We start from the raw sequence: 56,068 nt of genomic DNA on the forward strand, positions 1-56,068 counted from the left end.
CGAGGCGGGCGCCACCTATGTCTTCGACCTCGGCTATTACGATTTCGGCTGGTGGGCGAAGCTCAATGCCGCCGGCTGCCGCATCGTCACGCGCCTCAAATCCCATACCAAATTGGCCGTCACCGAGGAAAGAGCGGTTAGCCTGGTTGGAACCATCCTGTCGGATCGGGTCGGCCTCCTGCCGCAGCGCATGGCGAAAAGCCGCAGGAACCCGATGAGCGGGCCGGTTCGGGAGATCTGCGTGCAGATCGAAACCGGTAAGATATTGCGCATCCTTTCCAACGATCTCGATGCTCCGGCTGAAGAGATCGCCGCGCTCTACAAGCGCCGCTGGGCGATCGAGCTGTTCTTCCGATGGGTCAAGCAGACGCTGAAGATCCGCCATTTCCTCGGCAATAGCGAGAATGCCGTGCGCATCCAGATCGCCGTCGCCCTGATCGCATACCTGCTGCTGCAGATGGCCAAGGCAGACCAGACCACCGTCGCAAGCCCGCTCGCCTTCGCCCGCCTGGTGCGCGCCAATCTCATGCACCGCCGCAGGATCGACCGCCTGTTGCGACCCGCCGGCAGCCCACCAGCCAATCCCCAACAGATGAGCCTCCAATGGTGACCAAATTTAAACCGGACACCAGTGGTACAAGGCCGAGGATGACGATGAGTACAAGAGGCTCACAACAAAAAGCCCGGGAAAACCGGGCTTTTCGTCATTCGTCTGGCTCAGCCTCAGCCGTTGGCGACCATGCGCTTTTCGTCGCGGCCGCCCTTCATGCGCTCGGCAAGCAGGAAGGCGAGCTCGAGCGCCTGGTCGGAGTTGAGGCGCGGGTCGCAATGGGTGTGGTAGCGGTCCTGCAGGTCGTCGGCTGTGACGGCGCGGGCGCCGCCGGTGCATTCCGTCACGTCCTTGCCGGTCATCTCGACATGGATGCCGCCCGGATGCGTGCCTTCGGCGCGGTGGATCTGGAAGAAGCTTTCGACTTCCGACAGGATCCGCTCGAAGGGACGGGTCTTGTAGTTGTTGAGCGTAATCGTGTTGCCATGCATCGGGTCGCAGGACCAGACGACCTTGCGGCCCTCGCGCTCGACGGCGCGAATGAGACGCGGCAGGTTTTCGGCGACCTTCTCATGGCCGAAGCGGCAGATCAGCGTCAGGCGCCCGGCTTCGTTCGCGGGGTTCAGGATGTCGATCAGTTGCAGCAGATCGTCGGCCTGCAGCGACGGGCCGCATTTCAGGCCGATCGGGTTCTTGATGCCGCGGCAATATTCGATATGAGCGTGGTCGGCCTGGCGGGTGCGGTCGCCGATCCAGATCATGTGGCCTGATGTGGCATACCAGTCGCCCGAAGTGGAATCGACGCGGGTCAGCGCCTCCTCGTAGCCGAGCAGCAGCGCCTCATGGCTGGTGAAGAAATCGGTCTCGCGGAGCGCCGGCTGGTTTTCCGAGGTAATGCCGATCGCCTTCATGAAATCCATGGTTTCGCTGATGCGGTCGGCAAGCTTGCGGTAGCGCTCGCCCTGCGGGCTGTCCTTGACGAAGCCGAGCATCCACTGATGCACGTTTTCGAGATTGGCGTAACCGCCCATCGCAAAGGCGCGCAGAAGATTCAGCGTCGCGGCCGACTGGCGGTAGGCCATGGCCTGGCGTTCCGGGTTCGGAATGCGCGACTCCTCGGTGAATTCGATGCCGTTGATGATGTCGCCGCGATAGGCCGGCAGCGTCACGTCCCCCTGCTTCTCGACATTCGAGGAGCGCGGCTTGGCGAACTGGCCGGCGATGCGGCCGACCTTGACGACCGGCAGCTGCGCGCCGAAGGTCAGCACGACGGCCATCTGCAGGAAGGCGCGGAAGAAGTCACGGATATTGTCGGCGCCGTGTTCGGCGAAGCTCTCGGCACAGTCGCCGCCCTGCAGCAGGAAGCCGTTGCCCTCGGCGACATTGGCGAGATGCTTCTTCAGGCGGCGCGCTTCGCCTGCAAAGACGAGCGGCGGATAGCTGGCAAGCTGGGCCTCCGTTGCCGCCAAAGCGGCCGCATCAGGATACTCGGGAACCTGCAGGATCGGTTTCTGCCGCCAGCTGCTCGGGGTCCAGTTCTCTGCCATCTCACTCACCTCAATCACATCCTCGGTCGGATGCCCTGTCTCGATATCCGGCGGCTTATAGACTTTTAGATCAAGCTTGCAAAGGCCAATCGGCCGAGCTTATCGGGCCTCGCCGCAGCCAGACAGTCCATCGTTAAATCTGCATATACCATGTCGATTTCCCCATATTTTAGACTTTGAATGTAGAAGCGGAAAGAGTTTCAATATCGGGGACATGGCATGGCGATCCTTCCGCCCGGTTTCATATCGGACCGCTCGGGCAATTTTGGCATCATGACTGCGCTGCTGATGGTCCCGCTTCTCGGCGCCGCGGGCATGGCGGTGGATTTCGCCCATGCGCTGAGCCTGAGAACGCAGCTCTACGCCGCCGCCGATGCGGCCGCGGTCGGTTCGATCGCTGAAAAATCTGGAGCGGTCGCCGCCGCGATGACGATGAGCGGCAATGGTACGATTTCGCTCGGCAAGACCGATGCCCGCAACATCTTCATGTCTCAGATGTCGGGTGAGCTGACCGACATTCAGGTCGATCTCGGCATCGACGTGACCAAAGCCGCCAACAAGCTGAACTCGCAGGTCGCCTTCACGGCGACCGTGCCGACCACTTTCATGCGCGTTCTCGGCCGGGATTCGATCACCATTTCGGGCACGGCGACAGCCGAATACCAGACCGCCTCCTTCATGGATTTCTATATCCTGCTCGACAACACACCGTCGATGGGCGTCGGCGCCACCGCCAAAGACGTCTCGACGATGGAGAAGAACACCAGTGACAGCTGCGCCTTCGCCTGCCACGAAACTCAAAACAAAAACAACTACTACAATCTTGCCAAGAAGCTCGGCGTCAGCATGCGCATCGACGTCGTGCGTCAGGCGACCAAGGAACTGACGGAGACCGCAAAAGCGACGCGGGTTTCCACCAATCAATTCCAAATGGGCGTTTACACGTTCGGCACCAAGGCCGAAGATGCGAAGCTCACGACCATATCCGAGCCGACGATCAATCTCGACCAGGTGCGCACCTATACCGATGCCGTCGATCTGATGACGATTCCATATCAGGGCTACAATAACGACCAGCAGACGAGCTTCGATAACGCGCTGACGCAGATGAAAGACATCATCACGACACCGGGCGATGGCAGCACGTCGGCGACACCGCAGAAGATCCTGTTCTTCGTTTCGGACGGCGTCGGCGACAGCGAAAAGCCGAAGGGCTGTACCAAGAAGCTCACCGGCAAGCGTTGCCAGGAGCCGATCGACACCTCGTTCTGCCAGCCGCTGAAGGACAAAGGCATCAGGATTGCGGTACTCTACACGACCTATCTGCCCCTGCCGAAAAACAGCTGGTACAACACCTGGATCAGCCCCTTCCAGAGCCAAATCCCGACCAAGATGCAGGAATGCGCCTCGCCGGGCCTCTATTTCGAAGTGACGCCGACCGAAGGCATCGCCGATGCGATGAAGGCTCTCTTCCTCAAGGTCATCCGCGCGCCGCGCATTACAAGCTAGAGCAATTCCAGCAAAAGTGTGAAGCGGTTTTGCGTCCGGAATTGCGTAAAAACAAAAACTTAGAGCGGTTATGCGCTTCCGTGAAAAGCTAAACCGCTCTAAGGCTCAGACGCGCTGCCCGTCGCGGACACGATAGCTCGGCGCATACATGGTGACGAGCTCTTCGGCCGCTGACGGGTGCAGCGCCATCGTCCGGTCGAAATCGTCCTTGGTGCAGCCGGCCTTCAGCGTGATGCCGAGCAGCTGCGCCATCTCGCCGGCATCATGGCCGAGGATATGGGCGCCCACCACCTTGCGGCTCGCCGCATCGACGATCAGCTTCATGATCATCCGCTCGGGCCGCCCGGAAAGCGTGGCCTTCAGCGGCCGGAACTGGGCGCGGTAGACTTCGAGCTCAGCGTAGCGCTTGCCCGCCTCCTCCTCCGAAAGGCCGACGGTGCCGATCTCCGGCTGCGAGAACACGGCGGTCGGAATCAGCTCGTAGTCCGGCCTCGTCGGATTGTTCTTGTATTCGGTCTCGATGAAGCACATCGCCTCGTGGATCGCCACCGGCGTCAGCTGTACCCGATTGGTGACATCGCCGAGCGCATAGATGTTCTCGACATTGGTGCGGGAATAATCGTCAACGATGATGGCGCCGCGCTCGTCGACGGCGACGCCGGCCGCTTCGAGGCCGAGGCCTTCCGTGTTCGGATCGCGCCCAAGCGCCAGCATGACGACGCCGGCCTGCAGCGTGCCGTTGTTCAGCGTCTCGGCAACGAGCCCGTCCTCGCTCTTCGAAACCTTCTGCAGCGTATCGTGGCAGAGAATGCGGATGCCCTTGGCGACCATCGCCTCGTGCAGCCCGCGCCTCAAATCCTCGTCGAAGCGCGACAGGATTTCGGCGCCGCGATAGATCAGCGTCGTCTCGACACCGAGGCCATGGAAGATATTGGCGAATTCGACGGCGATGTAACCGCCGCCGGCGATCACGATCGATTTCGGCAGTTCTTCGAGGTGAAAGGCCTCGTTGGAGGAGATGCAGAGCTCGTGGCCGGGAAGTGCCACATGCGGGTTCGGCCGTCCGCCGGTCGCGATCACGATCGTCTTTGCCGTCACCGTCTGCCCGGTTTTCATGAGCCGCACCGTATGAGCATCGACGAGTTCGGCGCGCGTTTCCAAAATCTCGGCATTGGCGCCGGCAAGGCCTTTCTTGTAGAGGCCTTCCAGCCTGGTGAGTTCGGCATCCTTGCCGGCCACCAGTTTCTTCCAGTCGAAGCTGCTTTCGCCGACCGTCCAGCCGAAGCCTGCCGCATCCTCGAAATGCTCGTGGAACTGCGAGGCATAGACGAAGAGCTTCTTCGGCACGCAGCCGCGGATGACGCAAGTGCCGCCGTAACGGTATTCCTCGGCGATCGCCACCTTCTTGCCGAGCGAGGCGGCGACGCGCGCGCCGCGCACGCCCCCGGAACCGCCGCCGATGACGAAGAGGTCGTAATCATAGGAAGACATGAGAAGCTCCGGAAGGGAATCGCAGGAAGAACGTTCCTGATATAGGAGCGTTCGCCATGAAAACAAAAGCCCGCTCCCGCATCATGCCGTTCTCTTTCGGCAAATCTTCATTGGCGGTTGACCCGGCCACATGAGACTGGCAGGCAATCGGCGGGATAAAAAAATGCCGGAGCAAACGATGGATCAGACACTCTTCGCCAACCTGTGCAGGGCCGGCAAGTTCAAGGAAGCGCTCAATCTCGCCATCCAGGGCCACGAGGGCGAGAAATACACGCCGAGCCGCTTCGCCATGGACAAGAAAACCGGGTTGCCGATCTTCTACCGCGGCAACAAGCGCGTCGAGCCGGATGAGACGGGCGAGTGGCAATTGGCGAAGAGCTCGAAGGATTGGGGCTGACTGTCCGGCGCGACCGCGACACCATCCTTGGCATTAAGGCCATCAGCCGGTGATACGGAAATCCGCCGGCGCCTTCTCGATCTCCACTGCTTCCGTCTCGACGCTTGAAACCAATGCCCCTGGAGGTCCTCGCTTCAAGCGCTCGATCATCGTCGAGATGGCGCTATCCGATCCAGCGATCAAGGCGGCGACAGATCCGTCCGCTTCGTTGCGCACCCAACCGGTCACGCCGAGCCGCAACGCCTCATCGCGCGTCCACATGCGAAACCCGACGCCTTGGACCCTGCCCGACAGGCGTATTCGCAGAGCCGTGTAATGATCGGACATGTCTGCCTCACCAAAGCCTCTCCGCACACTCCCGCATCATAACAAAAAAGCCCGGACGATGCCGGGCTTTCACAAATTCTGGCGGGCAGCCCTTACTGCTGGACGGCCGGAGCCGGGGCGGCCGGGCTGTCGGTTGCCGGCGGCGGCGCCTTGATGACCTTGGAAAGCTCGGCGTTGCTCTGCTTTTCCAGGTCGCGGGAAATGCCCTGTGCCCAGATGTCGGCGGCCTTCGCCGTCTCGCGCGAGGCGACCGGGCCGTCGCGCAGCAGCTTCTTGCCCACGTCGGAATTGTAGAAGTCGGCGATCGCCTTCAGCTCGTCGACCGTGAAGGTCTTGGCATAGGTGAGTGCTGCTTCCTTCTCGAGATCGCCGCGGCGCGGCGCCAGCGCCAGTGCCTGAGCATCGACCGTCGAGGAGATGATGTCCTGGTAGTTCGGCGAATCCTGAATCAGGCCGGCCTTCAGGCGCTCAGCCAGGCCCGGCAGGATGTTGTCGAACTGGGCCGTGGCGCCGATGGCGTCGATCGCGGCGCGCGAAGCCTTCAGCTGCTCCTCGGAGACTTCCTGCGCCTTGACGGCGGAGCCGAAGGCAAGCCCGGAAAGAACGATGGTCGCAGCGGCGAAACGGCCAAGACCTGCAATGTTCATCATGAGTGTATGCTCCTGTTATCTGTTTGCCTGCAGCGTGCGCGCACCCGCAGGACCGGCAATGATCGCAAGTGCCGCCATATTGATAAAGAGCCCGTGTTCGACGACGCCGGGTATGGAATTCAGCTCGCTCGAGAGCGCCTCTGCATCAGGAATGCGGCCAAAAGATGCATCGATGATGTGATGGCCGCCATCCGTGGTAAACTCTCCGTCACCGGACTGGCGCAGGCTGAGTTCGCCAGAAAGGCCGAGCCGGGCCGCAACTTTTTCGATTGCCATCCGTGTCGAGACGAGGCCGAACGGATTGACCTCGATCGGCAGCGCGAAAGCGCCGAGCGTGTCGACCAGCTTGCTCTCGTCGGCGATGACGATCATCCGCTCGGAAGCGGCTGCAACGATCTTTTCGCGCAGCAACGCGCCGCCACCGCCCTTGATCAGCCTCAGCGCCGCATCGACCTCATCAGCGCCGTCGATCGTCAGATCGAGCGCCGGCAGTTCGTCGAGCGATTTCAACGGCACGCCGAGTTCGACGCAGAGCCGCGCGGTTCTTTCGGACGTCGGAACGCCCTCGACCTTGAAGCCGCCCGCGACCTTCTCCGCCAGCAGCCGGACGAATTCTTCAGCCGTGCTGCCGGTGCCGATTCCGAGACGCATCCCGCTTTCGACATGGGCAAGTGCGGCCTCGGCGGCCTTGATCTTCATTTCGCGCGCATCCATGCGCCGCCAGCTCCCGATATTGCGTTGGATGTGCTGTTTACACGGCTCGCCAGGCAAACGAAAGTCAAAATCATCACGGAAAATGAAAAGCCGAAACAAATGCCTGCGGCCTTCCCGGCAATCCCCAGGCCGTTGCTTTCCGGCGCACGATCCCCTACCTCAGGAGCAATACCATTCGCTCCCGGGGACGACACAGTCGTCCGCTCGCAAGACGCCCATCGCTCAAAGAGGCAAACCCTTGACCCCTGCCCCCGCTCCGCTCGTCGTCTTCGATCTCGACGGCACCCTTCTCGACACCCATGCCGATCTCGTCGTAAGCCTGAACCATACGATCGCAGCCCTCGATCTCGAGCCGGTCAGCTATGACGACCTCACTCATCTCGTCGGCCAGGGCGCGCGGGTGATGATCGAGCGCGCGTGCCGGCTGCGCGGCCATCCGCTCGCCGCTGACGGCTTGCCGCCTCTGGTGGAACGCTTCGTCGCCCATTATGCCGGCAACATGCCCGGCCATACCGAACCCTATCCCGGCCTGGTCGCCGCAATGGACCGCCTGAAATCCGCCGGCTACCGCCTCGCCGTCTGCACCAACAAGATGGAGAGCCTCGCGCTCGGCCTGCTCGGCAAGCTCGGCCTCACCCACCATTTCGACGCCATCACCGGCGGCGACACCTTCGAATACCGCAAACCCGACGCCCGCCACCTCACCGGCACCATCGAGCGCGCCGGCGGCGATATCTCCCGAACCGTGATGATCGGCGACAGCATCAACGATATCGCCGTGGCAAAAAACGCCGCCGTGCCCTCGATCGCCGTGCCGTTCGGCTATTCGGACGTGCCGGTCTCGACCCTCGATCCGGATGTCATCATCACCCATTACGACGAACTGACGCCGGAACTGGTGGAAGGTTTGCTGAAGGGTTCTGCGGCGAAGGTTGCTGTCTGACGCTTGGCGATCGAGCCGATGTCTTCGCGATCGCGGCCCCCTCATCCGACCCTTCGGGCCACCTTCTCCCCGCTGGGGAGAAGAGGGAGCCAGCGGCACGGCCGCAACCGCATGAAACGCTTTGATCAGGAGCGAGGCGTCGCGGCAACATCCCTTCTACCCATCGGGGAGAAGGTGCCGGCAGGGCCGGATGAGGGGGCCACACGGCACGCCCTCTCCTCTTATTTCCCGCACGCAGACGTCTCAAAAACAAAACGGGCGGCCCAAAGACCGCCCGCCCATCAAACCCATCACAAAATCAGGCGTCAGATCTGTGCCCCACGCGCCTTGGTGGTCGCATCGAAAGCCTTGTCGACATAAGCGTCGCGGCCATACACATCGTCGAAATATTCCACCACGCCGTCCTTGTTCGGCCAGGCGGTGAAATAAGAAACGTAGACCGGAATCTTCTGCGGCACCTTCACCGCATGATTCTGGCCGCTGGCGATCTGCTTGGCGACGTCCTGAACGCTGGTGCCGAGGACGGCCGCCGCCATCGCGCGTGGGTCGGCAAGGCGCACGCAGCCGTGGCTGAGCGCCCGCATGTCACGCTTGAAGAAGCTCTTCGACGGCGTGTCGTGCATGTAGATCGCGTGGCTGTTCGGGAACAGGATCTTCAGTTCGCCGAGCGCATTGTCGCTGCTCGGCGGCTGGCGCACCGAGACGTTCTGCGTCGAGCCGTACCAGTCGACGCTGGACGAGGCGACGGCGTGGCCGTTCACTTCGACTTCATAGCCGAGCTGATCGAGATAGTTCGGGTCGGAGCGCAGCTTCGGCAGCATCTCGTTGATGATGATCGACTGCGGCACGCCCCAGAACGGGTTGAACTCCACCGTCTCGATCTCGTCGTCGAAGAAATAGGTCTGGTTGTTCTTGCCGCCGACCACCACGCGCATCGACAGCTGTTCCTTGCCGTCATTGTGATAGTAGGCCATGAAGGCCGGTTGGTTGATCATGACGTAACGGGAACCGAGGTCTTCCGGCAGCCAGCGCGCCTGCTCCATGGCGACGACGAGCTTGTCGATCTTCGACGCATTAGTGTCGCCGCCGATCATGGCGCGCACCGTCGCCTGGCCGATGACGCCGTCGGGCTTCAGGCCGCGCTCTTTCTGGAAATCCTCGACCAGCGCGACGATGTCGGGCGAATAGTCGCTGCTGCCGGCATAGGCGGCAAGCGTCGTCGCATGATCGGTCTTCAGCGTCTCGGAGCCGTGCTTTTGCAGCGCCTTGACGATATTGGCGACTTCAGGAGAGATGTCGCCGGGTCTCAGCAGCTTGTCGAGCGAAATGACGATCCGCTCCTCATTGCCATCGGTGGCGCGAAGCTTGGCAAGTTCCGCCTTCAGCGCCAGGAACTGCGGGCCGTCGGGCGAGCGGCTGGCGATGTAGGAACCGACATCGGGGCTCATGCGGGCAAGTTTCAGCACCGGCGTCAGATTGACCGCCTTGCGCTGAAAATCGTGATAGCCGGAAATCTTGTTCGGATCGATGCGGCCGCGCACCGTATCCTGCACGAAGGCCAGCACCTTGGCCGAGAGATCGAGTTCGAATTGCGTCAGCGCCCGGTCGCGGGCGGCGGGATCGGGATTGGCCGGATCGATCTCCGGTGCCTGAAGCGCGTAATCGGCCGGATCGAGGCCGACGGAGGATGCATCGGCAAGTGCCGCCATCGCCGACTTGGCGCGCTCATTGATCTGGTTGCCATCGATCCAGACGAGCGGATTGCGGTTGTCGCCATAATAGGCTTCGAGCGCCTTGGCGACGTCGGCATTGGCGCGGACCTTGGCCTGCGCCAGGAAACGGCGCTGCACCACCGGTTCGGCGCCGGAATCGCCGCCGGGCGAAACGTCGGCAACCGCGCCGGTGACGATCGGATCGGCGAACTTGCTGGTATCGACGAACTGCAGCGTCTCGGTCTTGTAGGTGTAATAACGCGGACCGCTCACCTTCGGCAGCGGCGCCTCCGGGTCAAGGCCGCCAAGCGATCCGCCATCGCTGCCACGCGGCGCCACGCGCCCGGGCGGCATCTGGTCCATGAAGATGGTGCTCTGGGTCCGCTGCTTGTCGCCGCGCAGCATATCCATCAGCGTATAGGCATGCGCGGGAGCGGCACTCATTACTGCCAGTCCGCAGGAAACTGCCAATGCGGATACCGCGCTTTTCAAAACGAACGTCATATATCTTCCAGTCCCGGTGTCATGCTGTTCTTGTCACGAGCACGAAGCTCAAGCTCAAATCCCGCGAAAACTCACGCAGCGTCGGTTCCTTCATCAGAAATCGGCCTTCGCCGCCAGCGCCGGCGGACTCAATTTCATGTGAGAAGAATCCTGCACGGCGCCGCGCAGCAGTTCACACAAAATTATGAAATTATTAGTTAATTTTTTACCGAATTTTCGCCGGCGGACCAGTGCGGCGAAAAGCTCCGGACGCATAAAATTTCCAACGTGGCCGAAAAAGCACGCCGTCCGGCGAGCGAAAACATGACTGCAATACTCAATATTTCGCGCGGCAACCGGTTTTCTTGTCCTGGTTTCCAACCTATAAGACCACATCTTTCGAAGATGCCAGAAAACAGCGTGTGACAGGAAGGCAAAAGTCATGACCGCAACCCGCACCGAAACCGATACTTTTGGCCCTATCGACGTCGCCGCCGACCGATATTGGGGCGCCCAGGCTGAGCGTTCGCTCGGCAATTTCAAGATCGGCTGGGAAAAGCAGCCGCTGTCGATCGTGCGTGCGCTCGGCATCGTCAAACAGGCAGCCGCCCGCGCCAACATGTCGCTCGGCCAGCTCGACCCGGCGCTGGGCAAAGCCATCGTCGATGCCGCCCAGGAAGTGATCGACGGCAAGCTCGACGACCATTTTCCGCTGGTCGTCTGGCAGACCGGTTCCGGCACGCAGTCGAACATGAACGCCAACGAAGTCATCTCCAATCGTGCCATAGAAATGCTCGGCGGCGTCATGGGTTCCAAGAAGCCGGTGCACCCGAACGATCACGTTAACATGAGCCAGTCGTCGAACGACACTTATCCCACGGCCATGCACATCGCCTGCGCCGAACGGATCGCCCATCACCTGCTGCCGGCGCTCAAGCATCTGCATGCCGCCCTCGACATGAAGGTCACCGAGTTCAGCCACATCATCAAGATCGGCCGCACGCACACGCAGGATGCGACGCCGCTGACGCTCGGCCAGGAATTTTCAGGCTATGCCGCCCAGGTCGGCTCATCAATCAAGCGCATCGAAATGACCCTGCCCGGCCTCTGCGAGCTCGCCCAGGGCGGAACCGCCGTCGGCACCGGCCTGAATGCGCCTGTCGGCTTTGCCGAGAAGGTCGCCGAAGAGATCGCTGGCATCACCGGCATGCCCTTCGTCAGCGCGCCGAACAAGTTCGAAGCGCTCGCCTCGCATGACAGCATGGTCTTTTCCCACGGCGCCATCAATGCGGCCGCTGCCGCCCTCTTCAAGATCGCCAACGACATCCGCCTGCTCGGCTCCGGCCCGCGCGCCGGCCTCGGCGAACTGGCGCTGCCGGAAAACGAACCCGGCTCCTCGATCATGCCCGGCAAGGTCAATCCGACCCAGTGCGAAGCACTGACGCAGGTTTGCATCCACATTTTCGGCAATCACGCCGCGCTGACCTTCGCCGACAGCCAGGGCCATTTCGAACTCAACGTCTATAATCCGATGATGGCCTATAATTTCCTGCAGTCGGTGCAGCTGCTCGCCGATGCCGCCGTCTCCTTCACCGACAATTGCGTCGTCGGCATCGAGGCCCGCGAGGACAACATCAAGGCCGGCCTCGAACGCTCGCTGATGCTGGTCACCGCTCTCGCCCCCAAGATCGGCTACGACGCCGCCGCCAAGATCGCCAAGACCGCCCACAAGAATGGCACGACGCTGAAGGAAGAGGCGCTGGCGAGCGGCCTAGTGACGTCGGAAGAGTATGACGCCATCGTGCGCCCGGAAACGATGATCGGGCCGAAGTAAGACACGCATCGCTGCGGCGCCCCTATGTGGCTGCTTACCCCTTGTGGGGAGGGCTTGGGGCGCCAGCAAGGCTTATAGGCTGCTCGTGTCCTCCCGAACCTTCAGAATACGGTCTATAAGACCCCATTCAAGCGCTTCCTCCGCCGTCATGAAGCGGTCGCGATCCATCCCACGCTCAAAGTCTTCGTAGGAACGTCCGCAATGCTCCGCGTAGAGCCGCGTCATGCGCTGCTTGGTCTTTAAAATTTCCTCGGCATGAATCAGCATGTCGGAAGCCTGCCCTTGAAAGCCGCCGGAGGGCTGGTGGATGAGGATACTGGCATTGGGCAATGCGGCTCTTTCGCCGGGTTCGCCTGCCATCAGCAGGAACGATCCCATCGAACGGGCCGTCCCCATGCAAAGTGTATGAACCGGCGCACGAATGAAGCGCATGGTATCGTACATGGCCAGACCGCTGGTCACGACACCGCCCGGCGAATTGATATAGAGGTTGATGGGCTTTGTGGGGTTTTCCGCTTCCAGAAACAGCAGTTGCGCGCAGACGAGCGCCGAAACGGTATCGTTCACCTCGCCATTGAGGAAGATGATCCGCTCGCGAAGAAGCCGGGAATAGATATCAAAGGATCGCTCCCCCCGGCTGGATTGTTCTATGACCATAGGGACGAGTTGCATCGCTTCGCGCATCGGCGACCTCCAGACTTCAGAATTTTAAGGGGAGGCTCGCCGTGTCAGGCGGCGAGCATGAGGGCGGGGCTGTTGCTGTTCGCCGGCACCCTTGCCCTTCCATCGAATCTTGCGTCCGTCAGTTCGTGGACGATCCGAAGGCAGGTGCCGCCAGTGGCATTCGGGGTGATCGTGAACGTCACGGTGCTTTCAAGGAAAGGCGGGGTATCGTCACGCAGCTTGTAGCGGACTTCCTGGCCGGGAGTGACGGTGATCGCATCGGGAACAGCCAATGCTTCCTTCGGCAGCCACCTTTCCCGAAGTTCGGGAATGGTGACGGCACGCCAGACCTTTTGCGGCGGATCGCCCAAGTCAAACTCCAACGCGACGCCGCTATCCCACTCCTTGGTCTTCCCTTCGTTCATTGATCCATATCCTTCAGCAAGACTTTGAGTGCTGTGATACGCTCCGGCCAATAGGCGCGGTATTTTGCGAGCCACTGGGCGATGAGAGCCAACCCATCGGGGTCGACTTCGTAATTCACGAAACGCCCCTGCCGTTCTTCCCTCACGAGCTTTGCGCTGCGCAGAACTGCGAGGTGTTGCGACATCGCCGGCTGGCTGATCTCCATGCCCTCGCGCAAGGCACTGGCGTTCATGCTCCCTGCCGCCAGCTTCTCAAAGATCGCACGGCGGGTCGGGTCTGCCAAAGCTCGGAAAAAGTCATTCTCGATCATGCGAACACATAAGCACACACTTATGCGATTCGCAAGCTATTTCGAGGGCAGCTTTCTGTTGCTGCGGAAATCCTGGGTTCGACGACTGACCTCAGCGCGGATGCGGCTGACCGAAATCAAACCAACAGCGATATATTGTCCATCACCACCGAATTGCCCATGAAGTCGAAACGGATTTCTTCGATGTCTTCGAGATTGACCTCGAGACTGGGGCCAATGACCTCGAGTTCCTGCTGATAGACAATCTGACCGTCGTTCAGGGCGGTGAGCGTCAGGTGAAAGGGCGATGCCGATAGTTCGGCGATCGAGACGCTCTGAAAGGTGAACTCCCCGCCATCGACCAATTTCAAGCTTACGGGCGCCGAACCTGGGGATAGAACGGTATCGCTGAAACCATCCTCGGTAATGGCGTCGACGCCCGGGATGGTATCATAGACGATGCCGTTCAGAAGCGTTACGTCGTGGCTGCCGTTCACCGAGAGCGCAAAGCCCCGATAATTGGGGAGAGAGAAATTATCCGCCCTCGATAAGACGCCCATATCGTCGAAATCCAGGACTTCGTGGTATTTTTCGTCTTCGTTGACGCCGTCGATCGCAAGCGTCAGCACGCCGAGGTCCGTACCTCCCGAGCCGTCGGACATCTTGTAACTCAGTTTTTCTATGAGCTGATCGTACTTCCCCAAATTCTTCACAACGTCGAGCGTGTAGTCCAGCTCATATGTGAAGTGACCGTCAGGTTTCACTTTGAAAGTTCCGTACTTGCCCTGAATGATCGTTTCGTGGTCAGGCCCATGTTTGGCGTCGATACGGACGCCATTAACGAAGCGAACATACATGTCCGCTCCCTCTGGATCGCTGGCAAGGCGCAGCAGATCGCCCCTGATCCAATCATGTTCGAAAAAAACGAGAAGGTCGTCGACAGCAGTTGGCTTTGCATTTGTCATTGGAAGCCCCGGCAGGTTAACGCTGCCGGGAATATGAACTGGCCTTGAACCAAAGGCAACCTGAAGTCGTCCCCATCGCGACAAATGTCGATTTCGCACATCTGTCACTCGCCTATTGCGTGTGACATGCCGCCTGCAAAATGTGACACATCATGGCCCCGACTGCAGACTCGGCCGCATCCCGATTGCATTTGCTTCGCAGCAGATTTAGACCGGTTCCAATCTAGCGACGCACGCCCAGCAGAAAGGTCACTTCGATGGCTGACGATCTCTTCCCCCTCGGCAAGGATGCCACCTCCTATCGCAAGATCAGCGGTGATTACGTCTCTGTCGACACCTTCAAGGGCCAGGAAATCCTGACCGTCGAGCCGGAAGGCATCCGTCTGCTTGCCGAAACCGCCTTTGCGGACATCAACCACCTGCTGCGCCCCGGCCATCTGAAGCAGCTCGCCTCGATCCTTGACGATCCCGAAGCGACCGATAACGACCGCTTCGTCGCCTACGATCTTCTGAAGAATGCCAATATCGCCGCCGGCGGCGTGCTGCCCATGTGCCAGGACACCGGCACTGCGATCATCATGGGCAAGAAGGGCCGCAGGGTCTGGACCGAGGGCGAGGATACGGCAGCGCTCTCCAAGGGCGTTCTCGACGCCTATGAGAAGAAGAACCTGCGCTATTCGCAGCTCGCGCCCATAAAAATGTTCGAGGAAAAGAACACCAAGAACAATCTGCCGGCGCAGATCGATATCTATGAGGAAGGCACCGACTCCTACGACTTCCTCTTCGTCGCCAAGGGCGGCGGCTCGGCCAACAAGACCTTCCTCTACCAGGGCACGCCCTCGCTTTTGACCCACGACCGGATGATCGATTTCCTTAAGGAGAAGATCCTGACGTTAGGGACGGCAGCCTGTCCCCCCTACCATCTGGCGATCGTCATCGGCGGCACCTCGGCCGAGATGAATCTGAAAACGGTCAAGCTCGCCTCGACGCGTTACCTCGACGAGCTGCCCACCGAAGGGTCCGAGAGCGGCCACGCCTTCCGCGACATCGAAATGGAAAAGGAAATTCACAAGCTGACGCAGCAGATGGGCGTCGGCGCCCAGTTCGGCGGCAAGTATTTCTGCCATGACGTCCGTGTCATCCGCCTGCCCCGCCACGGCGCTTCGCTGCCGATCGGCCTCGGCGTCTCCTGCTCCGCCGACCGCCAAGCCAAGGGCAAGATCACCCGCGACGGCATCTTCGTCGAGCAGCTCGAAACCGACCCGTCGAAATACATGCCCGAGATCGACGAGGCGAAACTGTCGGAATCGACCGTGCATATCGACCTCAACAAGCCGATGGCCGAAGTGCTCGCCGAACTCTCCAGGCATCCCGTCAAGACACGCCTTTCGCTGACCGGCACCATCATCGTCGCCCGCGACCTCGCCCATGCCAAGATTCGCGAACGGCTGGAAAAGGGCGAAGGCATGCCCGATTACCTGAAGAACCACCCGGTCTATTACGCCGGCCCCGCCAAGACGCCGGCCGGCTACGCTTCCGGTTCCTTCGGCCCGACGACGGCCGGCCGCATGGATAGTTACGTCGACCAGTTCCAGTCCTTCCGCGGCTCGATGGTGATGCTCGCCAAGGGCAACCGCTCGCGCGCCGTGCGCGAAGCTTGCAAGAAACATGGCGGTTTCTACCTCGGCTCGATCGGCGGCCCCGCCGCCCGCCTCGCCCAGGACTGCATCCGCAAAGTGGAAGTGTTCGAATATCCCGAGCTCGGCATGGAAGCGGTTTGGAAGATCGAAGTCGAAGACTTCCCCGCCTTCATCGTCATCGACGACAAGGGGAATGATTTCTTCCAGGAATTGAATTTGGGGTGATTGCCTGGTGTGGTCTTTGAAGGCAGATGAAGGGCAATCAACGGTTTGCCGTGCAGCCCCCTCATCCGACCCTTCGGGCCACCTTCTCCCCGCTGGGGAGAAGAGGGTGCAAGCCGCCGACCGTCGTTCCCTACCGTAAAGGTCTCAATGGGAGCGAGACGCTGCCACGAGTCCCTTCTCCCCTGCGGGGGTCCGTAGGACGGGCGAGACCCGTGGCTCGCCCCGGTCGATGCCGGCAGGCAGATGAGGGGGCCACACGGCACCCCCTTCCGATACCCGCACCATTACTGAATATCTGCAGCGCTCACCACCTCCCCATCATCCACTCTCGCCAGGATCTCCGTCCGGAATGCGCCGGCAAAGAGGCCGGTGTGCTCCAGCAGCAGAGCGCCGCCTGCGATGATGGTGAAAGCGAGGATGGCGAAAGAAATGGCACGGGACCTTTCCATGATCTCACGCCCCGGTTTTCTGGCAGCAGTCGGGTTTACCGCTGGAAATTATCATCCCGAAATATCCAGGCTGAAATAGGAGACGACCAAAACCGGATGTCGACAAGATGAATACGATCCCCAGCGAGAAAAAGAACTGTAAGTTTTTTATACACCGCTCCCGTACAACGGGTATGCACTGTCCCGTTCAAGATACGTTTTTCCATGGAAAATCATAGGCCTGCTTGAAGTATTGACCCGATGCGAAGTTGTCGTATGTAATCTTTGGTATATGTCGCTTTAATCTTTTCCCAAGAAATTTAAGCTAACAAATAAAATATTGCCTTCGAATATATGAGGAGTTCGCCGGATGAATACGGCTGTCGCGCCCAAGGTGCAGGTTCCCGATGTAGCGGGCCAGATCACCTATGCCATGCGTTCGATGGGCGTTGCGCCGATACCCCGCAATTACGAACTCTTCTACGAGGCCTATATCGGCTCCAATCCGGCGCTGACCCGCGAGCTCGCAGCTCTCGGCAGCCAGGCGACCCAGGCCGAACTAGACGCGCTCGGCGCGCAATATTTCACCAACAGCCCCGCCCGTGTCTTCGACGATGCCCATACGCGCATATCGGGCGAACTCGACGGCCTGCTGCGCATCCTGAGGCAGGAGCAAAGCTCGCTCGAAAGCTATACGAGGCTGCTCGGCGAGACCCATAAGCGCATCACCTCCAAGAGCAATGCCAGCGTCGAACTGATCGAAAGCGCCATAGAGCTTCTGAGCCAGGCGACCGGCGATACGATGGCGCACGGCGAGCGCACCGTCGAGGACGTCGTCCAGCGCTCGCAGGAGATGGACCAGGTCCGCAAGGAACTGGACGAATACAAGCGCATCGCCAACACCGACTCGCTGACGCGCCTTTCCAACCGCCGCGCCTTCGACGACCGCCTCTCCGCCGTCTTCAACAATCCCGGCATGCGGCCGGTGACGGCGCTTCTGCTCGCAGACATCGACAATTTCAAGAAGATCAACGACACATACGGCCATCCGGTCGGCGACAAGATCCTCGCCACCGTCGCCTCCGTCATCCGCAGCAATGTCCGGCGCGACGTCTTCGTCGCCCGTGCCGGCGGCGAGGAATTCGCGCTCATCATCGAGGGCAATACATCAGAGGAAGTGATGGCGATCGCCGAGCGCATCCGCCGCACGCTGGAAACAACGCCCTTCAAGAATTCCCGCACGCGGGTGAATTACGGCCCGGTCACCGTCTCGATCGGCGTCTGCATGGCCTCCAGCGCCGAGGATGCCGGCGAACTCTACAGCAAGACCGACATCGCGCTCTATGGCGCCAAGAATGCCGGGCGCAACTGCACCATTCTCTACGAGGACGGCATGCAGAAGGATTTCACCAAGAGCTGGCTGATCTACAAGGCCTGACGCCGCCAGGCCTCGCACGGCGTCGTATGCCGTCACCGCCAGGTGACGGCGGCTCACCACATCGTCTTCGCGGCCCGCCCTGGCCATTCCCGATCGTAGGTTTCCTGATCGAAATCGCCGACCGCCACCTTCAGCATCTGGCCCGGCGTCGGCAGCTTCGCCGGATCGGCAAAGTGCTCGGCATTCCAGAGCTCGGCCCGCATCACGGCGCGCGCGCATTGGAAATAGACCTCGTCGATCGAAATGACGATGACGGTGCGGGGATGTTTGCCGTCCATCTCGAAACTCGAAAGCAGCGCCTCGTCGTTCGAGACGACGCCGCGGCCGTTGATGCGCATCGTCGTATTCGAGCCGGGGATCAGGAACATCAGCGCAAGCCTCGGATCGCGCACGATGTTGGAGAGCGAATCGACCCGGTTGTTGCCGCGCCAGTCCGGCAGATGCAGCGTCTCGTCGTCGACGACGCGCACCACGCCGCCGAGATCGCCGCGCGGCGAACAATCGAGCCCTTCCGGCCCGACAGTCGCAAGCGCCGCGAACGGCGAGATCTCGATCATCTCGCGATGGAGCGGCGTCAGCCGCTTGGTCACCTTGTCGACAGAGGCCTGCGACAGGCCGGCGCCATAGATCGTATTGAGCTCTTCGATGCTGCTGATGATTTTCATGGGGCGTCCCGCCGCGGCTTGATATCGGGACGGACGCTACAATGCCGCGCGCCTCGCCGGAAGCTCAAAAAATGGAATGATCTCCGCATCTTTTTTGATGCTTTCGCCGGCTTCCTCGCCCGCGCCGCCTTCGAGAAAAGCCGCGATCGCGCCAAGCACGGGCGCCGCGCCGATGATGCGCCGGTGACCGAATCCGTTTGCCCAGAACAGCCGCACTCTATTTCCCGCCGCGCCGTAACGCCGGGCATGGGCCGCTGACACCTCTTTGTCGTCCTCGGCATGGATCACCAGAACCGGCCGGCCGATCGAGCCCGCCGTATTGCTCACATCGAAATCCCCGAGTCTCCGCCCAGTGACACGATGAACCTCATTCTCCAGCACGGCCTGGGCTACGGGGCGAAGGCCGACCATTCGGCCGAAATCGGTAAAGAGCCAGGCCATCTCGCTCGGCGCGCCGATCAGCACCAGTCGCTCGCCGGTAACAGGCGCCGAATCCGGGATCAGGCCCGCCGCCGAGACCATCAGCGCCGCGCCCCCGAAGGAATGGCCGATCGCCGCATCGAATACGCCGAAGCGCTCCCCTGCCGCCGCGATCGCCTCGACAGCAAGCCCCATATGCAGGAAGCGTCCGCCCGCGAGCCCATGGCCGGGAAAATCGAGCGCCACCACCTCGGCGCCCGTCGCCGCCAGCATCGAAACGAGATCGGCCATGTAGACGGCGCTCGAGCCCCAGCCATGCGTGACGAGATAGCGCTTACGCTCACCGATCGCTCCGCCGTTGAGGCGATAGGCATGGGCCTTGGCGCCGCCGGCAAGCCTGAGGACGAAGCGTTCGGCGCCGGCAAGCCGTGCCGCGCCCGCCGCATGCGCCGCCTTCGCTTTCTCGCCCTTCGGCCGCGGCGATGGTGTGCGGCAGAACAGCCGGAATGCCGCCCTGCCCGCCAGCCGCGGCGAAATCGCCTGCAGAACCCGGAATCCGAGACGGATGACCTCAAGCGCAAAATTTGCCATAGTGGGAATCCAAAAGACTGTTCAACACTGAACAATAAAGTACAACGATGAACAAAAATCAATCCCTACCCTGGGATCATCCGCGTTTTCGCAGCTGGATCGCGGTGGCTCGCGCCTGCCAGCTCATGCAGCAATCCCTGACCCGCTCGCTTGCCGATCTCGATATCAAGCCGCCGCATCTCGATATCCTGGTCAATCTCTACCGTTTCGAGGGCATCTCGCAGCAGGAGCTCGCGCGCAAGCTCCTCGTCGGCCGCTCCAATATGAGCATGCTGCTGCCGCAGATGGAACAACGCGGCCTGATCGAGCGGCGCGGCGACGAACGCGACAAGCGCGTGCTGCGCCTCTATCTCACCGGCGAAGGCCGCAAAGTGACCGAGGCGGCCATGGCGATCCAGACCGATCTCATCGAACGCACGCTCTCCGAGGAGCCGATCGAGCAATGCATGGCGACCGCCTCCTCGATGGAGCGAATCATCGCCGTGCTGCTGAAAGATCTGCGCGACGATGACTGATGATCAATGCAGTGACGGCGCCGCCGATGTGCCGCTCAGCGAGCGATATTCCCAGGCGGCGACGATGATCAGCACCAGCGTCGCCAGGATTCCCAGCAGATAGACCTCGACGAACGGGGCCACGAAGGCCAGCAGGACCACCAGCACGAGGCCGGCAAGATGCGACAGCGGCATCCGCCCGCTGGTCGCGCCCTTGAACCAGAGGTTGCCGATCAGGAACAGGCCGGAGCCGCCGAGCACCGCCGCAGCGATGCCGAGATCGCCCGTCTCGTGCGGATGCGAGAACATGAATTCGACCGCCACCGCATGCACGATGATGCCGGCCAAGATCGGGATATGCCCGTAGGTGAAGGCCTGCCGCGCCAAAGCTCCCGGCGTCTCCTCATGCTCGATGCGATGGGCGGCGCGCCCATGGCCGAAGCGGAAATAGAGCCACCACATGGCGACCGTGCCGATGAAAGCGGTCACGAAGACGAGGCTGGTAAGACCCGAGATCGGCAGCTCGGAAAAGGTGCGGCCGGAAACGAGGATCGCTTCGCCGAGGCAGATGATGACGAAGAGCGCGCAGCGCTCGGCCATATGAGCGCCGGAAACATCCCAGTCGCTCGGCGTCGAACGACCAAGGCCGGGCACTGCAAAACCCGCAGCCGGCCCGGCATATTCGATCACGAGTGCAATCACCCAGGCGATCAGCCGCGCCTCATGCTCCATGAGCCCGCCGGCGATCCAGAAGACGGCGGCGACCACGAGCCAGGTGCTGATGCGCATGAAATTCAGCGTATTGGCCCGGTCGACGCGCGTCATCGCATAGGTCGTAAACAGCGAGCGCCCGACCTGCATCGCCACATAGGCGCCGGCAAACAGCAGCCCCTTGTCGCCGAAAGCCTCGGGGATGGAAGCGGACAGCACCAGCCCGAGCATCATCAGCACCACGAGCATGCCGCGCACCGGCATCTTGTCGGGATCGAGCCAGTTCGTCACCCAGGCGGTGAAGATCCATACCCACCAGACGGCGAAGGTCATCAGCGCCGCTTCGGCCGCACCAAGCAGCGTATAATGGGCGGCGAGCGCATGCGAAAGCTGCGAGATCGAAAAGACGAAGACCAGGTCGAAGAACAGTTCGAGGAAGGTCACCTTGCTGCCGGCGGCGCTGCCCTTGGCGCGCAGCCAGTTCTTTCTATTCGCTTTCGCCATGTGTCCCCCAATGGCTGTCTATTGAAATTCAGCGCGGTCTTTCCGCCGTGTCGCGGCTCATGCCCTTTTCCCGGAGCTCGTCCTCATAGGCGGAAAACAGCTCCGCGCCGCGTTCGCCGAGTTCACGCAGATAGGTCCAGGTGTAGATGCCGGTATCGTGCATGTCGTCGAAGCCGATTCTAACCGCGTAATTGCCGGTCGGCGTCATCGAAACGATCGCGACGTTGCGCTTGCCCGGCACCGTCACCTTCTGCCCCGGCCCATGGCCCTGCACCTCGGCGGAGGGCGACAGGACCCGCAGGAGTTCGGCCGACAGGTCGAAGCTCTGGCCGTCATTGAAGGTCACCACCAGCCGCTGCCGGTCTTTTGAAACGCGAAGTTCGCTCGGCCAGATATCGCTCATCTCTATCACCCTCTTTCCCTGGAGAAGTAGGCGCTCGGCATTTTCGAGGCAAGCGCAAATTAGCGTGTGCGAATTCCGTTTCCCTTGACGGGGCAATCACATATGCACAAATAGAGAGATAGCGCTTGAAAACAGGCAACGATCCCGTCTGGCGCGGGTCCGTTGCGGAGGAATTGGTGAATACGAGAGTCGGAACCTTAGGCAACGCATCGCCGCTCACGGCGGATGCACATCCGATGATCGACCCTTTCGGCCGGGCGGTCACCTATCTCCGCGTCTCCGTCACCGACCGCTGCGACTTCCGCTGCACCTATTGCATGGCGGAGAATATGACCTTCCTGCCGAAGAAGGATCTCTTGACGCTGGAAGAGCTCGACCGTCTCTGTTCCGCCTTCATCGCCAAAGGCGTGCGTAAGATCAGGCTGACCGGCGGCGAGCCGCTGGTGCGCAAGAACATCATGTATCTGGTGCGCCAACTTGGCGAAAAGATCGGCTCCGGCCTCGACGAACTGACACTGACGACCAACGGCTCGCAGCTCGCGCGCCATGCCGCGGAACTCTATGACTGCGGCGTGCGCCGCATCAACGTCTCGCTCGATACGCTCGATCCCGATAAGTTCCGCAAGATCACCCGCTGGGGCGATTTCTCCAAGGTCATGGAAGGCATCGACGCCGCCCAGAAGGCCGGCCTCAGGATCAAGCTCAACGCCGTAGCCCTCAAAGGTTTCAACGACGTGGAGATGCCCGAAATCCTGCGCTTCGCCCATGGCCGCGGCATGGACCTCACCGTCATCGAAACCATGCCGATGGGCGAGATCGAAGAGGACCGCACCGACCAATATCTGCCGCTCTCCGAGCTGCGCGCCGATCTCGAACGTCAGTTCACGCTCGCCGACATCGATTACCAGACCGGCGGCCCGGCGCGTTACGTCAAGGTCGAGGAAACCGGCGGCCGCCTCGGCTTCATCACGCCGCTGACCCATAATTTCTGCGAAAGCTGCAACCGCGTGCGCCTCACCTGCACCGGTACGCTCTATATGTGCCTCGGCCAAAACGACGCCGCTGATCTCCGCGCCGCGCTCCGCGCCACTGAAGACGACGCCCTCCTCCACGCCGCCATCGACGAAGCCATCACCCGCAAGCCGAAAGGCCACGACTTCATCATCGACCGGACTCATAACCGGCCAGCGGTGGCGCGGCATATGAGTGTCACGGGGGGGTGATAAGTTGGTGAGGGCATGCCGTGCAGCCCCCTCATCTGCCTGCCGGCATCTTCTCCCCGAGGGGAGAAGGGATCAGGCCGCACGACCGCCATTCCCACAACTAAATTCTAGAGGACGCGAGGCGTTGCGGCGACTCCGCTTCTCCCCAGCGGGGCTATGGCATTCACACATTTAGAATTGCTTATGGAGTGCAGTTCTGATTCTCATGCTGGAGAGCAGGAGAATTGATGATGGATGATTTGCGCCTGGGACGGTTTGGCGACCGTCGCCTGGAAAAAGGGGGGCGTTCTTGCTGGGGCGCCTTGTTGCGACGGCCGGCCAGGGACTGCGGGTGCGCAAGCTCGGCGGCAATCGGGCTGGGGAGATCCGCTTGAGCCGGTTTCTGCGCAATGCTGCGATCGCTCCGCAGGCGATGATCGATGAGGCGGCGCTGCGCACGGCCAGCCGTTGTGCGGATCGGCACATTCTGGCCATTCAGGATACGACGGTGGTGCGCTCCGGCGGCGGCGGTGGTCTTTATCTGCATGCGATGATCGCCGTCGATGCCGATGATGGCGCGATCGTCGGGGCGGTCGACGGACAGTTTCTCAACCGTGACCAGGGCAAGCGCGGCACGCAGCACGCCCGTCCGATCGAGGAGAAGGAAAGCTATCGCTGGCTGGAGGGCGCCGATCGCGCCGCGCAGGTTTGCGCCGCGGCGCGCCGCATCACCGTCATTGCCGACCGTGAAAGCGATATCTACGAGGCCTTCGCGCGCCGGCCCGTCAATGTCGACCTCGTCATCCGGGTGGCCCGGGACCGTCGCCTCGGCAAGGACCAGCCGTCGCTGCTCGCCCTGGCCGAGGCCTTGCCGGTTGCGGCAACCCTGGCCTTCACCCTGCCGGCCAAGCCGGGCCGCAAGGAGCGCGACACGCAGCTGGCGATCCGCTTCAGCGCGGTGAGCTTGCCGGCCCCGAAGAACGGCATCCACAGGAAGGCCCCGGATGGTGTGCGCCTTTGTCTGGTGGATGTGCGCGAGAGCACGCCACCGCCGGGCGAGACGCCGATCCATTGGCAGTTGCTGACGACCTACGCGGTCTCGGATGCCGATCAGGCAGCGGCGGTCATTGCCCTTTATCGCCGCCGCTGGGTGATCGAGCAATTGTTCCGCACCCTGAAGACGCAAGGCTTTGATATCGAAGGCCTGCGCATCGAGGACGAAGTGCCGCTGAGCAATCTGGTGATGGCCGCCTTCGTCGCCGCCGTGATCGTGCAGCAACTGGTGCATGCCCGTGACGGGACCCCGTCCGGCGGCACCTTGCGGCCCATCGAAGACGCCTTCGAGCCGAGCGACCGGCCGCTGCTGGAAGCCTTCTGCGCCAAGCTGGAGGGCAACACCGCCCGGCAGAAGAATCCGCATCCCAAGGGATCGCTGGCCTATGCCGCCTGGGTCTGCGCCCGCCTCGGCGGGTGGACCGGCTACTACGGCAAGCCAGGACCGATCGTCATGCTCGACGGATGGCAACAGTTCCAGGCCGCCAAGCGCGGCGTATCCCTTCTCCTATCCGCTTTCGACAATGTGTGAATCTAATAGCCCCAGCGGGGAGAAGATGCCGGCAGGCAGATGAGGGGGCCACACGGCACGCCCTCTACTGCCTTCGCTAATACCCAGCGCACTCACTCCCTTGCCCTGCCGGGCATCTTCCGCTGGGGAGGGCAGGGAAATTGCCGCAACCCCATCCCAATCACCCCGGCTTACGCGCACAAATCGCAAACCGCTCCTGCACCATCCGCTCTAGCCCACGCAGAAACGGCATCTTGCGCGCCTGCGCCCAATGGATATCCCCGAGCTTGCGGTCAACCACGATATCCGTAAAGCCCGCCTGACGGAGAAGATCGACCACAGCTTCGGCCGGCATCGCCTTGGCGAAATGCACGCGGGAGCGGATGTTCTGGTGCCGCGCCATCATCTCAGGCGACATGTGGCTCGCCGCCGGCTTGCCCGTGATTTTCGTCCAGAGCTTCTGCAGGCCCTTGACCCAGGTCTCCTTGCCCATGTTGCCGTCGAGGATCAGCACCTTGCCGCCCGGCTTCAGCACCGCGAACCATTCCTTGAAGGCCGAAGCCGGGTCTACCAGCGTCCAGACGAGATGGCGGTTGGTGATGACGTCGTAGCTGTCCCTCGGCTCCATCGTGTTTTCGGCATCGCCGGAAACGAAGCGGATATCGGTGCCGCGCTTCTTCGCCTTGGCGCGCGCCTGCGCCAGCATCGCATCCGACCAGTCGAGCCCGGTCACCTGGAAGCCGGCATCGTTCATCAGATGCGAGATGACGGCCGTGCCGCAGGCGAGATCGAGCGCCGCACGCCCCTGCCCCTCGCCGAGATGCTTTCGGATCAGCCGCTGCCAGCCCTTCCGCTCTTCTTCCGAAAAGATCTCATGGCCGACGCTCTGGTCGAAGGTGGCGGCCCGTTCCGACCAGAAGTCGCGGATTTCGTCGCGGATCGAGTAGTTGGTATTCATGGAATTCATCGCAGGCACCCCGGCATGGCATCAGTTTGGAAACGCTCTAAAACATATAACTTGATTTAGAAAGTCATATTTCTTATGCCTGCGGACATTATTCAGACCTCAGGGGAATTTCCAGATGAATTTCGTGAAAATGCTCGCAGTTTCCGCTGCCGCGATTGCGAGCCTGATGCCGCTTTCGGCGCTCGCCCAATCCTTCACCATCAAGGATGTGGCGGGCCGCGAAGTGAGCTTCGAAAAGCCGGTCGAGCGTGTGATCCTTGGGGAAGGCCGCATGCTCTATGCGGTCGCGCCGATCGAGAAGGAAGATCCCTTCGCCAAGATCGTCGGCTGGCGCAACGATCTCTGGACCACCGACAAGGACGGCTTCAACGCCTATGTCGAGAAGTTTCCCAAGGGCAAGGACCTGCCCTTCCTCGGCAACCTGACGGACGGCACGCTGCAGACCGAAACGGTCGTCAAGCTTCACCCGGACGTGCTGCTGCTGCCGATCGGCAACAAGACGGCGGCCGACGAGGTGAAGCTCGAGGAGATGCTGAACGGCATCGGCGTCAAGATCGTCTACATCGATTTCCGCGAGCATATTCTCGCCAACACCGAGCCGAGCCTGAAGATTCTCGGCAAGCTCTTCGGCCATGAGGACCGCGCCGAAGCAGTTGCCAGCTTCTGGAAGGAGCAGATGGCGCGCGTGACCGACAGACTGAAGGCGGCCAATCCGCCGGAGCCGAAGGTCTTCATGTATCGCGCCGCCGGTCTGGTGGAATGCTGCGGCACGTTCGGTCCGGATAATTTCGGCCTGATGGTCGATTTGGCCGGCGGCCACAATCTCGGCTCCGATTTCCTGCCCGGTTACACCGGCTCCATCAATGCCGAACAGGTCGTCGCTTCCAATCCCGAGGTCATCGTCGTCACCGGTTCCAACTGGAGCCAGACCAAGGACGCCAAGGATTTCGTGAATGTCGGCCCGAACGCCGCCGCCACCCTCGGCGACAGCCGCAAGGCGCTGATCACGCTGATGGAAAACCCGGCCTTCACCGGCTCCAAGGCGGTGGCCGGCGGCAACGTCCATGCGATCTGGCACCAGTTCTATACCAGCCCCTACCAGTTCGTCGCCGTCCAGCAGCTGGCGAAGTGGTTCCATCCGAACCTCTTTGCCGATCTTGACCCTGACGCCACCTTCAAGGAATTCCACGAGAAGTTCCTGCCGGTCGCCTATCAGCCGGGCTACTGGGTCGACGCCAAGGCGGGCAAGTAATCCGCGATGGCCGAGATCGCCGCCATATCGATCGAAGCCGAAGCCGGGCGGGAGCGCTACCGCGCCCTCGCCCGGCGCAAGCTCCTGATCCTTGCCGCCATGACGGCAGCTCTCTGTCTGTCCTTTGCCGTCGATCTCGCCTGGGGACCGGCCCGCTACAGCCTCGGTGAGGTCGTGGCCGCCCTCCTCGACCCGTCCTCCGTTTCCGATCAGGTGCGGGCCGTCGTCTGGAATATCCGCATGCCGGTCGCCGTCATGGCGGTCGTCGTCGGCGCTTCGCTCTCCGTCGCCGGCGCGCAGATGCAGACGATCCTCGCCAATCCGCTCGCCAGCCCCTTCACGCTCGGTATCTCGGCCGCCGCAAGCTTCGGCGCGGCCCTTGCGATCGTCACCAGCGTCCCGCTTCTGCCGGTCGCGGCCGGCCTGCTCGTGCCGGTCAATGCCTTCATCATGGCGTTGATCGCCACCCTCTTCATCCATTTCATTTCGCAGGCCCGCGGCGTCTCGGTGCAGACGGTGGTGCTGCTCGGCATCGCCCTGGTCTTCACCTTCAATGCCGCCCTCGCCTTCCTGCAATATCTCGCCTCGGAACAGGCACTGTCGGCCGTCGTCTTCTGGACCATGGGCAGCCTCACCAAGGCCACCTGGCCGAAGATCTGGGTGACGCTCACCGTTCTCCTGGCTGCCCTTCCGCTCTTTGCCCGCAATGCCTGGGCGCTGACGGCCATCCGCCTCGGCGAGGACAAGGCGGCAAGCTTCGGCGTCAATGTCCGCCGCATCCGGCTGGAAACCATGCTCGTCGTCTCGCTGCTTGCCGCGGTGCCCGTAAGCTTCGTCGGCACGATCGGTTTCGTCGGCCTCGTCGGCCCGCACATCGCGCGCATGATTCTCGGCGAGGATCAGCGCTTCTTCCTGCCGGGCTCGATCCTTTCGGGCGCATTGCTGCTCTCGCTGACCTCGATCGTCTCGAAGTCGATCATCCCAGGCGTCGTCTTCCCGATCGGCATCATCACGGCGCTGGTCGGCGTGCCCTTCTTCTTCTCGCTCATCCTCTCGAACAGGAGCCGGTCGTGGTAGCGCTTCAATTGCAGTCGGTCGGCGCCTTTCACGGCCGCAAGCTCTTCGTCGAAGACGTAACGACGCCGGTGATGAAATCAGGCGAAGTCGTCGCCGTCATCGGCCCCAACGCCGCCGGCAAGTCGACGCTTTTCAAGCGCATCACCGGCCTGCTCAAAGGCCCCGGCCATGTCGTCGTCGAAGGCTCGAAGGCGAAGAACGCCATCAGTTACATGCCGCAGGATACGTCGGCCAATGCGGTGCTGACCGTCTACGAATCCATTCTCCTCGCCCGCAAGCAGGGCCAGTCCTGGGCCGTCGGCGACAGCGACCTGCGCTTCATCGACGAGATCATGGCAGCACTGGACATCACCGCCATCGCCTTCCGCGATCTCGGCGCCCTCTCCGGCGGCCAGCGCCAGCTCGTCTCAATCGCCCAGGCGCTCGTCCGCGAACCCGAAATCATGCTGATGGACGAACCCACAAGCGCCCTCGACCTCCACCGCCAGATCGAAGTCCTCGACTTCATGCGCCGCCAGGCCCGCGCCAAAGGCATGCTCGTGCTCATCGCCATCCACGACCTCAACCAAGCGCTTCGCTTCGCCGACAAGGTGCTGGTCATCGCCAACGGCCGCATGCGCGCCTGCGGCGCGCCGAGGGACGTGGTCACAGCCGAGATGCTGCGGGAGATCTACCGGGTGGAAGCCCGAGTGGAGAAATGCTCACTGGAATACGACCATGTGATCGTGGATGGGACGGCGCATTGACCCAAGAGAGCCTCATCCTAAGGGCGTCAATACCCAAGAGAGCCTTATCAGGATGAGAGTGGATGGGCATACAGTAAGGCACCCCCTCTGTCCTGCCGGACATCTCCCCCACAAGGGTGGAGATCGGCTGGGCGAGATGGCTTCCCCAAACAACTAAAGCATAGTGATTGTCGCTGCCGTTCGAGAGAGGGCAATGGTCAAACCTCTTGCCAATCTCCCCACCTGTGGGGGAGATGTCCGGCAGGACAGAGGGGGTGCCACACGGCACGCCGGCCAAGGAGAAAGAAACTGTCTTGCGCCCAAGAGAGCCTCATCCTGAGGTGCCCCGCAGGGGCCTCGAAGGACGAGGCGGGCACTCCATCACCCCACCCCGTCAGTCGATCAATCGCTGCGCCGTAAACTTGTCCGTAACAAGCATGTCGATCACCCCAACACGCAGCGCGCCGGCGATCGCATCGGTCTTCTTGGCCCCGCCGGCAAGAGCAATCACCCGGTCCACCCGCTCGAGATCCTCGAGCGGCAGCCCGATGACCCGATCATCAAGCGGTGTCTTGACCGGCTTGCCGTTCTTGTCGAAGAAGCGAAGCGAGATATCGCCGACGGCGCCCGCTTCCGCGAGGTCGGAGAGTTCGCGGGAGGAAAAGATGTTGCCGGAGCGGGCGAGAAGTTCGGATGGTTCGACGGCTCCGATGCCGACGATTGCAAGCGTTATGCTGCCGAAGAGGTCCATCGTCTCGCGGACGAACGGGTCGGCCTGCATCAGAAGTTTTGCCTCCCTTGACGTCGTCACGCCCTGTACGGGGAGCAGTTTCGGCTCGGCGCCGGTCAGCCGTGCAAGCCGCGTGGTCAGCTGTGTCGCATGCGTCTGCACCGAAGGATCGCCCATGCCGCCAAGGGTCTGGACGACGTATTTCACCTGAGCGCTCTTCGAAGGATGGATGTTCTCGACCATCTTGAAAATGGTCTGGCTCCAGCTCGAAACGCCGATGATCTCTCCTGGCGAAAGCGTCACCTCCAGGAGATGGGCCGCTGCCTCTCCGATACGGGCCATGATGGCGCCATCCCGATCTTCCGTGCACTCGACGACGATCGCCTCCGGCAGACCGTATTTCTCGCGAAGCGCGCCCTCGAGCTCGCTATAGGTGCCGACGGGAGGAATCACGCTGGTTCTGACGATATCCTCAGCCTCGGCGCGCTTCAGCATGCGCGACACCGTCGCCTGCGACAGGCGAAGGTGCTCCGCGATCTCCGCCTGTCGCCGCCCCTCTATGTGGTACATCTGGGCGACCCTTGAAATGAGGCGGAGTTCGTTGAGGCGAGTCATCGCTAATCCCAGAGTGAATTTTTATTCACCTTTAGCCTGTGTTTCGCAGGACGTCGAGCGGGCGAGCGCATCATTCCAGGTATCGAGAAGCAACCCACGATCAACGGGCTGCGGCTCGATGGTTTGCGTGTTTCGCGGCAACTCCGCGACAATCGGGAGATCGCTCCACAAGCCGAGCGACAGCCCCGCCAGATAGGCAGCACCCAGAGCCGACGCCTCGGGTGCTTCGCATTGGATCACGGGATGTTCGATCAGGTTCGAGACACACTGCATCAGGAAGCGGTTCTGGCTCGGTCCGCCATCCACATAAAGCGCGCCAAGTTCGCCGCCGCTCTGCGTCCGCATGGCCGCGATCACGTCATGCACTTGGAAGGCGATGGAATCGGTTACCGACCGGGCCATTTGCGCACGTGTCGTATTGAAGTTGATCTGGGAGAACAGCGCGCGGGCATCGGCATTCCAGTAAGGGGCACCCAGTCCCACGAATGCCGGCACGAAGCCAGGGCCGCCCGGCTCGGCACTCGCCGCAAGTTCCACGAGAGCCGCCACGTCAGTAAGGCCGAGAATATCGGCCATCCAGGGAAGACTGGCGGCGCAAACGAGAATATTGCCTTCGAAAGCGAAAGTCGGCTTTCCCCCGATACGCCATGCGACTGTGGTCGTGACGCCGTTGCGCGGGGGAATGAAGTGCGAAAGCGTCGTCATGACCGAAGAGCCAGTCCCGAAGGTCACCTTGCCGTCGCCCGGCTTGAATGCCCCATGACCGAACAGGGCGGCGTGGCTGTCTCCGATCGCGGCCATGATCGGAGTACCGTCAGGCACTCCCGGCAATCCTTGCGTTCTGCCGAAATCGGCGGAGCTGTCGAGCACCTCGGGCAGCAGTGCGATATCGACGCCGAAAATCTCGCCGAGTTCCTCGCTCCATCTCTGCTCCCGGAGATCGAACAATTGGCTTCTCGCGGCATTCGAAGCGTCGCAGGCATGTCGGCGCCCGCCCGTCAGGCAGTGGACGAGCCAGCTGTCGATCGTTCCGAGCCGCACCGATCGCCCGGCCGGAATACGGTCGAGCAGCCAGCGGAATTTCGAACCCGGAAACATCGGGTCCAATGGCAGGCCGGTAAGCGCCTGCACCCGGTCAAGGCGACCTTCGGCAATCAGACGTTCGCAATCCTGCGCCGTTCGGCGGCACTGCCAGCTGACCACCGGCCCAAGCGCCTCTCCCGTATCGGCGTCCCAGGCGGTGACGGATTCGCGCTGGTTGGAAATGGCCACGGCCTCGATAACAACATCGGGGCCGGCCTTCAGGCAGACGTCGACCGCTTCGCGGACCGATGCGTAGAGCCGGCGCGGGTCCTGTTCGACCCAGCCCGGCCTGGGATAGGAGATGCCAACGGGCGCCGCCCCCCTGCCGACGATCTCTCCCTTCTCGGAAACGAGAACTGCCTTTGAATTGGTCGTGCCCTGGTCGATTGCCAGAATTGCCCGCATTCTATCCTCCCCGGATCAGGTGACGGCCGAAACGGCAAAAGCGTATCAGCCGCCATGATCCCATTACTTGCGCTTGATCAGCGCCTGCGCGGCGTCGGCGATTGCGGACGGCGCCATCCCGAATTCGTCGAGCAGGAACTCTGCCGAACCTGTGGGGGCATAGACGCCGGGAACGCCGAGACGTTTCATCGGCACCGGGGCATTGTCGACCACCACTTCGGCGACGGCTGAGCCGAGCCCGCCAAAGATCGAATGCTCTTCGGCTGTGACGATCGCTCCGGTTTCCCTGGCAGCAGTGATGATAGCCTCCTCGTCGATGGGACGAACCGTCGCGAGATTGAGCACCCTGGCATTGATGCCGCGCTCAGCGAGGATTTCGGCCGCCTTCAGAATGCGATGCGTCAAAGTGCCGTTGGCGATGAGCGTGACGTCGGACCCCTGCCGAAGGAGATTCGCCTTGCCGAGTTCGAACTTATGGCCTTCCGGAAGCAGGTCCGGCACGCCGACCCGTGACAGGCGCAGGAAACACGGCCCGTCATAACTCGCGGCCCAGGCAACGGCAGCGGCGGTTTCGATGCGGTCACACGGCGCGATGACCGGAAGATTGGGCAGAACCCGCGTCCAGGCGAAATCTTCGATCGAGTGATGGGTCGGACCAAGTTCGCCATAGGCCATGCCGGAGGAGATGCCCACCAGCTTGACGTTGGCATTCGAATAGGAAATGTCGGCCTTGATCTGCTCCAGCGACCGCCCGGTGAGAAACGGAGCGGCGGCGCAGACGAATGGAAGCCGTCCGCCATTGGCGAGGCCCGCTCCGACGCCGACCATATTCTGCTCCGCGATGCCGACATTGACGAGGCGTTCGGGAAATTTCGACTTGAAGCCGCCGAGCTTGGAGGAACCGACGGAGTCGTTGCAGACGGCGACGATCGTTTCGTTTTCAGCGGCCAGCCGCTCGAGCGTAGCAGCGAATGCGTCGCGGCAATCGTGGAGCTTGGGTGGGTTTACTGGAGCGTTCATCACAGTGCCTCCGACAATTCTGCCAATGCGATTTCGTATTGTTCTTTGCTCGGCACCTTATGATGCCATTCGACCCGGTCCTGCATGAACGAGATTCCATGGCCCTTGTTGGTATGGGCGACGATGCAATGCGGCCTTGCCCCCCGGTGTTCGAGTGCAGGAACGACTTCGCTCATCGTGTTGCCGTTGATCTCGGTGACTTCCCAATCGAAGGCTTCGAGCTTCGGGCGCAGCGGGGCGAGATCATTGGTTTCGGCCAGCGCCGCGCCCTGCTGAAACCTGTTGTGATCGATGACCAGCGTCAAGTTATCGAGCTTGAACTGGGCGGCCGCCATGATCGCTTCCCAGTTGGAACCCTCCTGCATTTCACCGTCGCCGGTGACGACATAGGTGTGAAATTTAGCACCCGAGAGCTTGGCCGCTTTCGCCATTCCGACTGCGACCGGAAGACCATGGCCGAGCGGCCCGGTATTCGTCTCGACGCCGGGAACCTTGTTGCAATTCGGATGCCCGTTCAGCCGCGAATGCGGCTGCAGGAAGGTGGAAATCTCCTCCTCCGGAATGAAGCCGCGTTTTGCGAGCGTCACATAGAGGGCGCATGCCGTATGCCCCTTTGACAGAACGAACCTGTCGCGGTCGGGATGTTTGGGCTGATCCGGCCAGACTTTCAGCACACGAAAATAGAGCGCCGTCAAAATGTCGATGACCGACATCTCCCCGCCAATATGGCCCGCGCCCGCTTCAAAGACCGCCTGGAGATCGCGCAATCGGATCTCGCGGGCGATGCGCTCAAGTTCTGTCGTATCCATGGGCTCCTCGTGTGCATAAATATTCACTATTCAATATTTTTGCACAACAAACCGATTAGTCAAGCCCCTTGGCAAGGCCGCCAGGAACATAGGCCGCCGGAAATCTTGTTGACAGCCGGAAAGCAAGTTGTTAATGAATTTTCCAGCAGGCATGAATATTTATTCTCACCTGAACGAATATCGGATACAAGCCTAAGCATAGGGAGGAGCAATGGTGGCGCTCGATATCAATGAACACAGGCTTTCGTCCGGCGCCTGGCTCGGCAAGCTCAAGGGAGCTACCGGCCCGCTCGTGGGACTGCTTGCGCTCTGCGTCTTTCTGAGCCTCAGCACGGACACGTTTCTTTCGGTTCGAAACGGCCTCAACATCCTCGACCAGATCACCGTTCTCGGCATCATGGCTGTGGGAATGACCTTCGTCATCCTGATCGGCGGCATCGATCTCTCCGTCGGCTCGGCCCTCGCGCTCGCGATGATGGTCATGGGCTGGACCGCCAACGTCGCCGGCCTGCCCCTGCCCGTCGGCATCGTCTTTGCGCTGATCGCCTCGGCGGTATCAGGCCTGATCGTCGGGCTTCTGGTGACACAATTCAGGGTTCCGGCCTTTATCGCCACTCTTGCGATGATGTCGGCCGCCCGCGGCGTTGCGAACATGATCACCGACGGCCAGCAGATCGTCGGCTTCCCCGACTGGTTCATGATGCTGGCGATCGATCGCCATTTCGGCGTCATCACAGCCACGGTCTTTCTGATGCTTGCGGTGGTTCTTGCGGCCTGGCTTTTCCTGCACTTCCGGTCCGAGGGGCGCATGCTCTATGCGGTGGGCGGAAATTCCGAAGTCGCGCGCCTTGCCGGCATCAACGTCCCGCTCGTGACGATCAGCGTCTATGTCGTGAGTGCCGTCCTTGCGGGGCTCGCGGGCGTCGTGCTCGCCGCCCGGCTGGATTCCGTTCAGCCGTCCAGCGGTCTCGGCTATGAGCTGGATACCATCGCCGCGGTCGTCATCGGCGGAACTTCCCTCTCCGGCGGCGCGGGCGGCATCGGCGGGACGCTGATCGGCGTTCTCATCATCGGCGTGCTTCGCAACGGCCTCAACCTTCTCAACGTCTCGCCGTTTCTTCAGCAGGTGATCATCGGCATCGTCATCGTGCTTGCGGTCGGCGCGGAGACCATTCGTCGGCGTCGCGCCTGATGCGCGCTGGCGGACCCGGAATTCCGCCCCGCAAGATCGGGGCGGATCAATAACCCAAGGGGGAGGACATACCCGAGGGTGCTATCAACAACGGAGGAACTACAATGAAAATTGCGCGCACCATGCTCGCGTCTGCTGCACTGCTCGGCCTCATGCTCGGCCCCGTACACGCGGCGGAACTGAAGAAGCTCGGCCTCGCCGTTGCCAACCTTCAGGCAAACTTCTTCAACCAGATCAAGCAATCGGTCGAGGCCGAAGCAAAGAAGCGCGGCATCGAAGTCATCACGGTCGACGCAAAGGGCGACGGGCCGACGCAGGTCAACCAGATCCAGGATCTTCTGACCCAGAAAATCGATGCGCTGATCTACATCCCGGCAGGTGCGGCCGCTGCAAGCGTTCCGGTCAAGCTCGCGAAAAGCGCCGGCATCCCGGTCGTCAACGTCGACCGCAACGCCGAGGGAGCACCGGGCGATACGTTCCTTGCAACGGATTCCGTCGCCTCCGCCAAGGCCGTGTGCGATTACATCCTGAAGGAAGCCGGCGGCAAGGGTAAGATGGTCATCATCCACGGCCAGAAGGGCACGACGCCGGAAGTCGATCGCTCGAAGGGCTGCGGTGAATCCCTGAAGGCATATCCTGACGTGAAGGTCGTCGCCGAGCAGTTCTCCAACATCTGGAGCCAGGACGAAGGCTTCCAGATCATGCAGAACATGCTGCAGGCAAACCCTGACGTTTCGATCGTGTTCGCCCAGGCCGACGGCCTCGCACTCGGCGCCGCACAGGCGATCAAGGTCGCCAATCCCTCGCAGAAGATCGTGGTCGGCGGCTTCGATGGCGATACGGCAGCGCTCGAAGCCCTCAGCAAGGGCGTCTTCAACGTCACGGCGACGCAGCAGACGCAGAAGATGGGCCGCGACGCGGTTGAAAATGCCGCCAAGCTTGTCGCCGGCGAAAAGGTGCCTCCGGTCCAGCTCATGGATGCCACGCTGACCACCAAGGAAAACGTGGCAGGCTTCATCGCCAACCATCCCTGATAACGTTGAGGTCTTGAGGAGGTGTGCCGTGACTGATCCCGTTCTTTCCCTGAGAGGCATATCCAAGTGGTATGGACCGCTCCAGGTTCTGAAGGATGTCAGCCTGGACGTCTATCCCGGCGAAGTGGTTGCCCTTCTCGGTGAAAACGGAGCGGGCAAGTCGACGCTGTCGGGCATCATCGCCGGGTCCCGCACGCCCTCCGAAGGATCGATGACATGGCTGGGGCAGCCTTATGCCCCGGCCACCCCAAGGGAAGCGATCGACAAGGGTGTCGTCCTGATCCACCAGGAGCTGCAGCTTCTGCCGCAGCTCTCGGTCGCCGAAAACGTCTTCATCGGACGCTGGCCGATGAAGAACGGCGTCGTCGACCGCGCCCAAATGGTTCGCCGGGCCCAGGATCAGCTCGCCCGCCTGAACCTTCACATACCCGCAACGCGGAAGGTCGCCGGCCTTTCCACGGCCAATCAGCAACTCATCGAAATCGCCAAGGCGCTGGCGCTCAACGCAAAGCTCCTGATCCTCGATGAACCGACAGCCGCCCTTGGCGGCGCGGAGACGGAAGCTCTGTTCGAGCAGGTTCGCAAGCTTCGCTCGGAAGGCGTCGGCATCGTCTACATTTCCCACCGCATGGAAGAGATCAAGCAGATCACCGACCGCATCGTCGTTCTTCGCGATGGCGAACGGGTGCAGGAATTCTCAGACAGCGCGACCCCGGTTCGAACGATCGTCGAGAGCATGGTCGGGCGCCCGCTTGACCGCCTGTTCCCCGCCCTGCCCGTTCCGACGGACCGTCCGGTCCTTCAAGTGTCCGGCCTGAGCTCGCCGGACGACTCGTTCCGTGACGTCACCTTCGAGGTGCGGGCCGGAGAAATTCTCGGCATCGCCGGGCTGGTCGGCGCCGGCCGCACCGAACTGGTGCGGGCGATTTCGGGAGCAGATCCGATCAGTGCCGGTTCGATCAAGCTCGAAGGCGAGGAACTCAGGCTGCGCGATCCGGCGGACGCGATCGCCAGAGGTATCGTGATGGTTCCGGAGGACCGCAAGGAACAGGGCCTGATCGTCGGCCACCGGATCAGCGAGAACATTGTCTACGCCAATCTCGACAAGCTCGGCCGTGGCTGGATCACACCGCGCATCAAGCGCTCCTTTGCGGAAAAGGCAGTGGCCAAGTTCGGCGTCAAGGGCCGTGCCGAGCAGTACGCCTCGGACCTATCAGGCGGCAACCAGCAGAAGGTCGTGATCGCCAAGTGGCTGATGCGCGATCCCAAGGTCGTCGTGCTCGACGAACCGACGAGAGGCATCGACGTCGGCGCCCGCGCCGGCATCTACGACATCATCGTCAATCTTGCCAAACAGGGCGTAGCGGTCATCGTCGTGAGCTCGGACCTCGAGGAAGTTCTCGGCGTCTCCAATCGCATTCTCGTGCTTGCGCAAGGCAAGCAGGCGGGGATCCTCAACCGTGACCAGGCCAATGACGTTTCGGTCATGGAACTGGCTACTATCTAAACAGACAGAGAAAGGAAGAGCGGTGTCCGACATCACTCTGAACGCCCCGAAGCTTTTCGATCTCAGCGGCCAAGTCGCCATCGTCACCGGCGCCGGAAGCGGCATCGGGCAGCGCATCGCCATCGGCCTTGCGCAATGCGGCGCCGACGTCGCCCTGCTCGACCGCCGGACCGACGACGGACTGGCGAGGACAGCCGAACATATCCGCGCCGCCGGCCGCCGCTCGATCGAGATCGCAGCCGACGTCACGAGCAAAACCTCCCTGGCAGATGCCGTGGCACGCACCGAAGCCGATCTTGGCGCGCTGACGCTCGCCGTAAACGCTGCCGGCATCGCCAACGCCAACCCGGCGGAGGAGATGGAGGAGGATCAGTATCAGACGCTGATGGATATCAACCTCAAAGGCATATTCCTCTCCTGCCAGGCCGAAGCCCGCGCCATGCTGAAGAATGGACGCGGCTCCATCGTCAACATCGCCTCCATGTCCGGCGTGATCGTCAACCGCGGGCTGAGCCAGGCGCATTACAACGCCTCCAAGGCGGGCGTCATCCACATGTCGAAGTCTTTGGCCATGGAATGGGTCGGCCGCGGCATTCGCGTCAACACCATCTCCCCCGGATACACGGCAACGCCAATGAACACCCGTCCGGAGATGGTCCACCAGACCAAGCTCTTCGAAGAGCAGACGCCGATGCAGCGCATGGCGACGGTCGACGAGATGGTGGGGCCGGCCGTGTTCCTGCTGTCGAATGCGGCAAGTTTCGTGACCGGCGTCGATCTTCTCGTCGACGGCGGCTTCTGCTGCTGGTGATGCCTGAGAAGGCTCATTGCCGGCCGCTGGAAAATGAACGGTCTCGCCTCCTCCCTGGCTGAGACCGAGGCGCTGGAGGGTAACGGGCATGACGGCGTGCGATATCGCCGTCTGCCCGCCCTTCCCGCCGATCGAACGGGCGGTTGCGCCGAGATTTGCTGTTTATTTCAGGAGACGAGGAAAGAGCATGAAACGCTTTGAGCAAAAGACCGTCGTCATCACCGGGGGCAGCCGCGGCATCGGCGCTGCCATCGCCAGGCGCTTTGCCCGCGAAGGCGCCAATCTCGTCGTCTCCGCCAATGAGGACCTGGTCCACGGCGTTGCCGAACAGATCCGTGCTGAAGGCGGCAAGGCGATCTCCTTTATCGGCGATGTCACCGACAAGGCGAGCGTCATCGCGCTCTACGATGCGGCCGAAAAGGAATTCGGCGCGGTCGACGTCTCGATCCAGAATGCCGGCGTCATCACCATCGCCCGCGTCGAGGACCTGACGGAAAACGAGTGGGACAAGGTCATGGCGGTCAATACCAAGGGCGTCTTCCTCTGCGCCCAGGAGGCCATTGCAAGAATGCGCAAGCACAAGCGCGGCGGCCGCATCATCAATACCGCCTCCGGCCAGGCCCGCGACGGCTTCATCTACACCCCGCATTACGCCGCCTCGAAAATGGGCGTCGTCGGCATCACCCAAAGCCTGGCGAAGGAAGTCGCGACCGAAAACATCACCGTCAACGCCTTCTGCCCCGGCATCATCGAGACCGACATGTGGGCCTATAACGACCAGGCCTGGGGCAAACTGCTCGGCAATTACGGCCCCGGCGAACTGATGAAGGAATGGGTCGAGGGCATCCCGATGAAACGCGCCGGCTCCGGCGAGGACGTCGCCGGCCTGGTAACTTTCCTCGCCAGCGACGACGCCGCTTACATCACCGGCCAGACGATCAATGTCGATGGCGGGTTGATTATGTCGTAGGCGTGAAGGGTGGCGGCACTGAAATTGGACGGAACCTTGACGTCATTTGCCTTTCGCTTGCCGCTCAAGGCGCTCGTCGCTGACGCTCCTCACCCCCCTCATCTGCCCTGCCGGGCATCAACCGGGGTCGAGCCACGGGTCTGGCCCGTCCTTCGGACCCCCGCTGGGGCGAAGGGGGAGCAAGACGCACGGTAGCCACACCTATTGCAACGTCTCAAATGGAGCGAGGCGCCGCCGCGTTTCCGCTTCTCCCCAGCGGGGGTCCGAAGGACGGGCCAGACCCGTGGCTCGCCCCGGTCGATGCCGGCAGGCAGATGAGGGGGCCACACGGCACACCCTTCATTGCTTGGCTTGGGTGAACGAAAGCCAAGACAAAATGCGCCCCCTCACCAACCATACGTCCGGCTGATCGAAACCCCACCATCCGCCAGCATCGCCGTCCCCGTTACGAAACTCGACAGATCCGACGCCAGAAACAACGCCGCATTGGCGATCTCTTCCGGCTGCGCCATGCGTTTCAGCGCATGCAGTCCGTTGACGAAGGCAAGCACTTCCGCCGTTGCATCCGGCGCGTTGGTGATGCTGGCAGGCGTATCGGTGCCGCCGGGCAGAAGCGCGTTAACGCGAATGTTGCGCGAGGCCAGCTCGGCGGCGAGCACCTGCACGAAACCGATCAAGCCCGCCTTGCTCGCCGCATAAGCGCCCATCCCAGGCATGCCCGCGGTGTAGCCGACGAAGGTGGAGGTGAAGATCAGCGACCCACCGCCTTTTTCCATCGCCGCCGACTGGTGCTTGGCGCCGAGAAAGGAGGCCGTCAGATTGGTCTCGATCGTCTCGCGCCAGCCCTCCACCGACAATCCGGCAACCGGCCCCATCTCACCAAGGACGCCGGCATTGTTGAAGGCGATGTCGAGCCTGCCGAAACGCGAGACTGCTGTCTCGACCAGCCTTGCCTGCAGCGCCTCGTCCCTGACATCGCCGGCAACGGCGACGGCCTCTCCGCCCTCCGCCTCGATTTCGGCGACGACGGCGTCGAGCGCATCCTGCCGCCGGCCGTTGATCACCACCTTCGCACCTTGCCGTGCAAAGACCTTCGCGGCTGCGCGGCCGATGCCCGAGCTTGCGCCGGTGACGATCGCGACCTTGTTCTTCAGAAGTGTCATGTCCGTTTCTCCTCAGTTGTTGAGGCATCTCAAATCTCAAACATCAGCCGATGCAGCCACCCGTTTCCCGCGCGCAAAAACAAAAGGCCCGATGGCAGATCGCCTCGGACGCATACGAAATGCCAGAATCACAAGATAAAATGGTCATTTGCCGTGGTTTTCACACGCGCACCTGCCGTAACGTCAGGAGCTTTGTGCGCCGCACCATCGATTTATCCCGGGTGTGACATTCATTCGATTCCCTTCATGTATCTTCCCGACTAAGAAGGGACGCACAGGTAAAGGGAATCTCTTCATGCCGCGGTCACGCAATACTGAGGGCGCCATCTATATGAGCTTGGCGATGGCCGGCTTTTCCTCCAGCGACGCACTCTCCAAATCGGTGATCGCCTATATGAATGCCGGCGAGATCATGTTTCTGCGCGGCCTCTTCACCAGCCTGCTCGTCTATCTGATTGCCCGGAAGATGGGAGCGCTGCGCTCCTGGCGCATCATACTGAAGCCGATCATCCTGCTGCGCATCGTCTGCGAAATGTTCTCCGCCGTCACCTACATCACCGCGCTCGGCATGATGCCGATCGCCAATGCCTCGGCGATCCTGCAGTCGCTGCCGCTGGTCGTCACTTTCGGCGCCGCCCTCTTCTTCCGCGAACCTGTCGGCTGGCGGCGCTGGTCGGCGATAACAGTTGGCCTCGTCGGGGTGATGATCATCATCCGCCCCGGCCCCGATGGATTCACCGCCGCCGCTCTCCTCTGCGTCGGCGCGGTGCTGACGACGGCCGGCCGCGATCTCGCCACCCGGTCGATCGACCCGGAGATTCCTTCGCTGATGATCACCGTCATCACCGCGATCTCCATCTCCTTCTTCGGCGCGTTGCTCATCCCGGTACTCGGAGGCTGGCAGCCGGTCAGCTTTACATCGCTCGGTCATCTCCTGCTCGCCTCGGTGCTGGTGCTCGTCGGCTACCAGTCGGTCATCCTTGCCATGCGCACCGGAGAAATCTCCTTCGTGGCGCCTTTCCGCTATACGAGCCTGATCTTCTCCTCTCTGCTCGGCTTTTTCTTCTTCGCCGAAGTGCCGGACAGCTGGACGCTCCTGGGCGCTGCAATCGTCATCGCTTCCGGCCTCTATACGTTCTATCGTGAGGCCAAGCGCCACGTTGCGCCCATCGCGCAGGAATCCGAGCCGCGCGCGCCGGTGTGACGAAGGTTGAGAGGCAGGATGATGGCTGAGTTCCCGTTGGACAGATCCGGCATAGCGGGCGTCGTGCTCGCCGGCGGCCGCTCGCAGCGCATGGGCCGCGACAAGGCCCGCGTGATGCTCGGGCCCGAGAGCCTGCTCAGCCATGCGCTCGCCCGGCTCGCCCCGCAGGTCCTTTCCGTTGCCGTCAATGCCGATGCCGCCAGCGGGAACGTGCCTGTCGTTCCCGACCATATTGCCGGTAAAGCCGGGCCGATGGCCGGCATCCACGCGGCAATGGTTTATGCCGCCGGCCTTGCCTCCGTCACCCATGTCGTCACCGTCTCGGTGGATTGCCCGTTCTTCCCCGCCGATCTCGTCGCCCGGCTGGCGGCCGCTATCGAACGTCCGTCGCAGATCGCCATTGCCGCCTCCGAAGGCCGCAGCCACCCGGTCTTCGGTCTCTGGCCGGTGACACTCGCCGCCGATCTCGAAGCCTGGATCGCCACCGACGAAAAGCGCCGAGTGCGCGACTTCCTCTTGCGGCATGACGTTACGGAAGTGGCATTCCCGCTGCATCCGACCCGCGCCAGCCTGCTCGACCCTTTCTTCAACATCAACACGCCCGACGACCTCGCCGAGGCGGAACGCTGGCTGGAGGCCCTTCGCACATGACGGCACCAAAAGTCTTCGGCATCGCCGGCTGGAAGAACTCGGGCAAGACGGGCCTCGCCGTCCGGCTGGTGACCGAATTCACCCGCCGCGGCTACAGGATCTCGACGATCAAGCACGCCCATCATGATTTCGACATCGACAAGGTCGGCGCCGACAGCTACCGCCACCGCCAGGCCGGCGCCCACGAAGTCACCATCGTCTCCGGCACCCGCTACGCCATCATGCACGAATTGCGCGGCGCTCCCGAACCCGCCTTCGAGGAGATTCTCGCCCGGCTTGCCCCCTGCGATCTCGTCCTGATCGAGGGCTACAAGCGTGAGCCGATCCCGAAGATCGAGGCTCGCCGTCTCGAAGCGGCAAATCGCACGCCGCTCGCCCCGGATGATTCCCACATCGCAGCGATAGCGGCCGACCATCCCGTCACGGACACCGCCCTGCCCGTCTTCGACCTCGACGACACCACCGCCATCGCCGACTTCATCGCAGAGATCGTCGGTCTTGAGCCTCGGCTCGGAAACCACTAGCTGGCCGATTTGAGAGGCAGATCCGTCTCGCTCGCCAAGGCTTTGAGAATTTCCTTCGCAAGCTGGGCCTGGTTGTAGGGTTTTGCCAACCTCGGAAGATCGACCTCGGCGCCGGCAGGCAGATCGGCATAACCCGTTGCCAGCACGATCGGCAGCGCCGGCCGAATGGCCCGCACCGCCTGGGCGAGCTGCGCACCAGTCATGCCGGGCATCGAATAGTCGGTAATCATCACATCGAAATGCCCGCCGTTTCTGACCAGCTCCAGCGCCTGCGCGCCCGAATTTGCTTCAACGACCTCATGGCCGAGATCTTCGAGCATCTCGACGGAACTCATCGCAATCAAGGTATCGTCGTCGACCAGCAGGATCTTCAGCTTCGATGCGGCTTGCGCAAGGGGTAATTCGGTTTCGATAGGTTCTTCAGGACGCCGTTCGGTCGCGGGAAGCCACAATTCGGCAGTCGTTCCCACTCCGAGTTCGCTCGTCAGGCGAAGCGCGCCATTGAGCTGAACGGCAAGCCCATGGATCATCGACAGGCCCAGGCCGGTGCCCTTTCCGAGTTCCTTGGTCGAGAAGAAGGGATCGATGGCTTTCTTCAATGTCTGCGCGTCCATCCCGGTGCCGTTGTCGGTCACGCCGAGAACGAGGTAGGTACCCGCATCGAGATCGCGGCCGCTGCGGAGGACCTGCTCTTCGCGCAGCGATATCGACAGAGCTCCTCCCTCCGGCATGGCATCGCGCGCATTGACGGCAAGGTTGAGCAGCGCCAGCTCGACCTGGTTGGCATCGACCAGCGCCGGCGGAAGCGACGGCGGAAACACCGTCTCGATGCTGACTGACGACCCGACCGAGCGGCGCAACAGATCGTGCATGCCGGAAACCAGCTCGGTCAGATCGACCGGCTTCACCTGCAAATCCTGCCGCCTGGCGAAAGCCAGGAGACGCTGCGTCAGGGCCGCCCCGCGGCGGGCGCCCTGAAGGGCGCCTTCGACCAGACGCGTCGCCTTCCGGTCTCCCGTCACATGCTTGCCGAGCAGTTCGAGATTTCCGAGAACGACCATTAGCAGATTGTTGAAATCATGTGCGACGCCGCCGGTCAGTTGGCCGATCGCTTCCATCTTCTGCGAATGGCGAAGCTGCTCCTCGGCCTTTTCACGTTGGGCAACCTCCTCGAGCAGGCTCTGATGGGCGGCATGGACCTCACTGGTGCGTTCCCTCACCCGCTCTTCGAGGCGCTCATTGAGCCGCCTGAGGTTCTCCTCGCTCGTCTTTCGCGCTGTGGTATCGGAGGAAACGCCGACGAGTTTTTTTGCCGAACCGTATCTGTCCGTATGGAGCTGCGCACGCACCTCTGCCCAATGCGGCGACCCGTCCGGCCAGATCGTCCGGTGTTCGATCGAATAGTCGCATCCGGTATCAAGCGTCCGGTTCAGGCTCGTTTCCACGAGGCCGCGATCATCGGGATGAATGCTCGCCATCAGATCGTCATAAGAAAACTCTTCGTCCGGCCCTCGGCCGAAGATGGCCTTGCAGGTATCGGAGGCAAACAGCCTCATGGAAGATAATTCCAGCTCCCACGCACCGAGACGCCCCGCGGCAAGCGCCGTTTGCAGCCGCCGCTCCCCTTCGCTGAGCGCATCGAGCTGGCTACGCGCCTCGTATTGACGCAGACGTCCCTTTAATGCGGTCCGGGCGATACTGACGAACGAGGTCGCATGGAACGGCCGTTCGAGGAAGGTGACATTTCCGAGCACTTCGGAAAGCCTGGCGGCGGACGGATTTCGTTCAGGCCCGCCGCCCCGCGTGGTGAGAACGATGAACGGTAGATCCGACCAGCTCGGTTGCGTAGAAACCCAGGCTGCGATCGGCTTTAAATCGCCCCAGCGAACCGCCTCTTCGGTCAGGACACAAAGCGCGATGTCATCGTCGAGCAACGCGGAGAACATCGGAAGGTCGGGCGCGGTAACCGATGTCAGACCGGCCTCCTGGACCAGGGAAATGGCCACCAGGGCATCACGGCCGGCGGGGGTGTAAAGCAGCGCCTTTGGTGTGCCGGAATTAGGAATCGCCGCCATCCCCGTCATTGCTCGACAGGAGCGGCGCTGTGTCTGAGACGAATTCCGGAACGCCGCGAAGCACGCCTTGGAACCCGACGAGAGGCTCTCCGAATGTCAGACCCGCACCGTCGATGCGATATTCCCGGATGGAGTTCTCATGAGAGCCGGTCCTCTTCTTGATCACCGAGACTGCCCGCCGCACCCTTCCCGCAGCCTCGAAGTAGCGCAGGAGAACGACAGTATCGGCGAGGTAGGTGACATCGACAGGCGCCTTCATGTCGCCGACCAGCCCGTGCTGAGCAACGGTCAGAAAGGTGTTTGCACCCTGCCTGTTCAAATATTGCAGCAGCTCGTGCATATGGAGGATCAGGGAATTCTCGTCAGGCATCGAAGCCTGGTAGCCGTTGATGCTGTCGATGATCACCGTCTTGGCGCCGGACTTGTCGACGCAGTCCCGCACACGATGCGCGAATTCGCCCGGCGACAATTCAGCGGCGTCGAGCTGCTCGATGTGAACGAGACCTGCGTCTCTCATCGCCTCGAGATCCATTCCAAGCGCTCTTAGCCGCGCGAAAAGCAGCCCAAGCTCCTCGTCAAAGATAAAGGCCGCCGCCTTCTCGCCACGTGCGACCGCCGCTGCCAGGAACTGAAACGAAAAGGTGCTTTTGCCGGTCCCGGCAGGGCCGAGGATGAGCGTGCTGGAACCTCTCTCCAATCCGCCGCCGAGCAGGAGATCCAGTTTCGCAATACCGCTGGAAATTTCGTCGCGTAGGTAGTTCGATCTGTGTTCTGCGGCGACGAGCCTGGGAAAGACGACGACACCGCCGGTCTGGATGGTGAAATCGTGGTAGCCGCCGCGGAAGGCCTGGCCGCGATATTTAATGATTCTCAGGCGTCGCCGTTCGGAGCCGTAGCCGGGCGCCAGCTCTTCGAGATGAATGACCCCATGCACGACGCTGTGCACCGTCTTGTCGAGCACATCGGACGTCAGATCGTCGAGCAAGAGAACCGTCGCCCCTTGCCGCGCGAAATAATGCTTGAGGGCGAGAATCTGCCGGCGGTAACGCAGCGAGCTTTGCGCCAGCAACCTTATCTCCGACAGGCTGTCGAGGACCACCCGGCTTGGCTTGGTCCGCTCGAAAGCGGCAAAAATCTCTTTGGTGGTCTCCCCAAGTTCCAGGTCCGACGAATAAAGCAGGCTCTGCTGCTGATCGGAATCCAGCAGGCTTTCGGGAGGAACGACTTCGAAGACTTCGATATTGCCGTCGATGACCATGCCGTGCGACGCAGCACCAGCCCGCAATTCGCTCTCGGTTTCCGAGAGCGTGATGTAGAGCCCCCGCTCGCCAAGCCGCGCGCCTTCGATCAGGAATTGCAGCGCGATCGTGGTCTTGCCCGCTCCTGGATTCCCCTCCAGGAGAAACACATGGCCCGTGGAAAGACCGCCCGCCAGAATTGTGTCCAAACCGGACACTCCAGTCCGAGCTTTCGTGGCAGGCATAGCAGTATTCATTCATTGTTTCCTTCAGTTTTAATCTGAAGTAGCGGCGGCCGATAGAATGTCAAATCGCCCGCCCGGTATGATTTGGCGGGCTTCAAAGAGTTCTGGCAGTGTGCTTGGACAGGCCTCGGAAGAGATCTGCACAGGTTGGCGACGTCCGAAAAATCAACCTCTATCCCGATGGCGAAGAGCATCGACGACGAGCGCGAAAGCGGCCGAGGCATGCCGGCGGCTCGGATAATAGAGGTGGTAACCCGGAAACGGTGCGCACCAGTCCCCCAGCACACGCACCAGCCGCCCGTCGGCGAGATATGCCTGCACGGCATCCTCCGGCATGTATGCCAGCCCCGCTCCGGCCAGCGCCGCGTTCAGCCGCAGCGTGATGTTGTTGAACACCAACTGTCCCTCGACGCGAACCTTCAGCTCGTGCCCATCTTTCTCGAATTCCCATGCATAGATGCCGCCATAAGTCGGCAGGCGCAGGTTGATGCAGTTGTGGTCCATAAGGTCTTCCGGCCTTGAAGGTTTCGGCCGTCTTTCGAAATAGGCGGGAGCGCCGACCACGGCCATGCGCATGTCAGGGCCGATGCGCACCGCGATCATGTCCTTCGCCACCTGCTCCCCCAGCCGCACGCCCGCATCGTAGCCTTCGGCGACGATGTCGGTCAGACCGTAATCGACGATGATCTCGACATTGATATCGGGATAATCAGGCAGAAGTTTTTCCAGGGCCGGCCAGAGCACGACCTCCGCGGCATGCTCGCCGGCATTGAGCGGATGGTGCCTGCCGGTTTCTCCCGGAAGGCGCTGAGGGCCGCGAGTTCGGTCTCGATCTCGTCTATCCGCGGGCCGATGGTGGCGAGCAGGCGCTGACCCGCTTCCGTCGGCGAGACGCTGCGCGTCGTGCGCGTCAGCAGTCGCAGCCCGAGCCGCTCCTCCAGCCCCCGGATGGTGTGGCTGAGCGCCGATTGCGATACGCCGAGCTTCCCCGCCGCCTTCGTAAAACTCTGCGCGCGGGCAACGGCTAGAAAGACGGTTAGATCATCAATGGTCGGGCGCGGCATTTATGAAACTTTCTCATAGGTCCTTGCCGGAGATACCATCTAATCCAGGCTAAAGCCACGCGCTACCTATCCTGTAACGCGGACGATCCTGTCCGAACGGCAGAGGGAAGCACGATCATGGAAATCAAACGAAACGGTTCGCAGCCTTCGGCCAGGGGGCCGGAAGACTGGTTTACCGGCAGGGTGCGCATCGACCCTCTGTTTTCCGTCACCGATGCCGCTCGCGCCGCCGGCGCCAGCGTCACCTTCGAGCCCGGCGCCCGCACCGCCTGGCACACGCATGCGCTCGGCCAGACGCTGATCGTCACGGCGGGCTGCGGCCGCGTCCAGCGCGAAGGCGGTCCCGTCGAGGAGATCCGCCCTGGCGACGTTGTCCGGTTCGCGCCGGGCGAGCGGCACTGGCACGGCGCGGCGCCGACGACCGCGATGACGCATATCGCCATCCAGGAACAGCTCGACGGCAAGGTCGTCGACTGGATGGAGCATGTCACCGACACGGAATATCAAGGCTGAAAGGAAACGGCGATGCAGATGCGTGAACTCGGAAAGAGCGGGCTTCAAGTCTCGGCCATCGGCCTCGGCTGCATGGGGCTGAGCTACGGTTACGGGCCGGCGACCGGCCTGCAGGAAGCGATCGCCTTGATCCGGCAGGCTTTCGAACGCGGCGTGACCTTCTTCGACACCGCCGAAGCCTATGGCCCCTACAAGAACGAAGAGCTGCTGGGAGAGGCCCTGGCGCCATTCCGCGACGAAGTGGTGATCGCCACCAAATTCGGCTTTGACTTCGACGCCAATGGCGGCCAGAGCGGTATGAACAGCCGGCCGGAACAGATCCGCGCCGTTGCCGATCAGGCGCTGAAACGCCTGAAGACCGACGTCATCGACCTGTTCTACCAGCACCGTGTCGATCCCGATGTTCCGATCGAGGATGTCGCAGGCACCGTCCAGGCGCTGACTTCAGAAGGCAAGGTGAAGCATTTCGGCCTGTCGGAAGCAGGCGTCCAAACGATCCGCCGCGCCCATGCCGTTCAGCCGGTCACGGCGCTGCAGAGCGAATATTCGCTCTGGTGGCGCGAACCGGAGCAGGAGATCCTGCCGGTGCTCGAAGAACTCGGCATCGGCTTCGTTCCGTTCAGCCCGCTCGGCAAGGGCTTCCTCACCGGCGCGATCAGCGAGACGACCACCTTCGACAGCAAGGATTTCCGCAACATCGTGCCGCGCTTCTCGCCTGAGGCGCGAAAGGCCAACCAGGCCCTCGTCGATCTGCTTGCCGATATCGCCGCGCACAAGAAGGCCACCTCCGCTCAGGTCGCCCTCGCCTGGCTGCTGGCTCAGAAACCCTGGATCGTGCCGATCCCTGGCACCACCAAGCTTCATCGGCTGGAGGAAAACATCGGGGCTGCGCAAGTCGAACTCACGGCCGATGATCTCGCCAGCATCGAAAGCGCCCTCGCCACGATCAAGGTGGAAGGCGATCGTTATCCCGCGCATCTGCAGGCAAGGGTCAATCGTTGATGTGAGAGGCGGCCGCCGTGACGAGCCCCGCCAGCGGCGAAGGCTCCTGCGAGCCCACGTCATAGATACACGGGGCCGCGAAGACCGCCGCTCCCAGAATGCAGATGATCATCAATCTCATCAAATCCTCCATTGGCGAGGCCGGCGGCCTCGCCCTTGTGGTTCTACCTTCGGCGAGCCGCCGCACCGATCAGGCGACGATCAAGTCGACATCAATATTGCCGCGTGTCGCCTTCGAGTAAGGGCAGGTCTGATGAGCCTCCTCGATAATCGCCTTGGCGACATTGGCCTCGATCCCCGGCATGCTGACTTTCAGCCGGGCCTGCAGGAAATAACCGCCATTGCCCGTTCCGAGATCGACCTCGGCGTCGACGGCAAGATCGGCCGGCAGCTTGACCTTCTGGTTGGCGGCGGCAAAACCGATCGCGCCGATGAAGCAGGCCGACCAGCCGGCGGCAAAAAGCTGTTCGGGATTGGTGCCGGCGCGGTTGCTGCCGGGAGGCGACAGCTTGATGCTCAGTTCCCCATCATCGCTGTGTGAAGCGCCTTCGCGCCCGCCTGTGGTGTGGGTCTTGCCGGTATAAAGAACCTTCTCGATCTTGGTCATGAAACACTCCTTTGTTGCGTCGCTTGCTGCGACTGGGCCGCATCATGCGGCTGGGTTGACGGAGTGTGGTTTGACCGGCGGATGTATCGACGATGTTTCTGAAATTCTCCGAAATGTCACAGAATGTAGCGCCGGCCATTCCGTACATCTTGCCTTACAAATACCATGCGTTTTTCTCGCACGACGGTATGTCACCGAATGGTGATTTCCGCAGCCAGCCCGCCGCCGGCCCGATTGTAGAGCCTCAGCGATCCGCCGATCTTGGCCGTCAGCTGCTGGGCGATCGCCAGCCCGAGGCCGGTGCCGCCGGTCTCCCGGTTGCGGGATTGTTCGAGCCGGAAGAATGGCTGCATGGCCGCTTGCAGCATGTCGTCCGGAATTCCAGGCCCACGATCCATGACGGTGACGACGAAGGCATTATCTGCGCCGCGCTCGACGCTGATCTCGGCGGCGCCGGCAAACTTCAAGGCATTGTCTATGAAATTCGACAGGATGCGGCGAAGGGCGTGCGGCTTGGTGAAGGCGGCGCCCTCGACCAGCCCGATCACCGTGACGGCCTTTCCCGTGTCCTGATAGTCGTAGGCTATGCTGTCGATGAACGAGGCGAGATCGATGCGGGCGTTCTTCTCCCCGCTGCCATGGGCGCTGCGCGCATAGGCTATTCCGTCCTGGACGAGACGCTGGATCTCGGCGAGATCATGCACCAGCTTGTCCTTCTCGGGCGACTCGTCCGCCATGTCGGCGCGCAGCCGCATTCGGGTGATCGGCGTCTGCAGGTCGTGCGAGATCGCCGCCAATATCTGGACCCGCTCTTCGAGATAGTGGGCGATCCGCTCCCGCATCGCGTTGAATGCCCTTGCCGCATGCGCGACCTCGCTCGGCCCGGCCTCGCTCAAACCGGGACCGTTCTTATCGGGATCGAGCGCATCGGCAGCGGCGGCAAGTTCGCCGAGCGGCCGGATCGCCTGTCGAACCGCAAACCAGGTGCAGAGAATGAGCAGCGCCATCTGGATCGCGAAGACATAGGGCAGCCATGCGGCGATCGGCATGACGCCCTTCGGCGTGACATCGATCGTCAGGGGCGTTCCGTCGCTCAGCGTCAGATGCGCCTGCAGCCGGTTCACCTCACCTGGAATCCGTTCGATGCGGATCGGAAAGCGATGCCCGACGGCCGCCTCGATCTTTCCGGCGATCTCCCTGCCCTTGCCGGACGTGTCAGGCACACCAGCCAGGCCGGGCCCGAGCTCGAAGCGGTAGTTGCCGCGGCTCAGCCAGTCCAGAAGGCCGCCGCGCTCCCCTGGCGGAAGCCGGTCGAGAACGGCAATCGAGGTTGCGACGTCGTTCTCCAGCGTGCCGAGCATCACCGCCTTGGCCGACATATAGCGCTCCATGTAGAGAACGCTGAAGGAGAGCCCGTAAGCCAGGGCCAGACCGATAAACAGAATGAGAAAGATCCGCGATCGCAGCGTGCTCGGCCACATCAGGCCCGACAGGATGGGAATACCGGCTTTCATCGGCGCGGCTCCGAGATTTCGACCGGAACCGAGAAGACATAACCTTCGCTGCGCACCGTCTTGATGTAGCTCGGCTCGCGCGCATCGTCCCCCAGGCGCTGCCGCAGACGGCTGACGAGAAGATCGATCGAGCGATCGAAGAGCTCTGCATCGCGCCCCTGCGTCAGGCTCAGAAGCTGGTCGCGGTTGAGCACACGCTGCGGATGGTCGATGAAGACGCGAAGCAGGCGGTATTCGGCGCCGCTCAGCGCAATCGCGGTCCCCTCCTTGTCGAGCAGATGACGAGCGACCGTATCGAGCCGCCAGTCGCCGAAGGTCAGCAATTGTCCCGCCTCGCTGATCTGCAGGTTGGGCGGCAGCATGCGCGTGCGCCGCAGCACCGCCTTGATGCGGGCGAGAAGCTCGCGTGCGGCGAAAGGCTTGCCGAGATAGTCGTCGGCGCCCATCTCCAGCCCGAGGATCCTGTCCATCTCGTCGGTACGAGCCGTCAGCATCAGGATCGGGATCGCCTTGTGCCGGCCGGCGCGCAATTCGCGGCACAGCACCAGCCCGTCATCGCCGGGCATCATCACGTCGAGCACGATCAGGTCGACGGCATTGGCTTCCAGAAAACTGCGCATCTGACGCCCATCCGCGGCAACGCTGGCCCTCAGGCCGTTCTTCTGCAGATAGCCCGAGACCAGCTCGCGGATTTCACGATCGTCGTCGACGACCAGGATGTGATCGACATGATCCATATTTGCCTATTCCTCAACGATCGAGGCCACGCCACCGCTTCGTTCGCATCGAGGCGCCGGACGCGACCTACGCATATTCCGCCGGCCCGGGCAACGAGCCTCGAGAGCACGATGCCGAAAAGTGTGAGCGGTTTTCGGACGACATCACGCTCTAACTGTTATAGCACCGATCAGAAGCGATCGACGTCGATGACCGCCTGGGCAAAGGCCTGCGGCGCCTCCTGCGGCAGGTTATGGCCGATGCCGCCGCCGATCGTGCGATGCTCGTATTTGCCGGAGAATTTTCCGGCATAGGCGGAAGGCTCCGGATGCGGCGCACCGTTTGCATCGCCTTCCATGGTGATCGTCGGCACCGAAATCATCGGCAGCGCGGCGAGCTTCCTCTCATAGGCATCGTACTTCGCCTCGCCTTCGGCAAGCCCCAGGCGCCAGCGGTAATTGTGGATGACGATCTCGACGTGGTCGGGATTGTCGAAGGCGGCAGCGGACCGGTCGAATGTCGCATCGTCGAAATTCCACTTCGGCGATGCCGTCTGCCAGATCAGCTTTGCGAAATCGTGCGTGTTGCTCTGATAGCCCAGGCGGCCGCGTTCGGTGGCGAAATAGAACTGATACCACCAGGCAAGTTCGGCCTTCGGCGGCAGCGGCTTCTGGTTGGCCTCCTGGCTGCCGATCAGGTAGCCGCTGACCGATACCATCGCCTTGCAGCGCTCCGGCCAGAGCGCGGCCATGATGTTGGCGGTCCGCCCGCCCCAGTCGTAACCGGCAATGACAGCCTTTTCGATCTTGAGCGCGTCCATCAGGGCGATCATATCGGCGGCAAGCGCCGAAGGCTGGCCGTTGCGCGGGGTCTTGTCATCGAGGAACCGTGTCGTGCCGTAGCCGCGCAGATAAGGCACGATCACCCTGTAGCCGGCAGAGGCAAGCAGCGGCGCGACATCGACGAAGCTATAGATGTCATAAGGCCAGCCGTGCAGCAGCAGCACGACCGGACCATCCGCCTTCCCCGCCTCGGCATAACCGATATCGAGCACATCGGTTTTGACCTGCTTCAGCGCTTCGAACGAGGTGTTGGTTCCGGCCGTCACGTCAGGCAGCCCTGCGCTGGACGACTGCGGCTGTTGGGCTGCGGCCGCGCCGGCCACGCCGAATTCGACGGCTGCAAGCGCGATTGCCGTCATGCCGAAGAAGCGGCGGCGGTGATGGTTGATTTGCTCTGACATCGGTCTCTCCTGTCGAATGGATCACGGCGTTCAGATGACGTCCGGCTTGTATCGCCCATATGTCGCAGGCTGCGGTTTTTGAATGCGAATGTAACCTCCGCCCGCCGAGATACATTCCGATACAAACGCGCTGCCTCGACAGGGCATCCGGCCTCTCCGGATAAGGCCGTTTGTATTCTTTTGTATCGCCCGCACTCAGCGCAATAGTTCGGTACATTTTCCCGTCGAACCAGACACATCGGGGATACCTCCGCCCGGCTATTTCCCAGCCGTTGCTGGTTCAGGCCCATCGCCGTCCAGAGCCCGATCAATCGGTTTCAAAGGAAACGATGATGACACTTCTGATCATTGCCTATCTCGGAGGCGTGCTGACTATTCTCAGCCCCTGCATCCTTCCCATCCTCCCCTTCGTTTTCGCCCGCGCCGGACAGCCCTTCGGCAAGAGCACGCTGCCGATGCTGGCCGGCATGGCCGCCACTTTCGCGCTCGTCGCGACGCTTGCCGCGGTCGGCGGCAGCTGGGCCATCCGCGCCAATGAATATGGCCGCCTGGCCGCGATCGTCCTGCTCGGGCTCTTCGGAGCGAGCCTGCTGTCGCCGCGCTTCGCAAGCACGCTGGCCCGCCCGATCGTCGATGTCGGCAACAATCTTCTGAACGCCGGCGGTGGCGGACGCACCGCGCCGACGGTCAGGAGCGCGCTCATGCTTGGCGTCGCCACCGGCCTGCTCTGGGCGCCTTGCGCCGGGCCGATCCTCGGCCTCGTTCTGACGGGCGCCGCACTTCAGGGTGCCAGCCTTCAGACGAGCTTCCTACTGATGGCCTATGCCGCCGGCACTGCAACCTCGCTGGCCGTGGCCTTGCTCGTCGGCGGAAGGATATTCGCCGCCATGAAGCGCTCTCTCGGTCTCGGCGACCGTATTCGCCAGGTACTAGGCGCGGCTGTCCTGGCAGGCGTCGCCGTCATCGCGCTCGGCCTCGACACCAGCCTGCTGTCCCGCATCTCCTATGCCAGCACCGCGTCTCTGGAACAGGCCGTGCTCGACCGGCTGCATGCAAAGCCGGCCGGCGCATCTTCCGAGATGGCAAGCAAAGATGCGATCGTCGCCGCGGCCGATGCGAAGAAACCCTTCCGCAGCGACTTGCCGATCGAAGGTTATGCGCCTTCGCTCGACGGCGCCGTCGAATGGCTGAATTCCAAGCCGCTCACGTCAGAGCAGCTGCGCGGCAAGGTCGTTCTCGTCGATTTCTGGACCTATTCCTGCATCAACTGCATTCGCACCATCCCCTATGTCAGGGCCTGGGCGGAGAAATACGCCGATCAGGGTCTCGTCGTGATCGGCGTCCACGCCCCGGAATTCGCCTTCGAGAAGAAGATCGACAACGTCAGGAGCGCGGTCGGCGACTTCAAGATCGGCTACCCCGTCGCGGTCGACAATGATTACAAAATCTGGCGCGCCTTCGAGAACAGCTATTGGCCTGCCGCCTATCTGATCGATGCCAAAGGCCAGATCCGCTACCATCATTTCGGAGAAGGTAACTACGGCAGGACCGAAAAGGCCATTCAGGAGCTGCTGCGCGAAGCCGGCAGCGAAATGAAGGCAAGCGCGCCGGTCGCCCCCGACGCCAAGGGCGCGGAAGCAGCCGCAGATTTTAGGAAGCCCTGAGCGGCAAAGACCGCGTGAGTTCCGGGACATCAATCACGTTGCGGCACTGACTATTCCAGTCGGGAACGTAAGGACAGGCGCCGTCAGAAAGAACAAAAGCCAAGAACGGCTGGAAGGCCCCTCCCTATACAAGGGAGGGGCAAGATCATTACTGCTTGGCAGCGACCGGGCGAACCAGCGGCGTGACGCGGCGGATGGTGACGCGGCGGTTTTCCTGTTCCGGGCCTGATGTATTGACCTTCAGGTAGCGCTCACCATAGCCCTGCGTCGCCAGGTTCTCCGGCGCGATGCCGTAGACGTCGGAGAGCACGTTGGCGACCGACTCCGCCCGCTGGTCGGAGAGGATCAGGTTGCTCTGGTCGGAGCCGACGGCATCCGTATGGCCTTCGATCAGGAAGGTTTCGCTCGGATCCTTCTCCAGCACCTGGTTGATCGCGTCGGCCACCTTGCGCAGCGTGCGCGCCTGGGTCATCGGGATGTCGGCGCTGCCGGTCGCGAAGGTGATCGTATCGAGATCGATGCGGCGCACCTTGTCGCGGATACGGGCGGAATACTTCACCTCGTCAAGCGAATAGACACGTTCCACCTGCTCGACGGGCGGCTCCCTCAGGAACTCGTAATAGTCCCGGTCCGGATCGCTGCTGGTGTCGATGATGTAGTCGTTGAGCGGCACGCGCAGCCGCATCGGCGGCAGATCGGCGCCCGGGTCCTCGAAATAGTCGCGATCCGGATCCTCGTAGAGATCGGGCGAATAGTAGAGCACATATTCGCGCCCGCGGGCATCGACGCGTGACCGCTGGATGATGTCGCCGTAGCGGTTGCGGATCGTCACGATCCGATAGCCCTCCGGCCGTGTGATCGTCTCGCGGTAACGATCGCCCGACAGTTCCTCGTAGGTCGGCCGTTCGCCGTCGCGCAGGAACCGCCTGTCATCGTCGCTGCGCACGATCACCTGATTGTTGTACTGGATGATCACGCGGTTGTCGTCGGTACGATCGTCGATGCGCGCACCGTCGGGACGGGCAAACTGCGGCCGCGTGTCGAGCCTGGTGCCCCTCTCGCTGGTCACGGCCTCGAGCTTGATCGCCGGCGCCGCAGCGGCGGCAGGAGCCTGCGCATCGGCATCCGAGGTCGGCACCTTCACCTCCTGGCTTTCGGCGCGCAGCTTGTCGCGGTCGCGGCGACCCTCCCGCCCCTTGCTGCGGTCGGCATCCTTGTCGCTGTCGAGCACGGCTGCACCGTTCTCGACCGGCAGCACGACGGTCTCGGTGCTCTTGGCCGGATCTTCGGCGATCTTCTTGCGGCGCTCCAGCTCCTCGGGAGAAACCTTTTCCGGCGCCGGAATGGCCTGCTGCACCTGCTGTCCGCCGCTGGCATCCGGCAGCGGCTGGGCCGTGTCGGTGGAGGGCGCAGCCGGCGTTTTGCCGGCAGGCTGCTCGCCGGCGGGCTGTTCGGCGACGGGCTGTTCGGCGGCAGGCTTTGCGGCCGTGCCGTCCGCCGGCTTTTCGGCGGGCGCAGCTTCCGGAGCGGCGGCCTTGTCTTCGGTTGCCTTCTCCGCAGGTGCCGCGGCCTGGCCCTTTTTCGGCTTCGGTTCGGCAGGTGCTTCGGCTGTGGGTTTTGCCTCCGGCTTGGCTTCGGGCTTGGCCTGTTCCTCCGCCGGCG

The 56,068-nt window shown here is 62.1% G+C and carries 53 protein-coding genes and 2 pseudogenes (1 of these 55 cut by a window edge); 24 read left to right on the forward strand and 31 right to left on the reverse strand.

Translation table 11 applies throughout. The features are described from left to right. Positions 1–610: IS4 family transposase (locus QD408_RS22875; RefSeq protein WP_414140876.1), on the forward strand; the 610-nt coding region annotated here is incomplete at its 5' end. 113 nt (positions 611–723) lie between these two features. On the opposite strand, the gene QD408_RS22880 is transcribed toward QD408_RS22875, so the two are convergent. Then, positions 724–2,097, reverse strand: a complete 1,374-nt coding sequence (locus tag QD408_RS22880; protein WP_088681220.1) for a class II 3-deoxy-7-phosphoheptulonate synthase — start codon at positions 2,095–2,097, stop codon at positions 724–726. 219 nt (positions 2,098–2,316) lie between these two features. On the opposite strand from QD408_RS22880, the gene QD408_RS22885 reads away from it, so the two are divergent. Continuing rightward, positions 2,317–3,606: a pilus assembly protein TadG-related protein gene (locus QD408_RS22885; RefSeq protein WP_414140877.1), complete on the forward strand. Its 1,290-nt coding sequence runs from the start codon at positions 2,317–2,319 to the stop codon at positions 3,604–3,606. A 105-nt stretch (positions 3,607–3,711) separates the two neighbouring features. Here QD408_RS22885 and gor read toward each other — a convergent pair whose 3' ends face one another. Beyond that, positions 3,712–5,097 carry a glutathione-disulfide reductase gene (gor, locus tag QD408_RS22890; RefSeq protein ID WP_414140878.1) on the reverse strand — a complete coding sequence of 462 codons (1,386 nt, stop codon included), beginning with the start codon at positions 5,095–5,097 and terminating at the stop codon, positions 3,712–3,714. Between the two features lie 178 nt (positions 5,098–5,275). Here gor and QD408_RS22895 point away from each other — a divergent pair, with 178 nt between their 5' ends. Next, positions 5,276–5,494 (forward strand): hypothetical protein, encoded by a 219-nt coding sequence (locus QD408_RS22895; protein ID WP_088681219.1) that lies wholly within the window; start codon positions 5,276–5,278, stop codon positions 5,492–5,494. A gap of 42 nt (positions 5,495–5,536) precedes the next feature. Here the strand turns inward: QD408_RS22895 and QD408_RS22900 are convergent, their stop codons facing one another. From QD408_RS22900 to rpiA, 3 genes are all read right to left on the reverse strand, one after another. Next, entirely contained in the window at positions 5,537–5,821 is a 285-nt protein-coding gene (locus tag QD408_RS22900) for an acylphosphatase (RefSeq protein ID WP_088681145.1), read from the reverse strand. Positions 5,822–5,913: 92 nt separating this feature from the next. Then, the gene (locus QD408_RS22905; protein WP_088681144.1) at positions 5,914–6,471 is read right to left on the reverse strand and encodes a DUF2059 domain-containing protein; all 558 of its coding nucleotides are present in this window, start codon (positions 6,469–6,471) and stop codon (positions 5,914–5,916) included. Positions 6,472–6,486: 15 nt separating this feature from the next. Beyond that, positions 6,487–7,185: a ribose-5-phosphate isomerase RpiA gene (gene rpiA, locus QD408_RS22910; RefSeq protein WP_088681143.1), complete on the reverse strand. Its 699-nt coding sequence runs from the start codon at positions 7,183–7,185 to the stop codon at positions 6,487–6,489. A 238-nt stretch (positions 7,186–7,423) separates the two neighbouring features. On the opposite strand from rpiA, the gene QD408_RS22915 reads away from it, so the two are divergent. Then, entirely contained in the window at positions 7,424–8,128 is a 705-nt protein-coding gene (locus QD408_RS22915) for an HAD family hydrolase (protein ID WP_088681142.1), read from the forward strand. Between the two features lie 305 nt (positions 8,129–8,433). On the opposite strand, the gene QD408_RS22920 is transcribed toward QD408_RS22915, so the two are convergent. Together QD408_RS22920 and QD408_RS22925 are read right to left on the reverse strand one after the other, a co-directional pair. Further along, on the reverse strand, positions 8,434–10,344 hold the full coding sequence (locus QD408_RS22920; protein WP_088681141.1) for a L,D-transpeptidase family protein: 1,911 nt from the start codon (positions 10,342–10,344) through the stop codon (positions 8,434–8,436). Positions 10,345–10,437: 93 nt separating this feature from the next. Then, positions 10,438–10,767: a hypothetical protein gene (locus QD408_RS22925; protein WP_141105622.1), complete on the reverse strand. Its 330-nt coding sequence runs from the start codon at positions 10,765–10,767 to the stop codon at positions 10,438–10,440. Here QD408_RS22925 and fumC point away from each other — a divergent pair. Next, complete coding sequence (gene fumC / locus QD408_RS22930; protein WP_088681140.1) at positions 10,766–12,157, forward strand: class II fumarate hydratase; 1,392 nt, start codon at positions 10,766–10,768, stop codon at positions 12,155–12,157. The genes QD408_RS22925 and fumC overlap by 2 nt on opposite strands. A gap of 72 nt (positions 12,158–12,229) precedes the next feature. Here fumC and QD408_RS22935 read toward each other — a convergent pair whose 3' ends face one another. The 4 genes from QD408_RS22935 to QD408_RS22950 all read right to left on the reverse strand — a co-directional run bounded on the left by QD408_RS22935 (position 12,230) and on the right by QD408_RS22950 (position 14,500). Continuing rightward, on the reverse strand, positions 12,230–12,841 hold the full coding sequence (locus QD408_RS22935) for an ATP-dependent Clp protease proteolytic subunit (protein WP_088681139.1): 612 nt from the start codon (positions 12,839–12,841) through the stop codon (positions 12,230–12,232). Positions 12,842–12,885: 44 nt separating this feature from the next. Further along, the gene (locus tag QD408_RS22940) at positions 12,886–13,245 is read right to left on the reverse strand and encodes an SRPBCC family protein (RefSeq protein ID WP_088681138.1); all 360 of its coding nucleotides are present in this window, start codon (positions 13,243–13,245) and stop codon (positions 12,886–12,888) included. Beyond that, positions 13,242–13,556 (reverse strand): ArsR/SmtB family transcription factor, encoded by a 315-nt coding sequence (locus tag QD408_RS22945; protein WP_088681137.1) that lies wholly within the window; start codon positions 13,554–13,556, stop codon positions 13,242–13,244. Before QD408_RS22945 ends, QD408_RS22940 begins: the two co-directional genes overlap by 4 nt. 116 nt (positions 13,557–13,672) lie before the next feature. Then, on the reverse strand, positions 13,673–14,500 hold the full coding sequence (locus tag QD408_RS22950; protein WP_088681136.1) for a VCBS domain-containing protein: 828 nt from the start codon (positions 14,498–14,500) through the stop codon (positions 13,673–13,675). Between the two features lie 257 nt (positions 14,501–14,757). Here QD408_RS22950 and QD408_RS22955 point away from each other — a divergent pair, with 257 nt between their 5' ends. Then, positions 14,758–16,365, forward strand: a complete 1,608-nt coding sequence (locus tag QD408_RS22955; protein ID WP_088681135.1) for a fumarate hydratase — start codon at positions 14,758–14,760, stop codon at positions 16,363–16,365. A 284-nt stretch (positions 16,366–16,649) separates the two neighbouring features. Here QD408_RS22955 and QD408_RS22960 read toward each other — a convergent pair whose 3' ends face one another. Beyond that, positions 16,650–16,814: a hypothetical protein gene (locus QD408_RS22960; protein WP_190237387.1), complete on the reverse strand. Its 165-nt coding sequence runs from the start codon at positions 16,812–16,814 to the stop codon at positions 16,650–16,652. 349 nt (positions 16,815–17,163) lie between these two features. Between QD408_RS22960 and QD408_RS22965 the strand changes: the two genes are divergently transcribed. Next, positions 17,164–18,231, forward strand: coding sequence for a GGDEF domain-containing protein (locus tag QD408_RS22965; RefSeq protein WP_088681134.1), 1,068 nt, complete (start codon positions 17,164–17,166; stop codon positions 18,229–18,231). 53 nt (positions 18,232–18,284) lie between these two features. On the opposite strand, the gene QD408_RS22970 is transcribed toward QD408_RS22965, so the two are convergent. Further along, complete coding sequence (locus QD408_RS22970; RefSeq protein ID WP_414140879.1) at positions 18,285–18,896, reverse strand: pyridoxamine 5'-phosphate oxidase family protein; 612 nt, start codon at positions 18,894–18,896, stop codon at positions 18,285–18,287. A 36-nt stretch (positions 18,897–18,932) separates the two neighbouring features. Further along, positions 18,933–19,907, reverse strand: coding sequence for an alpha/beta hydrolase (locus QD408_RS22975; RefSeq protein WP_088681132.1), 975 nt, complete (start codon positions 19,905–19,907; stop codon positions 18,933–18,935). 47 nt (positions 19,908–19,954) lie between these two features. On the opposite strand from QD408_RS22975, the gene QD408_RS22980 reads away from it, so the two are divergent. After that, positions 19,955–20,422 (forward strand): MarR family winged helix-turn-helix transcriptional regulator, encoded by a 468-nt coding sequence (locus QD408_RS22980; RefSeq protein ID WP_088681131.1) that lies wholly within the window; start codon positions 19,955–19,957, stop codon positions 20,420–20,422. Between the two features lie 3 nt (positions 20,423–20,425). On the opposite strand, the gene QD408_RS22985 is transcribed toward QD408_RS22980, so the two are convergent. Next, positions 20,426–21,616 (reverse strand): low temperature requirement protein A, encoded by a 1,191-nt coding sequence (locus QD408_RS22985; RefSeq protein WP_414140880.1) that lies wholly within the window; start codon positions 21,614–21,616, stop codon positions 20,426–20,428. Positions 21,617–21,644: 28 nt separating this feature from the next. After that, complete coding sequence (locus QD408_RS22990; RefSeq protein WP_414140881.1) at positions 21,645–22,019, reverse strand: gamma-butyrobetaine hydroxylase-like domain-containing protein; 375 nt, start codon at positions 22,017–22,019, stop codon at positions 21,645–21,647. A gap of 176 nt (positions 22,020–22,195) precedes the next feature. Between QD408_RS22990 and moaA the strand changes: the two genes are divergently transcribed. Together moaA and QD408_RS23000 are read left to right on the forward strand one after the other, a co-directional pair. Further along, on the forward strand, positions 22,196–23,242 hold the full coding sequence (gene moaA / locus QD408_RS22995) for a GTP 3',8-cyclase MoaA (protein ID WP_414140882.1): 1,047 nt from the start codon (positions 22,196–22,198) through the stop codon (positions 23,240–23,242). Positions 23,243–23,531: 289 nt separating this feature from the next. Continuing rightward, positions 23,532–24,806 (forward strand): IS4 family transposase, encoded by a 1,275-nt coding sequence (locus tag QD408_RS23000; protein ID WP_414140883.1) that lies wholly within the window; start codon positions 23,532–23,534, stop codon positions 24,804–24,806. A 160-nt stretch (positions 24,807–24,966) separates the two neighbouring features. Here the strand turns inward: QD408_RS23000 and QD408_RS23005 are convergent, their stop codons facing one another. Next, positions 24,967–25,752 (reverse strand): class I SAM-dependent methyltransferase, encoded by a 786-nt coding sequence (locus tag QD408_RS23005; RefSeq protein ID WP_414140884.1) that lies wholly within the window; start codon positions 25,750–25,752, stop codon positions 24,967–24,969. Positions 25,753–25,867: 115 nt separating this feature from the next. Between QD408_RS23005 and QD408_RS23010 the strand changes: the two genes are divergently transcribed. From QD408_RS23010 to QD408_RS23020, 3 genes are read left to right on the forward strand one after another with little or no spacing between them, the layout of a single operon-like run. Then, positions 25,868–27,004, forward strand: a complete 1,137-nt coding sequence (locus QD408_RS23010; RefSeq protein ID WP_414140885.1) for an ABC transporter substrate-binding protein — start codon at positions 25,868–25,870, stop codon at positions 27,002–27,004. Between the two features lie 6 nt (positions 27,005–27,010). Then, positions 27,011–28,081 (forward strand): FecCD family ABC transporter permease, encoded by a 1,071-nt coding sequence (locus QD408_RS23015; protein ID WP_414140886.1) that lies wholly within the window; start codon positions 27,011–27,013, stop codon positions 28,079–28,081. Then, positions 28,075–28,827 (forward strand): ABC transporter ATP-binding protein, encoded by a 753-nt coding sequence (locus QD408_RS23020; protein WP_414140887.1) that lies wholly within the window; start codon positions 28,075–28,077, stop codon positions 28,825–28,827. Before QD408_RS23015 ends, QD408_RS23020 begins: the two co-directional genes overlap by 7 nt. A gap of 373 nt (positions 28,828–29,200) precedes the next feature. Here the strand turns inward: QD408_RS23020 and QD408_RS23025 are convergent, their stop codons facing one another. From QD408_RS23025 to QD408_RS23040, 4 genes are all read right to left on the reverse strand, one after another. Next, positions 29,201–30,151, reverse strand: a complete 951-nt coding sequence (locus QD408_RS23025) for a sugar-binding transcriptional regulator (protein WP_085737461.1) — start codon at positions 30,149–30,151, stop codon at positions 29,201–29,203. A 21-nt stretch (positions 30,152–30,172) separates the two neighbouring features. Continuing rightward, entirely contained in the window at positions 30,173–31,639 is a 1,467-nt protein-coding gene (locus tag QD408_RS23030) for an FGGY family carbohydrate kinase (RefSeq protein WP_414140888.1), read from the reverse strand. Positions 31,640–31,702: 63 nt separating this feature from the next. Beyond that, entirely contained in the window at positions 31,703–32,659 is a 957-nt protein-coding gene (locus tag QD408_RS23035; protein ID WP_414140889.1) for a transketolase family protein, read from the reverse strand. Then, complete coding sequence (locus QD408_RS23040; RefSeq protein WP_184466527.1) at positions 32,659–33,468, reverse strand: transketolase; 810 nt, start codon at positions 33,466–33,468, stop codon at positions 32,659–32,661. The genes QD408_RS23035 and QD408_RS23040 overlap by 1 nt, the downstream gene beginning before the upstream one ends. Positions 33,469–33,679: 211 nt before the next feature. Here QD408_RS23040 and QD408_RS23045 point away from each other — a divergent pair, with 211 nt between their 5' ends. The 5 genes from QD408_RS23045 (at position 33,680) to QD408_RS23065 (ending at position 38,982) form a co-directional block, all read left to right on the forward strand. Further along, positions 33,680–34,660: an ABC transporter permease gene (locus QD408_RS23045; RefSeq protein WP_088681119.1), complete on the forward strand. Its 981-nt coding sequence runs from the start codon at positions 33,680–33,682 to the stop codon at positions 34,658–34,660. A gap of 104 nt (positions 34,661–34,764) precedes the next feature. Beyond that, positions 34,765–35,694, forward strand: coding sequence for a sugar ABC transporter substrate-binding protein (locus QD408_RS23050; protein ID WP_088681118.1), 930 nt, complete (start codon positions 34,765–34,767; stop codon positions 35,692–35,694). A 28-nt stretch (positions 35,695–35,722) separates the two neighbouring features. Then, on the forward strand, positions 35,723–37,201 hold the full coding sequence (locus QD408_RS23055) for a sugar ABC transporter ATP-binding protein (RefSeq protein ID WP_088681117.1): 1,479 nt from the start codon (positions 35,723–35,725) through the stop codon (positions 37,199–37,201). Positions 37,202–37,223: 22 nt separating this feature from the next. After that, a complete protein-coding gene (locus QD408_RS23060; protein WP_414140890.1) occupies positions 37,224–38,012 on the forward strand; it encodes an SDR family oxidoreductase in 789 nt (262 codons plus the stop codon). A 187-nt stretch (positions 38,013–38,199) separates the two neighbouring features. Further along, the gene (locus tag QD408_RS23065; RefSeq protein ID WP_414140891.1) at positions 38,200–38,982 is read left to right on the forward strand and encodes a glucose 1-dehydrogenase; all 783 of its coding nucleotides are present in this window, start codon (positions 38,200–38,202) and stop codon (positions 38,980–38,982) included. A 386-nt stretch (positions 38,983–39,368) separates the two neighbouring features. Here the strand turns inward: QD408_RS23065 and QD408_RS23070 are convergent, their stop codons facing one another. After that, positions 39,369–40,145: an SDR family oxidoreductase gene (locus QD408_RS23070; protein ID WP_414140892.1), complete on the reverse strand. Its 777-nt coding sequence runs from the start codon at positions 40,143–40,145 to the stop codon at positions 39,369–39,371. Positions 40,146–40,440: 295 nt separating this feature from the next. Between QD408_RS23070 and QD408_RS23075 the strand changes: the two genes are divergently transcribed. Genes QD408_RS23075 through mobB form a run of 3 tightly spaced genes read left to right on the forward strand, consistent with a single transcriptional unit; the run spans position 40,441 to position 42,524 of the window. Further along, positions 40,441–41,349: a DMT family transporter gene (locus QD408_RS23075; RefSeq protein WP_414140893.1), complete on the forward strand. Its 909-nt coding sequence runs from the start codon at positions 40,441–40,443 to the stop codon at positions 41,347–41,349. A 21-nt stretch (positions 41,350–41,370) separates the two neighbouring features. Further along, complete coding sequence (gene mobA / locus QD408_RS23080) at positions 41,371–42,000, forward strand: molybdenum cofactor guanylyltransferase MobA (RefSeq protein WP_414140894.1); 630 nt, start codon at positions 41,371–41,373, stop codon at positions 41,998–42,000. Beyond that, positions 41,997–42,524: a molybdopterin-guanine dinucleotide biosynthesis protein B gene (mobB, locus tag QD408_RS23085; protein WP_414140895.1), complete on the forward strand. Its 528-nt coding sequence runs from the start codon at positions 41,997–41,999 to the stop codon at positions 42,522–42,524. Before mobA ends, mobB begins: the two co-directional genes overlap by 4 nt. Here the strand turns inward: mobB and QD408_RS23090 are convergent. From QD408_RS23090 to QD408_RS23100, 3 genes and pseudogenes are all read right to left on the reverse strand, one after another. After that, a complete protein-coding gene (locus tag QD408_RS23090) occupies positions 42,521–44,530 on the reverse strand; it encodes a response regulator (protein ID WP_414140896.1) in 2,010 nt (669 codons plus the stop codon). The genes mobB and QD408_RS23090 overlap by 4 nt on opposite strands. A gap of 52 nt (positions 44,531–44,582) precedes the next feature. Beyond that, positions 44,583–46,094 carry an ATPase domain-containing protein gene (locus QD408_RS23095; RefSeq protein WP_414140897.1) on the reverse strand — a complete coding sequence of 504 codons (1,512 nt, stop codon included), beginning with the start codon at positions 46,092–46,094 and terminating at the stop codon, positions 44,583–44,585. A gap of 153 nt (positions 46,095–46,247) precedes the next feature. Beyond that, positions 46,248–47,146: pseudogene (locus QD408_RS23100) on the reverse strand (LysR family transcriptional regulator). Positions 47,147–47,263: 117 nt separating this feature from the next. Between QD408_RS23100 and QD408_RS23105 the strand changes: the two are divergent. Together QD408_RS23105 and QD408_RS23110 are read left to right on the forward strand one after the other, a co-directional pair. Further along, positions 47,264–47,659 carry a cupin domain-containing protein gene (locus QD408_RS23105; protein ID WP_414140898.1) on the forward strand — a complete coding sequence of 132 codons (396 nt, stop codon included), beginning with the start codon at positions 47,264–47,266 and terminating at the stop codon, positions 47,657–47,659. A 12-nt stretch (positions 47,660–47,671) separates the two neighbouring features. After that, the gene (locus tag QD408_RS23110) at positions 47,672–48,661 is read left to right on the forward strand and encodes an aldo/keto reductase (protein ID WP_414140899.1); all 990 of its coding nucleotides are present in this window, start codon (positions 47,672–47,674) and stop codon (positions 48,659–48,661) included. Here the strand turns inward: QD408_RS23110 and QD408_RS23115 are convergent. The 5 genes from QD408_RS23115 to QD408_RS23135 all read right to left on the reverse strand — a co-directional run bounded on the left by QD408_RS23115 (position 48,651) and on the right by QD408_RS23135 (position 52,742). Continuing rightward, on the reverse strand, positions 48,651–48,782 hold the full coding sequence (locus QD408_RS23115) for a hypothetical protein (protein WP_280950431.1): 132 nt from the start codon (positions 48,780–48,782) through the stop codon (positions 48,651–48,653). The two genes, QD408_RS23110 and QD408_RS23115, sit on opposite strands and share 11 nt — an antisense overlap. 69 nt (positions 48,783–48,851) lie before the next feature. Beyond that, positions 48,852–49,268, reverse strand: a complete 417-nt coding sequence (locus QD408_RS23120) for an organic hydroperoxide resistance protein (RefSeq protein WP_414140900.1) — start codon at positions 49,266–49,268, stop codon at positions 48,852–48,854. Between the two features lie 191 nt (positions 49,269–49,459). Then, complete coding sequence (locus tag QD408_RS23125; protein ID WP_414140901.1) at positions 49,460–50,782, reverse strand: ATP-binding protein; 1,323 nt, start codon at positions 50,780–50,782, stop codon at positions 49,460–49,462. Continuing rightward, the gene (locus QD408_RS23130) at positions 50,779–51,519 is read right to left on the reverse strand and encodes a response regulator (RefSeq protein WP_414140902.1); all 741 of its coding nucleotides are present in this window, start codon (positions 51,517–51,519) and stop codon (positions 50,779–50,781) included. The genes QD408_RS23125 and QD408_RS23130 overlap by 4 nt, the downstream gene beginning before the upstream one ends. Before the next feature lie 170 nt (positions 51,520–51,689). Then, positions 51,690–52,742, reverse strand: coding sequence for an alpha/beta fold hydrolase (locus QD408_RS23135; RefSeq protein WP_088681105.1), 1,053 nt, complete (start codon positions 52,740–52,742; stop codon positions 51,690–51,692). A 332-nt stretch (positions 52,743–53,074) separates the two neighbouring features. Between QD408_RS23135 and QD408_RS23140 the strand changes: the two are divergent. Further along, a pseudogene (locus tag QD408_RS23140) lies at positions 53,075–54,391 on the forward strand (cytochrome c biogenesis protein DipZ); the annotation flags it as partial. Between the two features lie 163 nt (positions 54,392–54,554). Here QD408_RS23140 and QD408_RS23145 read toward each other — a convergent pair. After that, positions 54,555–56,068: the 3' portion of an OmpA family protein gene (locus QD408_RS23145; RefSeq protein WP_414140903.1), read on the reverse strand. The gene runs 670 nt beyond the window's last position; the window shows 1,514 of its 2,184 coding nt (coding positions 671–2,184); its start codon lies off the right edge, out of view; its stop codon occupies positions 54,555–54,557.

The sequence above is a fragment of the Rhizobium sp. BR 249 genome (assembly GCF_047445895.1).
GTDB lineage: Bacteria > Pseudomonadota > Alphaproteobacteria > Rhizobiales > Rhizobiaceae > Rhizobium.

What these genes read in the sequence shown, in the direction of transcription:
- QD408_RS22880 (WP_088681220.1), bottom strand. Translation starts at nt 2,097, where the DNA reads ATGGCAGAGAACTGGACCCCGAGCAGCTGGCGGCAGAAACCGATCCTG.
- QD408_RS22885 (WP_414140877.1), top strand. Translation starts at nt 2,317, where the DNA reads ATGGCGATCCTTCCGCCCGGTTTCATATCGGACCGCTCGGGCAATTTT.
- gor (WP_414140878.1), bottom strand. Translation starts at nt 5,097, where the DNA reads ATGTCTTCCTATGATTACGACCTCTTCGTCATCGGCGGCGGTTCCGGG.
- QD408_RS22895 (WP_088681219.1), top strand. Translation starts at nt 5,276, where the DNA reads ATGGATCAGACACTCTTCGCCAACCTGTGCAGGGCCGGCAAGTTCAAG.
- QD408_RS22900 (WP_088681145.1), bottom strand. Translation starts at nt 5,821, where the DNA reads ATGTCCGATCATTACACGGCTCTGCGAATACGCCTGTCGGGCAGGGTC.
- QD408_RS22905 (WP_088681144.1), bottom strand. Translation starts at nt 6,471, where the DNA reads ATGATGAACATTGCAGGTCTTGGCCGTTTCGCCGCTGCGACCATCGTT.
- rpiA (WP_088681143.1), bottom strand. Translation starts at nt 7,185, where the DNA reads ATGGATGCGCGCGAAATGAAGATCAAGGCCGCCGAGGCCGCACTTGCC.
- QD408_RS22920 (WP_088681141.1), bottom strand. Translation starts at nt 10,344, where the DNA reads ATGACGTTCGTTTTGAAAAGCGCGGTATCCGCATTGGCAGTTTCCTGC.
- fumC (WP_088681140.1), top strand. Translation starts at nt 10,766, where the DNA reads ATGACCGCAACCCGCACCGAAACCGATACTTTTGGCCCTATCGACGTC.
- QD408_RS22925 (WP_141105622.1), bottom strand. Translation starts at nt 10,767, where the DNA reads ATGACTTTTGCCTTCCTGTCACACGCTGTTTTCTGGCATCTTCGAAAG.
- QD408_RS22935 (WP_088681139.1), bottom strand. Translation starts at nt 12,841, where the DNA reads ATGCGCGAAGCGATGCAACTCGTCCCTATGGTCATAGAACAATCCAGC.
- QD408_RS22940 (WP_088681138.1), bottom strand. Translation starts at nt 13,245, where the DNA reads ATGAACGAAGGGAAGACCAAGGAGTGGGATAGCGGCGTCGCGTTGGAG.
- QD408_RS22945 (WP_088681137.1), bottom strand. Translation starts at nt 13,556, where the DNA reads ATGATCGAGAATGACTTTTTCCGAGCTTTGGCAGACCCGACCCGCCGT.
- QD408_RS22950 (WP_088681136.1), bottom strand. Translation starts at nt 14,500, where the DNA reads ATGACAAATGCAAAGCCAACTGCTGTCGACGACCTTCTCGTTTTTTTC.
- QD408_RS22955 (WP_088681135.1), top strand. Translation starts at nt 14,758, where the DNA reads ATGGCTGACGATCTCTTCCCCCTCGGCAAGGATGCCACCTCCTATCGC.
- QD408_RS22960 (WP_190237387.1), bottom strand. Translation starts at nt 16,814, where the DNA reads ATGGAAAGGTCCCGTGCCATTTCTTTCGCCATCCTCGCTTTCACCATC.
- QD408_RS22965 (WP_088681134.1), top strand. Translation starts at nt 17,164, where the DNA reads ATGAATACGGCTGTCGCGCCCAAGGTGCAGGTTCCCGATGTAGCGGGC.
- QD408_RS22970 (WP_414140879.1), bottom strand. Translation starts at nt 18,896, where the DNA reads ATGAAAATCATCAGCAGCATCGAAGAGCTCAATACGATCTATGGCGCC.
- QD408_RS22975 (WP_088681132.1), bottom strand. Translation starts at nt 19,907, where the DNA reads ATGGCAAATTTTGCGCTTGAGGTCATCCGTCTCGGATTCCGGGTTCTG.
- QD408_RS22980 (WP_088681131.1), top strand. Translation starts at nt 19,955, where the DNA reads ATGAACAAAAATCAATCCCTACCCTGGGATCATCCGCGTTTTCGCAGC.
- QD408_RS22985 (WP_414140880.1), bottom strand. Translation starts at nt 21,616, where the DNA reads ATGGCGAAAGCGAATAGAAAGAACTGGCTGCGCGCCAAGGGCAGCGCC.
- QD408_RS22990 (WP_414140881.1), bottom strand. Translation starts at nt 22,019, where the DNA reads ATGAGCGATATCTGGCCGAGCGAACTTCGCGTTTCAAAAGACCGGCAG.
- QD408_RS23005 (WP_414140884.1), bottom strand. Translation starts at nt 25,752, where the DNA reads ATGAATTCCATGAATACCAACTACTCGATCCGCGACGAAATCCGCGAC.
- QD408_RS23010 (WP_414140885.1), top strand. Translation starts at nt 25,868, where the DNA reads ATGAATTTCGTGAAAATGCTCGCAGTTTCCGCTGCCGCGATTGCGAGC.
- QD408_RS23015 (WP_414140886.1), top strand. Translation starts at nt 27,011, where the DNA reads ATGGCCGAGATCGCCGCCATATCGATCGAAGCCGAAGCCGGGCGGGAG.
- QD408_RS23025 (WP_085737461.1), bottom strand. Translation starts at nt 30,151, where the DNA reads ATGACTCGCCTCAACGAACTCCGCCTCATTTCAAGGGTCGCCCAGATG.
- QD408_RS23030 (WP_414140888.1), bottom strand. Translation starts at nt 31,639, where the DNA reads ATGCGGGCAATTCTGGCAATCGACCAGGGCACGACCAATTCAAAGGCA.
- QD408_RS23035 (WP_414140889.1), bottom strand. Translation starts at nt 32,659, where the DNA reads ATGAACGCTCCAGTAAACCCACCCAAGCTCCACGATTGCCGCGACGCA.
- QD408_RS23040 (WP_184466527.1), bottom strand. Translation starts at nt 33,468, where the DNA reads ATGGATACGACAGAACTTGAGCGCATCGCCCGCGAGATCCGATTGCGC.
- QD408_RS23045 (WP_088681119.1), top strand. Translation starts at nt 33,680, where the DNA reads ATGGTGGCGCTCGATATCAATGAACACAGGCTTTCGTCCGGCGCCTGG.
- QD408_RS23050 (WP_088681118.1), top strand. Translation starts at nt 34,765, where the DNA reads ATGAAAATTGCGCGCACCATGCTCGCGTCTGCTGCACTGCTCGGCCTC.
- QD408_RS23065 (WP_414140891.1), top strand. Translation starts at nt 38,200, where the DNA reads ATGAAACGCTTTGAGCAAAAGACCGTCGTCATCACCGGGGGCAGCCGC.
- QD408_RS23070 (WP_414140892.1), bottom strand. Translation starts at nt 40,145, where the DNA reads ATGACACTTCTGAAGAACAAGGTCGCGATCGTCACCGGCGCAAGCTCG.
- QD408_RS23075 (WP_414140893.1), top strand. Translation starts at nt 40,441, where the DNA reads ATGCCGCGGTCACGCAATACTGAGGGCGCCATCTATATGAGCTTGGCG.
- mobA (WP_414140894.1), top strand. Translation starts at nt 41,371, where the DNA reads ATGGCTGAGTTCCCGTTGGACAGATCCGGCATAGCGGGCGTCGTGCTC.
- mobB (WP_414140895.1), top strand. Translation starts at nt 41,997, where the DNA reads ATGACGGCACCAAAAGTCTTCGGCATCGCCGGCTGGAAGAACTCGGGC.
- QD408_RS23095 (WP_414140897.1), bottom strand. Translation starts at nt 46,094, where the DNA reads ATGAATACTGCTATGCCTGCCACGAAAGCTCGGACTGGAGTGTCCGGT.
- QD408_RS23105 (WP_414140898.1), top strand. Translation starts at nt 47,264, where the DNA reads ATGGAAATCAAACGAAACGGTTCGCAGCCTTCGGCCAGGGGGCCGGAA.
- QD408_RS23110 (WP_414140899.1), top strand. Translation starts at nt 47,672, where the DNA reads ATGCAGATGCGTGAACTCGGAAAGAGCGGGCTTCAAGTCTCGGCCATC.
- QD408_RS23115 (WP_280950431.1), bottom strand. Translation starts at nt 48,782, where the DNA reads ATGAGATTGATGATCATCTGCATTCTGGGAGCGGCGGTCTTCGCGGCC.
- QD408_RS23120 (WP_414140900.1), bottom strand. Translation starts at nt 49,268, where the DNA reads ATGACCAAGATCGAGAAGGTTCTTTATACCGGCAAGACCCACACCACA.
- QD408_RS23125 (WP_414140901.1), bottom strand. Translation starts at nt 50,782, where the DNA reads ATGAAAGCCGGTATTCCCATCCTGTCGGGCCTGATGTGGCCGAGCACG.
- QD408_RS23130 (WP_414140902.1), bottom strand. Translation starts at nt 51,519, where the DNA reads ATGGATCATGTCGATCACATCCTGGTCGTCGACGACGATCGTGAAATC.
- QD408_RS23135 (WP_088681105.1), bottom strand. Translation starts at nt 52,742, where the DNA reads ATGTCAGAGCAAATCAACCATCACCGCCGCCGCTTCTTCGGCATGACG.